Source organism: Bacillus sp. JJ722 (assembly GCF_036963345.1).
Lineage (GTDB): Bacteria > Bacillota > Bacilli > Bacillales > DSM-1321 > Bacillus_AD.
Map to the genome: position 1 here is coordinate 1 of NZ_JBALMO010000070.1, position 57,671 is coordinate 57,671.

A 57,671-nucleotide genomic window follows, 5' to 3' on the forward strand; every position below is an offset into this window, starting at 1 on the left:
TCAATAAATATGCACATTTTAGTTTTACATTAGAATGGGCAATCACACTATTATTATTGATTTTTTCCGTGTATCACTTGACTCTTTTTATGATGAGACAGAGAAATACGATGTACTTTTATAGTGGACTTTATTTTTTCGTCTTGAGCATCATTATTTCTACGAGAAAAGAGCGGATTATAGGTCGTATTTTTCCTGATCTATCATTTGAATGGTTGTTTAAATTACAGGATTTATCTACTTATGGAAGCTATATTGTATTATTTGCTTTTTTGATAAATGTCGAACCGACACTAATTCGTAAAAGTTTGTTTATGAAATGGTTATCGCCAGTTATTTTATATCTCATTTCTTTTATTATTTTACCTGCAAGAGTCACTTCTATCATTCAAACACAAGTTACAATCTATGCTAATATTCTCTTTTTCTATTTGTTTATAAAATTGATTATCATGGCAATAAACAATAAATCTTCCATGAATAGAAATGAATTGTGGTCTTTAGGTGGTATAATCTTTTTTCTATTCGTTTTATCTTTTAGTGGTGGATTAGATGCTATTAGAGTCGGCGGATTGGAAGTTTTTAGTCATATGGGGATTTTAGGATTTGTTATTATGATGAATGTTTTACTTGCTACCCGTTTGAAGAACGAAACAGAAAAAGCAGAGCAGCTAGCGGATGGTTTAAAGAAGAGTAATCATATTAAAGATGAATTCCTTGCTATTACTTCGCACGAAATGAAGACGCCATTACATGGCATTATGAATATGGTTAGTGAAATCGTTAAAAACCAACGAAACAATCTAACCAATCAACAATATGAAAAACTCATAATCGTAGAGCAAACAACAGAAAAACTGAATTATCTTGTGAATGATTTACAGGATTTCACTAAAATGCGCTTTGATGATTTGAAGTTGGATATTGGAGCTATTGATATACGAGTTATAACGAGTATTGTTCACGAATTATTAGCATCTGATTTAGAGCATAAGCAAATCATATTTGAAAATAATATTCTGCCCAATTTATGTATGCTAGGTGATGAGAATCGTTTCCGTCAAGTACTATTCAACGTACTGCATAATGCTATTAAATTCACAACGAATGGGAAAATTATTGTTTCTTCAGCACTTAAGTTGCAAAACGAAGTACATCTTTATATAGAAGACACAGGATGCGGTATGGAAAAGAAGATGGTACCATCTGTATTTGAGTTTTTATATTCAGAGAATTATGATAAAGACTCTTTTAACAGCCGTGGAATGGGCTTGGGCCTATTTATAAGTCAGCAACTAATGAACAAGATGGATGGGGCAATTTGGGTAGAGAAAACAGAAGTAGGAAATGGAACAATCATGGCTTTAGCACTTCCGTTCATAGAAGCGGAACCGTCAATTGTAACAAATCAAGCAGAGGTTAAAACAAAACCAAAAGTACAAGTAAATAGTCCATCTAAAGAAATAGATAAAGGTGAAAAAGTTCTCATTGTAGATGATAATCCAGTCAATATTCAAGTGTTAACCTTACTATTGCAAGATCAATTCATACCGATACCAGCATATTCTGGATTTCAAGCATTGAAGATATTAGATGAAATGAACGATATTAAGTATGTGATTACAGATGTAATGATGCCTGGTATGTCAGGTATTGAATTATCAAAGAAAATTAGAGAACGATATTCACTAATGCAACTTCCAATCATTATTACAACTGTACTTGATGCACCTAGAGATCTTGCAATGGCATTTCAGGCAGGTGCGAATGACTATATTACGAAACCATTTTCAAAAGAAACGGTTTTAACACGTTTGCAAACAGTAAAACAAATACGTGTCTCAATGCAAGAAGCATTAGAGCATGAAATGGCTTTTTTACAAGCGCAAATCAAACCACATTTTCTCTATAATGCGTTGAATGCCATTATTGCTTTTTGCTATATAGATTCTGAACGTGCGGCACATTTATTAACGATGCTAAGTTGCTATTTACGATATATTTTTGCATCAGGAAAAGAAGGGCATGTCACGACGTTACAAGATGAAATTGAAGTGATTCAAGCATATGTTGACATTGAACAGGCTCGTTTTGGCGAGCGCTTGTCATTCACATGTGAATGCGAAGAAGTACTATTAGAACAGCATATTGAAATTCCAAACCTATTTGTACAACCATTAGTGGAAAATGCCATTCGCCATGGATTATTTAACAAAGTAGGAAATGGGAAGGTTTGTCTGCACATTAAAGAAAAAAGTGCTGGTTTTTTACAAATAACTGTTAAGGATGATGGAGTAGGTATGTCGAAAGAGAAGCTGTGGAAGGTAACTTCTGAACAGGATCCAAACGTTGGAATTGGTCTGCGTAATGTAAGGCGGAGAATTCGCAACATGGAAGGAGCGGACTTTTCCATATCTTCTGAGCTAGAAGAAGGTACGACAATAAAAATGGTCATTCCGATTAAAAACAGAGCAATCAACTAATACGTGATTAGCAAATCATGATTGTAGAAGAAATATTAAAGTGTAGAGAGCTAATAATCTAAGCTCTCTACACCAATGTCTTTCCTAGAAACATTTCTCTTAATTCTTCTTCAGTTATTGTGAAAGTACCTAGTCGAAATGCAGCCGAAACCTTTGTATTTCCGAATCTTTGTCCGATCACGAGATAATCTGTCTTTGCAGTTACGCTTCCAGCCATAATACCTCCGTGCTTTGTAATTTCTGATGCGATTTCTCTTCGAGTTTTGGAAAGAACGCCTGTAATAACAAAAGTCTTTCCTTGAATTTGATGTATGTCCTCAACAACCAATTATGCCACATTCCTTTTCACTAACTCTAATAGTGGATGAACACTACCATCTATTATAGCGAAACGGAAGACTTAAACAAACCACTCACCTTTAGCAACTAATTGAATATTTCCACCCACTTCAATGGAAAATTGCTCAAGATTTTTGGAAGCCTTAATTAAAAGTTTAGAAGGGCGATTCATTTCATACCCTTGTTCAATTGAAAGATTGATATATTGTGAATCTAAATAATTGTGCTCTAATAAATAACTAGCAAGATTGCCACTACCACTACCTGTTGCTGGATCTTCAGGAAATCCAAAATAATCACAAAATACTCTAACGTGTAAATTATTTTCTTTATGCACTGTTTCTGGTGTGAATACTAAAATATTCGCTTTAACATTCTCGATAAATGCAGCATACTTTTCTTGATTAATACGGCACTTTTGAACGGATTGTAGAGATTTTATAGGTATGATTATTGCTGGAAAACCTGTTGAAACCTCTTGAATTGGGTAATTTGTATCTATGTCTTCTTCAGAAATATTTAATACTTCTGCTAAAACATTTGGCTCAAAGCATTGACCAAATGTTGGAGGATTTTGACTCATCCAAGCCTCGTTCTGTTTGAACACAACTGGTATGGTGCCCACCTGAAGGTCAAGCGTTATGGAATCAATTAGATTATCTTCAAGTTCTTGTTGAATGATATAAGCTGTTCCAAGTGTAGGATGACCAGCAAAAGGGATTTCACTATTAGGTGTGAAAATGCGAGCAGGATAAGCAGGACTTTCCTGCTTGTTAAAAATAAAACTCGTTTCTGAAAAGTTAATTTCTCTTGCGATTTTTTGCATTTGTGTTGTGGATAGTGAATCGCAATCTGTAAAGACTGCTAATTGATTCCCCGCATATTTCGTTTCAGCGAACACATCCAAAATATAAAATTGAATAGATTTCATGTTAGTTCCTCCTCAAGATTAAAATGTTATAGGGTGTTACAGTTGATATACGGTATAATAGCAAGAACTTATGTATAACAGTCAAAAGGAGAGTATAACACTTAAAGGGATGTGCTCTATGCAAATTGTATTGAATCGAAATTCTACTATTACTTTAATTCAACAAATTCATGAATCGATTAGTGATCGAATTCGTTCTGGTATTCTAGAGATTGGGAGTCAATTGCCATCTATTCGTGAGTTAGCAAAGCAATTAGGGGTGAGTATGGTAACTGTTAGTAAGGCGTACACATTGTTAGAAAGGGAAGGATTAATAACGAGAATTAGAGGGAAAGGTACGTTTGTTTATAGGGAAACAGGAAATGTAAACACAGAAGATGATAATCCTTACGCTTGGCAATTGACCATAGATGATTATTTGCCGAGGTCATCATACTTACAATCTCAATATGAAAAAGCACAATATCAGTTTGCATCTTCTAAAATTGAACCGACTTTATTTCCAAATCTATATATTGAGAAGGAAGTGAATAAAGTAATACGAGAGCAGCCATCTATTCTATCAACTTATGGGAATGCTGTGCAAGGCGATGTGTTACTGCGTAAGGAAATGGCTAGATATTTGAAGAAAGTAGGGATTCATAGTAACTTTGAAGAAATATTGATTACGAATGGAGCTCAACAAGCAATTGATTTAGTCGCCCGTACTTTTGTCGGTCCTGGGGATGTAGTCATTACAGAAGCTCCCACGTATAGTGCAGCGATTGATGTATTTCGCGGTAGAGGTGCGACTGTACTAGCTGTTCCTCTTGATGAGAATGGAATGCAAGTGGATTATTTAGAAAGTATTTGTTTACAGAAGCGTCCAAAGGTGATTTATACAAATCCAACCTTTCAAAATCCTACAGGTACAGTACTAAGCCAAAATCGGAGAGAAAAGTTAGTATCCTTAGCTGAAGAATATAATATCATAATTATTGAAGATGACTCATGGAGTGATATGTATTTTGGAAAGGAACCGCCAGCTCCTATTAAAAGTAATGATAACGGGGGGCATGTGGTGTATGTGAAAGGATTTAGCAAAACGTTTATGCCTGGGTGTCGAATTGCGGCTTTAGTGGCTAATCGAACACTGTTCAATCGTTTAGTGGCTTCCAAAAGTATAGCAGATTTGGGTAGTCCTTTAATTACGCAAAAAATCCTTCTGCCGCTATTAACGTCTGAAAGAATAAAGCAACATACGGAAAAATTACGAATTGCGTTGGCTATTCGATGTGATATGGTGGATGAAATCTTAAGGGAATATGCTCCTAAGGAGATAACATGGGCTAAACCTTCTGGTGGCTTGAATTTATGGATCGGATGTCCGTATTGGTTTCATACTGACAAATTTTTAATAGAGGCTCAAAGAAAAGGATTATCCTTCTTACCTAGTTCGGCTTGTTATCCGGGTGAACCAGAGTACAATTATATGCGCATTTGTTTTTCATATATGAGTGAAAAACATTTGGAAGAAGGATTAAAATTGTTGTGTATATTACTACATGAAGCTTTACTAAACAAAGAATACGATCGGATTCCAATTATTTAAAATGATAGAATATTCTAACTTAGAAGTGTGTTTCTTATAGGTTGCTCCATATTCATCAGATGTTATCTCGGAAAAATATTTTAACATGGTTTTTAGTAATATGTTAAAGTTTATTTAGCTTCATTTTTTTCTAATAATTCAATAATTCGATCTAATTTCTTTTCAATTTCAATCGATTTTTGTTTTGATGTTGTTAAATTAAATAGCATTCGTCTAAGGAATAAAATAAAAGAAATACCTCCTAATAGCAACAGTGAAAAAACAATAATTTGAAAAATAGTATCACCCAATTAAATAATTCGCCTCCAAGTTGTAATGGTTGAGCATAAAAGAACAGATGTAAAAGCTTGCTAAAGTTAGGGTTATTCCTATTACCACATACCGTTTTAAATGCTTAACTTATATTATATACGACTTATAGTGATGACGGTTGCGAAGTTAATCTATTAACTATAGTGAAAAGTGGTTTTCCTGAAAAATTCTAATAATCTGTTTGATTCGAGTAGAACAAATAGATTTTGTAAGCATTTTAGATGAACAGGAAATTGAATCGAAATAATAATGTAAGGTCGTCAAAATATGGCGGCCTATTTATTTTTGTTTGTATACTGTGTATGTTGACTTTTTGCAAACAATTTAATATTATGTTTAGTATATAATAAACTTTTTAAGGTTGTGTTTATGAATGGTGACATCGGAACTTTTTTGGAATGCTTCGATTGAAGAATTGAAACTAGGGTTTACTCGTGAGAAAGATATGTATACTTGTTTGTTGTGTGGAGAGAAGTTAGAGAAAGGTGTTATTTATCCACATGAAAATGTGCTATACGATGCGGAAAGATACATGCGAATTCATATTAAGGAGACGCATGGTTCGGTATTTGAATATTTAATAGGTCTAGACAAGAAATTGACAGGGTTAACGGATCACCAGAATAATCTTCTGCAATTGTTTTATCAAGGGAAAAGTGATTCAGAAGTCCAAAAAGAATTAGGCATTGGTAGTGCTTCAACCATACGTAATCATCGATTCGTTTTGAAAGAGAAAGAGCGCCAAGCAAAGACATTCTTAACGATGATGGAGTTGTTAAAAGAAAAAGATCAGCACGCACCAACTTTTGTTCCACCACCTAAAACAGCAAAAATGGTTGATGATCGATACAATATTACACAAGTGGAGCAGGAGAAGGTTATAGCGAAGTTCTTCCCGGAAGGAACGGAAGGGAGCTTGGTAAGATTTCCTTCGAAAGAAAAACAGAGGTTGATCGTGTTGCAAGAAATCGTGAAACGTATTGAAAGTAATCGAATTTATAGTGAGAAAGAAATAAATGCAATACTCCAAGCGGCACATGATGATTATGTCACGTTAAGAAGATATTTAATTGGATATGGATTTATTGATCGTAAGCCTGATGGTAGTGAGTATTGGTTGAAAAAATAAATAAAGGAGAATTGAAATGGAACGAAAAAAAGAACTGAAACAACTTTATAAGGAAACACCTATTGAAGCGGGAGTTTATCAAATTACAAATACGAAGAATCAAAAGCTATTTATCGGAAGTACAAGAAATTTGAAAACGTTAAATGGAATTAAGTTCATGCTAAAGAATGGTGGACATACAAATAGGCAGCTTCAAGAGGATGCATTTCAATTTGGCGCTGATGCTTTTGAATTTAAAATTCTAGAAGTATTAAAAAAGAAAGAAACAGGCTTTTTTGATGAGAAAAAAGAATTGGAAAAACTTGAAGAGAAATGGATTGAAGAACTTCAGCCATTCGGAGAACGTGGGTATCTTTGATCAATTACGTGATTTAGCTAAAAAATTGAAGAAAAAAATGAGTAAGCAGTACAAAAGCGAGTAAGTATTTATCCACTTACTCGCTTTTGTATTTTTATTTATTCACTGTCAAATGAGCGAAATGGAAGTGTTCAAATGCTTGAATATCATCATCGCGATTGGTAAAATACATCTCATTTATTTGTTCTGGTGATAAATTTTCAAATAGTAACATGTGATAATCTTGAAGTTCGAGATCTAATGTTAAAGGGTCGAAGCTTGTTACGATTTGCTCTCCTGTTGCTGCAGTTATTTGTCTCATTTTTATCATTTTGTCAGAAGCATACTTGTCTAGTAGAGCATTATCATCTAAGTAATCAAATACAACAGAGCTACCATTTGGGGCAATTACTGAAATGGCTGATAGCATTCTAAAAAAATCCGCTTTATTTAAATACATTACAACACCTAGAATGCTGAAATAACTGTATTCATGATTATTGAATCCATTTTTTAAGAGCTCTTGTTGAAGCAAATGAGTATTGAAATCTACAGGAATAAATTTCGTATTTTCTGGTATTGATATACCCATTTCTTTAAGGCGTCTTTGTTTAAAAATTTGAGTAGTAGGATGATCCACTTCATAAATTGTAAAGTCTTTAGGTAAGTCACTTTGTCTATATGCAAACGTATCTAAACCTGCACCTAGAATAACGTATTGCTTAATACCTCGCTGAATAGCGGCTGAAAGCTGATCTTCAGCATATCTTGCTCTACTTACTAATTGAGGAATGCATTGTGTATTCATAACCCAACTTAATTTTTCGGTCTTTGTTAGTTGAGTGTCTGGATTTGGATGGAAGAATTCGTAAGCATTTGCCCAATTTATTGCGATTAATTTCTGTTCATCGTCCTTAATTAAAGAATAGGCGAGAGTATCGTTAAATACAGGATTTGTGCTATGTGTTGCGTGATATCCTCTAGCAAAGCTACTAACTAATGCAGTTAAACTTTCTTTCTTATTTTCCATAACAAACGCCACCTTTGTAGAATAGTAGTTTAAAAACGCAGAAAAACTCCTAACAATTTTTGTTAGGAGTTCATTATAATATGTGATGTTTTACATGTAAATAGTCTAAAATTTAATCATAACATAAAAATATTTATTTGTCAATGATTTTTAGTCCTCGTTATCGATTTCTATTATGCCTGTTCTTGCACTAACTTTTAAAACATTTAATAGATTCTCAGGTGTCTTGATTTCTACTTCATATTCAAATTCAGATTGTGATAAGTTGTCATCTTCTATTTCGAAGTCTTTTTTAACGTTGATAATTTCTCCATTTGTTTGAGCTAAAGCAATTTCACGAACTTGTTTCTCAGTGTAGTTTTCATTCTTCTTAGCATAGTTGTATCCCAAACCATAATATCCACCAACAATAGCGATTCCGATTATTAAAATACCAATTACACTTATTATTATTTTCTTTTTGTGTTTTAACATTTTCATCCACTCCCTAATGATTAATCATCTATTCCAAATCTTGCTTCTAACGCATTTTCTGCCTGCTCTAGTTGATCATCAAGTACATCTTGTTCTCTTTCTTGTGCTTGATATTGTTCGGCTGTTATAGTTCCGGCGTGATAATCTGCTTCTAGCTGATCATCAGATATATCCATTTTTTCATCCAGTTGGTCAATTTCTTTTTTGACTGCTAAATACGTATTTAAATGATCATCTTTTGCACCAACTGGTTTCGTATTGTTTGCTTTTTCTACTATAGCAGCAACGTCCTTTGATAAATCTTGTGTTGGCTTAGTATCCTTCGTAGCAGGCTGTGCTTTGCTTGGTTCTTGTTGTAATTGAGCGACTTCTTTTTGCAACTTATCATTTTCTTCTTGCAGTTGTTGTACTTCTGTATCGTTATCAGCTTCAGTAGAACAAGCTGTTAAGAATAAACAAGACATTGCACCGATTATCATCCATTTTTTCATCGTGTTTTCCTCCTTATTGACTGTGTATCTTAATCTTGTCTTTATATTACTGAACGAACATTAAAGGAAGATTAATGTTCAAAAAAATAAAATGATATAATTAGATAGCTTCTAATCTTTCTTTAATGTTGTGGAATTATAGTAATACATATAAATAAGAAGCAAAGGAGAACAGTTATGCGAATTCTTATTGTCGAAGATGAACAAGACTTGCAAAATATATTAGTAAAACGATTAAATGCAGAATATTATAGTGTCGATGCATGTGGAAATGGAGAAGATGCGTTGGATTATATAAGCATGGCTACTTACGACTTAATAGTGCTTGATATAATGATTCCTGGTATAGATGGTTTACAAGTATTACAAAGCTTACGCGCGGATAATAATAAAACGCCTGTCTTGCTTCTTACAGCTAAAGATGCGATAGAGGATCGAGTGAAAGGACTTGACTTAGGTGCAGACGATTATTTAGTAAAGCCGTTTGCTTTTGATGAACTGTTAGCGAGAATTCGGGTGTTAATGCGAAGACAAACAGGGAATACATCGAATGTGTTTGAAATGGATGATTTAGTAGTGGATTGCAATATGCATAAAGTGACAAGAGGAAATGAAGTTATTGATCTGTCTAGTAAAGAATTTGCTATTTTAGAGTACATGATTCGTAATAAAGAAGTTGTGTTAACACGAGATAAAATTGAACAGCATGTATGGAATTATGACTATGAAGGTGGATCGAATATTATTGATGTATATATTCGCTACCTGCGTAAAAAAATTGATAGCCAGTTCGATACGAAGTTAATTCACACGGTGCGAGGCGCTGGTTATGTATTGCGAGTAGAATCATGAAAAGACTGTCAATAAAAATGAGAGTGACCCTGTGGTATACAGGGCTAGTTGTAATGATTATGGCACTCGTGTTAGCCTTTATATTAACTTCTTCAGATAAAATTTTGCTTTTCAATATGCAAGATCAATTGGAGAACACTGTAAAAGAAAGTTTTGAAGATATCGAATATAGGCATGGAAAGCTAGAGATTAGTGATGATTTTGAAACCTTTGAAGATGGGGCAAATATACTCATTTATAATAAACAAGGTGAGCTGCTGGCAGGAAATAATCCAGCTGACTTTAATAAAAATGCATCGCTTAAATCTGATGAAATACAAACCATAAAAGATGATAATAAAGAGTGGATGGTATATGACTTTCTTTATAATATAGGTGGGGATGAACAAGTCTGGGTTCGTGGAATAATGACGATGAATCAATTATCATCAGCCATGAAGGCGATTATTTTGGTAACACTCATCTCATTTCCATTCCTTATTCTCATTGCAGCAGTTGGAGGATATTTTATTACGCGTAGAGCGTTCCGTCCTGTGGAACAAATGATTGATTCAGCCAGCGAAATCGGTGATGGTAAAGACCTTTCGAAGAGAATTAACTTACAAGGTTCATCGAAAGACGAAATTTATCATTTAGCACAAACCTTCGACCAAATGTTTGAACGGTTGGAAACATCTTTCGAAAGCGAAAAACAATTTACATCAGATGCTTCTCATGAATTAAGAACACCAACTTCTGTTATTATTTCGCAATGTGAGTATGCATTGTCTCAGAGCAATAATCCGAAAGAAATGGAAGAATCATTAGAAGTCATCTTAAAACAATCGCGTAAAATGTCCACACTAATCTCTCAGCTCTTATTATTAGCACGAGCTGACCAAGGAAAGCACAATACGTTCCTATTTGAGCGAATCAATATGAGTGAACTAACGGAAATCGTTGTAGAAGAACTTTCATTAACGGCACAAGAAGCTTCAATAAACATAAAAACGAACATAGAGGCGGACCTTTTTATTAGAGCTGATCAAACCTTGATGACACGTTTATTAATGAATTTACTAACAAATGCGATTGCTTATGGCAAAGAAGACGGCAATGTGAATATGCAACTGTACCGTGATGGAAACGACATAGTAGGTAAAGTCTCCGATAATGGCATAGGCATTAGTGAGCAACATATCCCTAAAATATGGGACCGCTTTTATCGAGTTGATGCAGCACGAACATCTTCAAGCAGAGGTAACACAGGGTTAGGATTGTCGATGGTTAAATGGATTGTTGAACAACATGGCGGAACAATTACTGTTGATAGTGAGCTAGGAGAAGGCAGTACATTTACTTTTAGACTGCCGATTGAAAAACGAGCTTAAAATGCTCGTTTTTTGTCGTATCGAAATTTCAGAACTTTCATTGAATGCTTGTGTTTATTGCAGGGGATTACATATTTTTGTCGTATATTTACATATAAAGCGCTTACAAAGAAAAGATTCAACTCAAAAGTTCATACGAATAGAGGGGGACAAATTATGGTGGCTGAAGGTGCGTTGTTATGGAAACCAAGTACTTCTTTCAAAGAAGAAGCTTATGTAACGAAATATATGGAATGGCTTCGAATTAAAAAAGGGTTGCAGTTTAAAGATTACAATTCACTTTATAGTTGGTCTATAGATGAACTTGAATTGTTCTGGGAGTCGATTTGGGAGTATTTCGATATTTCTTCATCAACTCCTTATCACACTGTTTTAGAAAACAAAACGATGCCGGGAGCAAAGTGGTTTCCTGGTGCACGTGTAAATTTTGCACAGCATATTCTACGACAGGCCGAAGATGGCAAAATAGCGATACATCATCAATCAGAAATTCGCGGTCTAGATAGTATGACATGGGATGAACTAAAAAAACAAGTACTAATTATAGCTAACGAATTAAGAAAGTTGGGAGTTAAACCCGGTGATCGAGTAGCAGCTTATTTACCGAATATACCAGAAACGGTTGTTGCAATGCTTGCATCAATGAGTATTGGAGCTGTTTGGTCGAGTTGCTCTCCTGATTTCGGTAATGAAAGTGTACTAGATCGTCTACAACAAATTGAGCCGAAAGTGTTATTTGCTGTTGATGGTTATAAATATGGTGGACAATCATTTGACCGTAGAGAAGAAGCTCGCAAGATTGTACAAAAGCTTCCTAGTCTACAAGAAGTTGTCTACGTATCTCATCTTTATAGAGATGATAACCAGCCAATAATGAATGCATTAAGCTGGAGTGAATTGTTAAATCAACCTGAAGTACCATTTTCTCAATTTCAATTTGAAGAAGTTCCTTTTGATCATCCATTAACCATTATGTATTCATCCGGAACAACTGGGATTCCGAAAGCTATCGTTCATAGCCATGGTGGAATGCTGTTAGAAGGTTATAAAATATTATCCCTTCATGCTAATCTTGGACCTGAAAGCTGCATTTTCTTTTATACATCAACAGGTTGGGTGATGTTTAACATTTTGACATATGCATTGCTTACAGGTTCTTCAATTGTACTGTATGATGGTAATCCAGGTTATCCTCATTTGGGAACATTATGGGAAATTGCTGAGAAAACAAAAACGACTATGTTTGGTGCAAGCCCAATGTATGTAAACTTAATGAAAAAAGTAGGGCTTTCACCAAAGGAAAAATATAATCTTTCGTACTTGCAAAGTGTGATGCTAAGTGGAGCACCTTCAGGGCCTGAAATATTTGAGTGGATTTATAATCATGTGAAACAAGATTTATGGCTTACATCACAAAGTGGCGGAACTGATATTTGTTCAGGCTTTGTAACGGGTATACCGATTGAAGCAGTTTATGCCGGAGAGATGCAAGTAAGAGCACTTGGGGTAGATGTTCAATCCTATACAGACAATGGCGACTCAATTAGAGATGAGGTTGGTGAATTAGTCGTGCTTCAGCCAATGCCTTCGATGCCAATCTACTTTTGGAACGATCGTAACAATGAACGGCTGAATGAAAGTTATTTTGAGTCATTTCCAGGTATTTGGCGACATGGCGATTACTTGAAAATCACATCAAGAGGAACGTGCATTATTTATGGTCGTTCTGATTCTACACTCAATCGCAACGGAGTGCGAATGGGAACAAGTGAAATTTATTCGGCAGTTGAGTCACTTGAACTAATACAAGATAGTATAATTGTGAACTTAGATATAGAAGGAAGTAGCTCTTTCATGCCGTTATTTGTCGTGTTAAAGCAAGGGGCTATGTTAGATGAGTCCTTAAAAAAAATAATAAAAGAAAAAATACGTACTCATTGTTCACCACGTCATGTTCCAGATGGGATTTTCCAAATCTCACAGGTCCCATACACATTAACTGGAAAGAAAATGGAGGTGCCTGTTCGTAAAATTATAATGGGAGTACCAATGGAAAAAGCAGCTAATAAAGACGCCATGACTAATCCTACATCTTTAGACTACTTCATAGATTTCTCTAATCAACAATTGAAACAAATTCTTTCTAAATAGAGTAATAGAAACCCAGTGGAAATGAACTTTTCAGTGGGTTTACTATCGTTCCTGTTTATAGTATGTTGCTAATAAAAGTACTAGATTAATGGGCTGAAAATTTTGGAGGTGCGATTTGATACATATACAAAATCAATCTGAATCACTCGTAATTGTTATTCATGAAATCTATGGTTTAAATGCACATATGAGAGATGTTTGTAAGACATTATCAGAGCAAGGATATGATGTTCTTTGTCCAAATCTATTGGGAAGTGAAGATTCTTTTACGAACGAAGAAGGGGAAAAAGCTTATAACCATTTTATGAAAAACATAGGATTTAAGAAAGCTTCATTTCAAGTGAAAGAAATAGTAGCTGACATGAAGGTTCAATATAAAGAAGTTTGGATAATCGGTTTTAGTATTGGAGCAGCAATAGCTTGGTTATGTAGTGAGGCTGAAGGAGTAGCTGGTATAGTGGGATTCTATGGTTCACGTATAAGGGATTATTTACATATATCTCCACAATGCCAGGTATTACTTTTCTTTCCACAAGTCGAGCCATCATTTCAAGTCGATCTATTATTATCGAAGTTGAGGAAACAAACTATTGAATGCGTCAAGTTGGAGGGACTACATGGATTTATGAACCCCTACTCATCTAATTATCATGAACAATCAGCACAAACAGCTTTCCACAAAATGTTAAGCTGTTTATCTCGAATATAGTAGTGCTGAATGATTTAAGAAGGATATAAAAAAACAAAAAAGGAAATAAAATACATATATATAATAAAATTATACGAGGGGGGAGATAAAGAATGGTCTTAAAAAAAGGTTATCTTCATCATGGTTGGTTCATTTTCTTATTAGCAGTATTAATATCTAATTTCAGTTTATATAATACAGAAATTGGAAACAGCACGTTGCCTGATAAACCGAATGCCATCGTATTAGCTTCGATTTTCGATTTGGCGTTTCTGTCGCCAATTTTGTATATGACTTGGAAGCGAAAATGGACTTGGAAAAGAGCCATCGTTTTAATGGCTACTGGCCTTATTCTAGTTCGCTTTATCATTCCAATGGAATATTTAGCTCCTTATAAAGCGGTGACATGGGTAGGATTTGCCGTAGAAGGGGGCATTGTATTACTAGAAGTATTAGTTCTGGTTACATTATTTAAGCACTTACCAAACATTATAAGAACGGTTAAAAGAAGTTCGTTACCCGTTGTTTTTTCATTTTCAAATGCGGCGGATCGTACGACGAAGAATATTCCTATTATTAGAGTCATCTGTTCGGAAATGCTTATGTTCTATTACGCGTTGGCGAGTTGGAAAAAACAGCCGAAATTAAATCATCACACGTTTACACTGCATCGAAACTCGAACTTAATTGCTTTTCAAATTATGCTTATTCATGCCATAGTGTTAGAATCTATTGGCCTACATTGGTGGCTCCACGATCAGTCAGTAATTTTATCAATTGTTTTATTAGTAATCAATATATATTCTGTTATTTTCATTTTAGGTGATATTCAAGCATTGCGTTTAAATCCATTACAAATGTCTGAAGACCGTATGTATATTTCGCTAGGCTTAATGAGGCGGATGGAAATTAAATATGAGGTCATTGAAGAAATTGTTGAAGACCCCACAGATTTAGAGAAGAATCTTTCTGAAAAAACAATTGATTTTGTTGCCCGTGACTTTGAACCTGTATCTCCACATGTGATTTTGAAGCTAAAGCGCCCTGTTGAAGCGTCTCTTATTATGGGGATGAAAAAGGAATACAATCAGGTCGCTATACGAGTGGATGAATCTGATCGATTTATGCGTGTACTCAAAGAAAAGATAAGTCTTGATCAATCAAATTAATCGCATAAAAACAAATATATAGTTAGCTGAATGGAAAAAGGGTGAGTGTGAAATGGGAAATAAATCTTCATTAAAACAACAGTTATTGCACCTGGAAGAAAAATTATTAAAACCAGAAATTAGGACATCAAAAGATGAGCTTGCTAATATACTAGCAGACGATTTTTTTGAATTCGGAAGCTCAGGTAAGGTATTGTACAAAGATGAGAGTATTGATGAAGTGAGTCTTAGTATAGTACAAATGAAATTGAGTGATTTCGAAATTCATCCGTTGTCCGAAGAAATAGTTTTATCAACCTACCGAATCTATAACGAGATAAATCAACAACATTCATTGCGTAGTTCAATATGGAAATTTATTGATGGAAGATGGAAAATGTGTTTTCATCAAGGGACAAAAACAACTTCTGACCGCTAGTTTGAGGTGTTTGAATGAATTATTTTGTTATAGGAGATATGCATGGATGTTTTTTAATTATATTAATATTGATACAGGATCATATAATTCAAGATTCTTAACTGCAATAAAAAATATTATTGGGATTATAACTGAAGCTACTGATTTAAGGGAAAAAAATTTTGGTAGCTAAATGATTCAAAGATAAGCATGGTATAATATGGATTGAAACGAGGTTATTGGCAAAGTAAATAACCTAAATATGGAAAAAGGTTGTCATGTTGACAGCCTTTTTCTTATGCCGTAATCGGAGAAGGATGGTTTAATAAGAAAATTTTTTATATCTACTGTTAGCTTTTCTTAAAGGTATATAATATTTCTATAGTTCAACTACCAGTGCTGAATATCTTTAATGGATTTAAAATACAAATGCTTAATCTTAGATCACGATGCAAAAAGTACACCAAAAATACATTATTTGTTGAAGCTCTTAATAATTTAAGGCCAAATGAGAAGCTATTACCCTTAATGAATTTGTTAGATACTGTTTTAATCCAGGTTGGTAGATGTGTCGATTGGAATCAAAGTTTTACTGTTTATAAAAAGTCATACCGTTTATAAAAACGATAAACCGTAATAAAAAAAATTCGTGTTCTTCTTATTGAAGAGAAGGTGTGGGTTAGTTTGGTGAAGTTTTTGTCTTTTATGGTAAAATAATACAAAGATGTTAAGGGGATAAAAAAATGGAGAAAATCTTAGTGAAAACGGCTATTTATACATTTATTGTTTCTTTTTCATTATTGTTAGTCTCGATAGATAGAGTGAGAGTTACAAAAGATACGGATGGTATGTACTCAAGTGAGGCTTATTCCTATCCAGAATATTTTTTAATGCTGTTAAGATACTCAATCATTATTACTTTCATTGTAGTTATAATTGTATTTGTGATTAAATGGTACAAAAAAAATTAAAACTCAGAAGCCTTGTAAATACCGACTGTTAATTACTGCATTTAAATCTAACTTAACTCAGGAACAAAAGAAAGAGTATCATAAGCAATATGAGGAAATTGTGGAACAAGCGAACCAGACAAAAATAGGTGTTAGTCTTGGAGTGCCACCAATTGAAGAGTTTAAACCTGGAGATTGGATTGAACCGAAAGGATAGTAATATACATTAATTGAAACAAGAGATTTATTTATGGCACCATTCATCCGTTGATAAACGATTTATACATTTAGGAGTTGTGATTACAGCTCTTTTTTTTATTTAGCTAAAGGTGCAGCATTCCTATAATAAATGAACTGAATTTAAATTGGTAAGCCAGCTATTTAATGGAGTAATACCTTGAGCATTAAGTGGATTCCTGCATAACACTCATTCGCTGAGACGTTAGTTTTGCTGACAAATAGTAGTTTGTTATAGGATAATGATGATGTATTTGATGGGTAAAATATTAGCGGGAAAACTCCAAAAAGAAGGAAGTGCTAAACGATGAATTTAGAAATGGTTATGCAGGAGCTTGAAGCCCTTAGCAAGGAACGAACTAAAAAAATATACATATCCAATGGTGCGCATGAGCCTCTTTTTGGCGTGGCTACAGGTGCAATGAAGCCAATAGCCAAGAAAATAAAAATAAATCAACCTTTAGCTGAAGAGCTTTATGCTACAGGGAACTACGATGCAATGTACTTTGCAGGCATTATTGCAGATCCAAAAGCAATGACTGAGTTGGATTTTGATCGTTGGATGGATTCGGCATACTTTTATATGCTGTCCGATTATGTGGTAGCTGTAACTTTAGCGGAAGCAGATATTGCACAAGAAGTTGCTGATAAATGGATTGCAAGCGGTGAAGAGCTGAGAATGTCAGCCGGCTGGAGTTGCTACTGTTGGCTTTTAGGGAATCGCTTAGACGTTGAATTTTCCGAAAGCAAGGTTGTCAATATGATTGAAATTGTGAAAAATACGATTCACGATTCTCCAGAACGAACGAAATCTGCTATGAATAATTTTCTATACACTGTGGGTATTTCATATTTGCCGCTCCATGAAAGGGCAGTCGAAACTGCCAAGGCAGTAGGTCTAGTAGAAGTCAAACGGGACAAGAAAAAAAGTAGTTTCCTAAACGCTTATGAAAGCATTCAAAAGGAAGTAGATAGAGGGAGGCTTGGTTTCAAACGCAAATATGTAAGATGTTAGACAATAGCCTCACATCACGAATAATATTCAATTATAGAGGGAGTTGATGGTGAAATTAGGTTTATAGGAAATGTTTTTGCATAAAAGAAGCTAAAAATGGCTTCTTTTTTTTCTTATGCTGTTAACGGTACAGATTAGTTGAAGCTTGTATGGACTAAAGAAAGTATGTTTATGGATAGTATCCTTAAACATACTTTCTTCAAAAATATCTTGTCTTGGTCGTCATTTTGCTCCAAAATAAGAAAATTTTGACGACATATTATGATTAGCCTATTCTATTCAAGAAGGCAATGGATTTCGTAGTATAGAGAATAAGGAGTACAAAACAATGAATGAATTTTATAAAGCGTTAACATATGTAAATGAAATTTTCTATGAACCAAATCACTTAACTATAAAAGCTATCCGAGAAGAAGCTCAAAATTCTGATTATGGGGCTGGGATATTTCAGCTAAATTCAAAATCGGTTAGATTTAGAGTCGCAAAAATAACACCTACCAAGATCGGACAGTTTGTTGCTTTTTGGGAAAAAGATGGAGATAATAAAAACCAAGCATTTTCATATGAAAACACTACTGATCTATTAGTTATTAATACCTTTTCTGGTAATAACAATTTCGGGCAATTCGTTTTTCCAAAAGAAGTTCTTGTGAAACAAAATATTCTTAAAACAGCCACTACAAAAGGAAAAATGGCAATTAGAGTTTACCCTAGTTGGGACACTCCGACTAGCAAACAAGCTATCGAAACACAAAAATGGCAATTACCCTATTTTGTTGAGGTGAACAATTCAAATAAATTAGCAATACAAGAACTATTAAAACTATATTCTAATTAAAATTGGATAGCTTCAAGCCAGTTAATAGTTTGTGAATTAACACTTCAACTATCGGTTGCAATAGCTTGACTCAGCGTTGACAATAGTCGGCTCTTTTTTTACTGGATTAAAGAAGCAGTTTAATTGGAGCGGAAATATCAAAATTAAGGTTTTGCACACAATTCGAAAAAGAAATAAAGTCTTATAAAGTTATTAATTTTTATGTAGAGTTACAATTAGATAGTATGAATAAATTTACATAAAAAATATTAGAGGTACATTATGACAAAAAAATAAAAATTGAACTTCCCAAAATCGCATCAGAGTTAGAAAAGGTTAATTTTCAAGATATTTATTATGAAGAAGATCCTCAGTTAGTGAACTGTATGGTACTTGGTGCACGAGTTGATAACGAAGTAATGGAGAAAGTAATCTTTTCCAAAGTCATTTTTAAAAATGTAACATTTATCAATGCTACTTTTAGAAATATTGATATGACTGATGTGATTTTTGAAAACTGTAATCTATCTAATGCTCGATTGTGTGAAGGCATTGTACATAGAGTCGCCTTTAAAGATTGTAAACTATTGGGCTTAGATCTTTCAGAAGCTAATCTTGGGAACGTTTCTTTTGAAAATTGTGATGTGAATTTAAGTAACTTTGCAGATGCACGTTTAAAACAAGTAAGTTTTGATAATTCTCCTTTAACCAGTGCTAACTTTAACAATTGTAAACTTAGCAAGGTTTATTTTAATCGATGTAATATTAATGATGTTAATTTTACACAAACCATTCTTAAAGGGATTGATATAAGTACCTGTATCTTTGAACAACTTAATGTGTCTTTGGAAAGTTTGAACGGTTGCGAAGTTTCTTCAGACCAAGCAATTGGATTTTCAAAATTGTTAGGGTTAAAAGTTAAATAGTAATATTTTATTGAACTATATAGTTAATACCTGCGTATGCATTTAATTGTTTATGATTCTCAAAACGTCTAAGATCTCCTATTTCTCCAATATGAAGGCATTGTAGTTGCTTTACCTTTAATCGGTATCCTATGCTTATTTGGCTAACAATTCAAGGAGAACAACGTACTCAAAACATCGACAAATTTACACTTGGCGTTCTAGCAGGATTTCCAGCAACATGAAACTTGGTGCATTCTCTATAAGTTTAAGTGTAAAATTCTCCTTGAATTATAAAAGAATCTATTCAATATTAAAATGTACCCTTTGTAAACGATATTTTTAAAAAAGCCTATGCAGATTGTAGAAGATGATCTCTGTATTGAACAGGGGCCATCTTTTTTAAATTCCATTGGTAAAGAACAGTTAAATCTGTTGGTATCGGGCATGATTATGATGATACTTACTCCAGTGATTGGTTTTTTAAGTGGTGCATTAATTCTTAATATGGTTGGAGTTCGGGAGGAACAGGAGAAGGTGCAGGCTATGATGGAGCATTTTTAGGACTTATAACATTAGCTAATGGAGTTATCATTCTGCTTATTGGCATTATAAGGTGGATTATTACATTTCGCAAAAAAATAAATTGATGTTTCTTTGCTTAAGTAATTTTTTTGTCGGGAATACCAAAGAGTAATTTAATCTAGAAAAATTAGTAAAGTTACTATAATATGGTTAATAGTGTTAATGTTTTAAAGGAAAAGGGGGATAGAAATGAACAAACATAAAGAAAAGAAAAAGATTTATATCCCATTATTTATGTTCCTGTTATTGGTTTTGGGGGTAAGCGTATATTTTGGAGTTTTTAAAACCTCGAATGATGAAGAAACTCATCTTAAAAAAACTGAAACAGACGAAAAAGTTGCGGCTAATACTACGATTTCGTACGGGGATATTTATGATACTACAGGTAAAAGAATTATAACTAATACAGCAACATTAAATAGTATGTTTGAATCAGATCTATTTTCAGAAGATAAGCGAGAAAATGATTTAATATTGACTATTGATATGGAACTTCAAACCGCCGTTGATAAAATTATTGAAGAAGAATTACTTCAGAAAAAAAGCTATGGAAGCACTGATCTTTTAGATCGAGCATTTGTAGTGCTAATGGATCCGAATACAGGAGAAATCTTAACAATGGCTGGTAAACAGTACGTGAGAGATGAAAAGACCGGTAAGATTACATTTAATGATTTAGCATCGGGAAATATGACAACATCTTATACGATGGGCTCGGTTGTAACAGGAGCAACAATCTTAACAGGGTATGAAACTGGTGCGATTAACCCAGGGCAGATAATACTTGATGCTCCGTTAAAAATTAAAGGAACACCATTAAAGCGCTCATGGAAAAATATGGGGTATATCAATGATTTGACTGCATTAAAGCAGTCATCCAATGTGTATATGTTTCAAACGGCTATTAACATCGGAGAAGGCGAGTATCGTGATAATCAATCATTACAAATAAATAGTGAAGCGTTTGATACAATGCGTAAGTATTTTCACCAATTTGGCTTAGGTGTGCCAACAGGTGTTGATTTATCAGGCGAAATAGAAGGACTTAAAGGAAAAGAAACAAATCCCGGTTATCTACTAGATTTTTCAATTGGTCAATATGATACGTATACGCCGTTACAATTAGTACAATATGTATCAACGATTGCAAACGGAGGAAAAAGGGTACAACCTCATGTTTTAAAAGAAATACGAGAATCAGCGAAGGACGATTCAACTTTAGGTCCGATCCTTGAAGAAGTATCGCCTGTTGTACTAAATACAGTAGATATGGAACCAAAGTGGATTGAACGAGTTCAAAAAGGTTTTAAAAAAGTAATGCAGGAGCAGGGTGGGACAGGTTATCCGAGATTTGTTAATGCGGAATATGATCCTGCAGGCAAAACTGGTATAGCAGAGGCTTTTTATGATGGCCCTCTTCATAAAAATTACGACGAGCCCCTAGCAACAATGAATCTATCAATGGTAAGTTATGCACCTGCTAACAATCCTGAAGTGGCGATGGCCGTTGTTGTTCCTTGGGCATATCAAGGTGAAAGTGGGCATTCTATGAATTTAGATATCGGACGAAAAGTAATGGATAAGTACTTTGAATTAAAGGAAAATAGTAAAACATCACTATCTGAAAATGAAAAAAAATCAGATATAGAAGAATAATTGGTTAAAAGCAAATCAGCTATATCTGTGTATGAATGTACTTAAGCATTACTTCAATTAAAGGAGCTGTTCACAGCTCCTTTTAGTTATGCAGTTAACGAAGCAATTTAGTTAAAAGCTAACATATTATTCAATGTGGTAGAATGTTTTAAAAAAAGGAGTGGTTTATCTGATTAATCAAAATGTTAAATTCACTAATAGATTGCTAAGGATAATGAGGAACGCAGAGAATGAGGCTCTTCTATTGAATCATAAAGTATTGCAGCCTGAGCACCTACTTATAGCATATTTTCATGAAAATACTGGTGTATATGGTGAAATTTCTTTGATGACTAAATTGGACAAAGCTTCTCTAAGAAATTTAATTAAAAATAAAGATAAATCTAAAAATCATTGTACTGTTAAATTTGATTTGTTTAAAATTGCTGTTACTGAAGAGATCATACAAATCTTTAAAACTGCAATCTATTATATGGAAAGATATAATCAAGTTTATTTAAATGAAGGACATCTGCTTAAAGCATTACTAAAGACCTCAGTAATGGAGAATATTTTATCTGAAGAAGAAAAGCAAATAATTCTAACCCTTGGAACCACTTCACGAGATATGATTACTCACCTTGGTAACTACACATTTCCAAAAATAAATCTGCTACCAGTTCGTAAAGTCAATAAGAACGATGAAAGTAATCTTGTGTATTTTGTTAAGAGTAATTTTTCAGCGGAATGGTCTCATACCATAAGAGAAGCATTTTTATTAAATGAACCATCAATATATATTGCTTTTGATAATAAAGAAAATATAATCGGCTTTGCTGCATTTGATGTATATAAAAATAAAAAATGTTATTTTGGTCCTATGGGCGTGTCAAAATCAAACAGGACTAAAGGAATTGGTTATGCGCTTCTTCATCACTGTTTAAAAGATATGAATGAAATAGGTTACGAGTATGTAATTATCGGGGGAGCTGGACCAATAGAATTTTATGAAAGTGCTTGTAACGCTGTTGTTATTCCTTCATCTTAGTTCAAGATTTTATTAAAATTGGGAGCTTTACTTCCGGAGCTGTGTGGGCTCCTTTTTTTTATGCAGCTGACGATTAGGTTAGCTCAAAAAGGATTTCAAAAATTATAAATAGAATAACATACTAAAAGTTATTATTGGAGGGAATTAAAAATTAATAAAGTAATAAGTGCATTCTTGATATTATTACTCGTGTTAGTTGGTGGAGTAGTGTATTATTTAAATCAAAATTATTAAACGATAGGATATGTAGTGGAAGCAAATGAAGATTCCTTATTAATTATTTCTGAAAGGGTATTTAAGATTAAATGAAAAAATATCGGCAACCACCAAATAATGGAGATCAAGTACTTTATGAACAAGATAGTAGTTTAAAAGTCATAAAAGAATATACTTATGATGATGACGGAAAACCCTTAACAATGACATATAAGGGAGACACTTATACAGATAACAATCCAATAATGAAGATTGATCCTGATGGAAATAAGCCAAGCGGAGATAAGTACTGTGATTTAAGCATCTCAATATTGGATGCTAAAAGGCAAGAAGATGGTCTAGGTAATGAAGAGGTTTTAAGTGGGATTCAAATCTCTAATTGGGATTTTTTAGAAATTATACAACAACAGTATGTGCTTAGTTTTCCAGTTGACCAAACTATTTTTGATAAGCCAAGCCTCATTGTTGTTGGAAGACAGGATGCCGTTGTTGGATATAAAGATGCTTTACCTTTGATAGATCTTTATACAAGAGCAAGTTTTGCAGTTGTTGATACAGCCGGTCACAACTTACAAATAGAACAACCAAATGTATTGAATGAATTACTAAAAAATTGGCTGCTTAATTTTACGGACTAAATATAAGCAATGTCAAAGGTGAGGCTGTCTTAAAAGTGAATGTAAATCACTTTTAAGACAGCCTTTTACGCTTTTTAGCCCTTCGTTATAGGATACAAGAAATTTGTTATGCTTGCTGAATATGTTTAAAATGCCTACCTTTGCACTTTTGAAAAAGATGAAATGTCATGTATCTCCATTTAAATGAGAAGAATGCCTTTATGTTATATGTAAAAATCTAAAACACCATTACCTTATGGGACACTCTCTTTCAATATTCGACGACAGCATCAGCCTTTTTGTCGTTTATTGGTGTACGATTGTCAAAGGAAAATATGTAATAGTAATGGAATTAATAAATTAATAGATATGGGGAAAGGGTGTTTATATGAATAATTTATTATCCGTAAATGATATTGAAAAAATCACAAACATACCAAGTACTACGATTAGGAGATATGTAAAGAATCATAATGAGTACATCCAAACTAAGCGAAAAGGGAATCTTCATTTCATTTATGATAGTGAGATACCGGTTTTAGAAAAAATCCGTTTATTATATGAGTCTGGAAAAAATCATGCTGAAATTACAGCAATTCTTGAGAATGATGTAGGAAAAGATATGAATAAATCAGTTGCTAATATTATGATGAAGCATGAAGATGATGACAGAAAGTTAGAGAGAGAAGATGCCTCTAATGAAACTTTATTAGCGCTTCAATCGAGTGTGGAATCTATAGAAAAAAAACATGTGAAGCTATTGGAAGACTTAATGACACAAGTGAAGCGGGTTGAAGAAAGTAAAGCATTCGCAATTGAATTGTTAGAGAAGCAAATTGAAAGTAAGAATGACAAAATAGCTGAGCTAGAAGCGAAAATTCGAGGTTTCGAAATCATGCTTTCTGCGAAAGAAGTAGCTGCAACAAGTATGTCTGAACTAGAAGAAGAAGATTCGGCAACTGCTGAAAATGTGATTGAAAAGAGATCTTTATATGATCGTTTCTTCAAGTTCAACAAAGTTATGCAAAAGAATGCGTAGTTTTGATTTAATTAATCCAAATGTATAATTTTACCAAAAAAATATAATAGGAAATCTCTCTAGAAGATAGGTATACTTTTCTCTAATCAAACTTATCAAAGGAGAGAAATAAATGAGCAAACAAGATCTAAGTGAATTGAATAGAAATCGAACCATACCTATTTTTGATTGCCTATACGAATTCGATGAACACTTAGAATTTTATACAGCATTAGGTTTTGAAATTGTGTACTATCAAAAAAGTCCATATCGTTTTGCTACAGTGAAAAGCGATTTTACTGAAATAAGTTTTTTTGGTGATAAGAAGTTCAATCCTCATGGAAAACAGGGCGGTTGTTATATTGTCGTTCCTGACATTGAATTGGTATACAACCAGTTGAAAGCAAACATAAAGAAACATTATGGAAAAATACCTACAAAAGGACTTCCACGGATTTCAAGGCTAAATTTAACGACAGAGGACAGAAGATGCAATATAACTGATCCAAGTGGAAATACACTTATTATAGGAGAGGCATTGGGTGACTCCACAACTTTAATGCAGGAAGAAGCGGATCAAGTTACTTCAAAGTTTGAAAAATCATATAAATTAGCTTATCGGCTTGCCTATTCTAAGGAAGATTTTCCAGTAGCAAGAAACTTGTTAGAATATGCTTTTAATAAACAAAGCGATAATATCTCTACCGAACTACAATACAAAGCAAAAGTACTCCAAATAGATGTTTTTGTTTCATTAGGTAGAATCGAAATAGCTAAAGAAATATTTCAAGATTTAGACTCGATTAAATTATCAACGGATGAACAAATTCAATTACAAAATGAAATTCAGCGTTTCTTGGAATTAAAGGAAGAAATTTTCGTTTAACATTACAACCATTCATATGAAATCCCCTTAAACTTGTTGTTTAGGGGGATTTCATATTTGGTAGTCGATTTAAATATCAACTACTCTTTGAAAAAAAATATCTCGAATTCGAAATAAAATGCTTGATGTTTTATCATTTGAGTGGTAAAGTGATAATAAGCTTAAGAGAAGAGAGGTGCATGAGGATGGATCGAAATACTTTGAGTTCATTAATATGGCTTCGTTTAGCCCGTTTTGCGTCACATAGTAACCAGCTGTCAAATGAATATTTGAAGCGTTTCAATTTAACTGCTGCTCAATTTGATGTAATGATACAGATCCAAGTGTACCAGCCTATCACTCAAGCAGAGTTAGCTGAGAAAATAATTGTGACACAAGGTGGAATTTCTCGCATGCTAGTACGTTTAGAAAAAGAAGGGTTTATCGTACGTAAGCAGGAGTGGAAAACAAAATACATTTGTTTGACAGATAAGGGAAATGAAATCATTAATAATACAATGCCACATCAATTGGCATTTCAATCATCTTTCTTTGATGAAGTATTGAATGAAGGCGAAAAGAAAACATTATATAAACTTATTTCACGTGTTCAGAAAAATAGTGTAAAAAAAGAATTACCACCAGAGTAATTTTTTTATACCATCACTTGACTAATCAAGTTATTAAAAGGAGGAAAATTTATGTATACAATCCCTGGTCATCATCATATTTCTATGCTTACAAAAAACGGTCGAATGAATAGTCAGTTTTATCGAAATGTATTAGGTTTACGTATGGTAAAGAAAACAGTCAATCAAGACGATCCTTCTATGTATCATCTGTTTTATGGAGATTTAACGGGAAGCCCTGGAACAGAATTATCATTTTTCGAAATGCCAATGGCAGGGAGAACGGTACGAGGAACGAATGCAATTACGCAGATTGGTTTGTTAGTAGCTAGTATTGAAAGTCTTGAATATTGGAAAAGACGTTTTGAACAGCAAGGTGTAAAGCACGGTGAGCTAACTAAATATGCTGGACGAGATGCACTACATTTTGAGGATCATGAAGGTTTACGCTTTGTATTATTAAATAATGATGGTGATGAAATACCAGATTACTGGGAATCATGGGATGGTTCGATTATTGAAGCAAAACACCGCATTTTAGGTATGGGTGCTGTAGAGTTTACCGTTCGTCACTTAGAAAGTACGGCGCAAACATTAACAGACATTTTTGGTTATGTTGAAGTATCACGTACCGATAAGGAAGCAATCTATCAGTCTGTTGTAGGTAAATCATATGGAGAAATTGTTTTAAAGCAAATGGATGGACCAAGTGGAAAACCAGGTCGAGGTAGTATTCATCATTTAGCTATTCGAGTAAAAAATGCAGAGGAGTTACAGTATTGGGCGGATAAAGTGAAGGAGCGTGGCTTTCAATCATCGGGAGTAATAGATCGTTATTATTTCCAAAGTCTATACTTCCGTGAAAGAAACGGAATCTTAATTGAAATAGCGACTGATGGCCCAGGGTTTACAGTAGATTCCACTGTCGAAGAATTAGGTAAACAACTGGATTTACCACCTTTCCTAGAAGAAAGACGAAGTGAAATTGAAGCAAATTTAGTACCACTAGATTAAGAAAAAGGGGAGTTTACTATGAAACAGTATCGAATCAATCCAGATCACGGCATTGAATTTGGTTTATATACAATCGGGGATCATTTGAGAGATCCTATATCAGGAGATTTAATTAGTGCTGAACAGCGTGTTAAAGAAATTATTGATGCTGGTCTTTTAGCGGATGATGCTGGTTTAGACGTATATGCAGTTGGCGAAAGTCATCAAATTATGTTTACGACTCAAGCACATACTGTTATTTTAGGAGCAATAGCACAAGGAACAAAAAACATTAAAATCGCAAGTTCAGCAACAGTATTAAGTACTTCTGATCCGGTTAGAGTGTATGAGGATTTTGCGGCGACAATTGATTTAATTTCGAAAGGTCGTGCAGAAATCGTAGCAGGGCGTGGATCACGTGTTGGTGCATACAGTTTACTTGGATATGACGTAAATGACTACGAAGAGCTGTTTGAGGAAAAAATGGAACTTTTATTGAAACTTAATAAAGAAGAAAAAATCACTTGGCAAGGACAATTTCGAACACCACTGAAGAATGCAAGTATTTTACCACAACCACAATCTGGTCAAATGCCAATTTGGCGAGCAGTAGGAGGTCCACCTGCAAGTGCCATTAAAGCTGGAAGAGCAGGAGTACCGATGATGCTTACTACACTAGGGGGGCCGGCAAGTACATTTAAAATTTCAGTAGATGCATATCGACAAAGTGCGGAACAAAGTGGTTTTGATCCGAAAACACTACCAGTTGCGACTACAAGCTTATTTTACACTACCGAAAACTCTCAAGATGCTTTACGTGAGTACTATCCTTATATTAATAGTGGAATGTTGAGTTTAAAGGGAGGCGGCTATCCTAAACAGCATTTTGCACAAACGACCGATTATCGTGATGCATTAATGGTAGGTAGTCCACAACAGATTATTGAAAAGTTACTGTATCAATATGAGCTATACGGTCAGCAACGCTTTATGGCAGAAATAGATTTTGGAGGATTACCGTATAACAAAATCGCTAAAAATATAGAGTTGATTGCTACAGAAATTGTTCCCGCAGTAAAAAAATATACTGCTAAGAAATAAGGAGGATTAAAGATGAAAATTGTTGGTATTGCTGGTTCAATTGTCGGTTCGAAAACAAGAACAGCAATGGACTATACATTGAACCATGCTAAGCAGCAATATCCAGATGCAGAGATTACATTGCTGGATTTGAGTGAATATCAAATAGAGTTTAGTGATGGACGTGATTACCGAGAATACGAAGGTGATACAAAATATGCTGCGGAAACAATCATGGCAGCAGATGCTATTATCATCGGAACACCAACATTTCAAGCCTCTATACCTGGCACATTAAAAAATATTTTTGATTTATTACCAGTCAATGCCTTTCGAGACAAAGTAGTTAGTATGTTAGTGACTGCTGGCACGGGTAAACACTATTTAATGATTGAGCAACAGCTAAAACCAATTTTAAGTTATATGAAGGCTCATATTGTTCAAACGTATGTATTTATAGAGGAACAAGATTTTGATCGAAGAAAAATTGTAAATGATGATGTGATTTTTCGCATTCATCGCTTGGTCGATGACACACTACAGTTAGTAGATGCATTTAATATGATTAGGAAAGCAAAAGATGAGGAATATGATTTCTAACCACATTTATTGGACTAATATCTCGAAATAAAGAATTATTAAATCGTTATATATAGAAAAGGAGAATAGTATGTCTATTTTATCAACAGTATTACAGGTTTTATTAGGAATAGGATTTATTATGTTTGGTTATCAAAAATTCACTTCTGAGGATATGAAGCAAGGGTTTAAATATTTTGGTTATAGTGATAGCTTCCGATTGTTTACTGGATTCTTTGAAATAGCTTCAGCTATTGTAATTCTTGCAGGAGTTTGGATTGAGCCATTAGCAACAATTGGTGGATTAATGATTGTTGCAACGATGATTGGTGCAATTATGACTCATATAAAAATGAAAGATCAATTAAAGAATATGATGATGCCATTTTTCTTATTAGTATTAGGAATAGTTGTCACAGCTTTAAACTGGTCTGCATTGTTTTAATAGGGGAGGAGATCTTGTCATGATTAATAGTTTACATCGAATTAATGAGTTAGCAAAAAAACAGAAAACAGTTGGGCTATCAGTAAAAGAACTAGCTGAACAAAAGCTGTTGCGTAAAGAATATTTAAAAGAAATTCGTGGCCAAGTGCTTAATACTTTCTCGAATTTATCGGTTGTTGATTCATTAGGCAATGATGTGACACCTGAAAAACTAAGATTGTATAAGGAGCAAATCAAATAGTAAAGCATGAAAAGCAATTCTTCTTTATGAAGGATTGCTTTTTGTATGTAAAGAATGGAGCTAGTCATATAAACTTTATAAAGTGATAAAAAAATAGAGAAAAATTTGTAAAGATGATAGGAAATGAGAAAAGCTTTCGTATTAATAGGTGAAAAGGTTATTCGAAAGGCGGGAGAAAAGTGGATGATGATTTAATTGTGAAATATATAGCTCGTAGAAAGGAGAAAGGATTAGAGCTTTTGATTGATGCTTATGCAGGGTTAGTTACATCAATCGTTAAGAAGCATTTGGGCGATTTACATAGCTATGAAGAAGAATGTGTAAATGATGTGTTACTCGCGATATGGGATAACATTACTCGCTTCGACAATAGTAAAAATTCATTGAAAAATTGGGTTGCCGCAATTGCGAAATATAAATCAATTGACTATAAACGGAAGTACTCAAATAGCATGATGAATAAAAGCTTAACGGAGATAGATGAACCATTACATATTGACGAAAATGATTTCCAAAATGAAATCAAAGTTGAAGTAGATGAATTACTACATCATTTAAATGAAGAAGATCGCGAGCTATTTGAGAAGTATTATTTAGAAGGTGTTCAGTTAGAAACCATCGCGAAGAGAAAAAACGTTGCCATTCATAACTTATATAATCGTCTTTCTAGAGGACGAAGAAAATTAAAGAATTTTTCCAATAAGCGAACTGAAGGGGGTATATAAGATGAAGAATGAATATGATTTACTAAACGGAGCCCAAACGGATTTAGATGAATATGAAGACATTATGCTGAATGATCTAGAGAAACAAAAATTAAAAAGAAATATGATGAAGAAGATAAAGCATTCTCCTGTTAAAAAAAAATATAAAAAATCAATTATTGCAGCAGCTATTTCCTTTGCTGTATTAAGTCCAATCATTCTTAGTAATGAAACAGTTTTGGCGTCAATTGCACGCATAGGGAACCAAATTGAAATGTTTATTAATAAACCAGAAGATAGTTTTAATGGGTATAAAAAGACTGTGAATCAAACAGTGGCAGATCAACATATTAAGGTAACATTGAATGAATTAATGCTTGATGATGGTCAAGTGCTGCTTAATTTGAATGTAAAGATGAATGAGCAGGACAAGAAGAAATTAGGAATTGATCAGAAATCATATATTCAACCAGGAGAAGTTAAAATAGCTATTGACAATATGGAATTCTTTGACTCAGCCAGTAGTATACATAGAGAAAATAATCCAGATGGTAGCTGGGATTATTTATACAAAAAAAGATTGAATCAAGCAGATACGAATGGTGACGGTGAATTAGATCTTGAAAACTACGATGTTTTAGAGAAAATAGACCCGAAAAAAGATTATCGTGTTAAAGTGATGTTCAATAGCATGGAATACGAAAAAAATGTTGAAGCGAATTCAAATGAGAAGTTCAATTCAGGTAAATATTCGGACTTCTATGGTGAAATAAAAGGAAATTGGACATATGAAACTACCATTAATGGTTCTAAAATTAAATCTGATACGCAAGTTTATAGCATCAATAAACAAATTCCGATAAAAGATGAAAAAGTTGAAGGTATACTAACAATAAAAGAGGCCCGAGTATCTCCTGTATCTATGAAAATCGATTATACATTTGAATATACGAAAGGATATAAAGACGAGAAAACTCATATAAGCGTAGGTATAGATGTGAATGATCAAAATGGAAAAAAACTTATAGGTACTGGAACGGGTGGAGGAAATCATATAATGGAAATGGAAGACGAATATGAAATTTCCAAAGGTTTGAAGAAAATAACCATTACGCCGTATATATTCGATACCGAAGCGGAATCTTCAAAATCTCTAGAGAATCAGTCATTTGAAGTTAATTTAACAGACCAAAAGTAAGGAATTAAGCGTAGATGGGGCTGTCCGAAAAGTAACTTTTAAGACGAATCCCTGATAAAAGTAAGAGCCAAGAATGCTGTTAAATCAACATTCTTGGCTTTTTAATTTGGTTTCATATAACCCGACAATGGACTTTTTAGGCAGCCATATTAATATTCTTCTGCATAGTTAAAATTAAGCGCACTCGATTTGTCTATGATTGATAGCCTCTTTATGAGTCGCACGATTTCTTTTAATAACAGTTTTTAGAATCCATTTATTATAGTTGTTAAAATATACTTTAAGATTTATTATTATAAAATACAGAATATTTAAACGTATACTGTGTAATTTAAATAGCAATAGTTCAGATGCATGTATGTTCATTTTCTCATCCTTAGAATGAATTATACTGTTTTTATTTAAGGAGCATCGTCTTATGATTAATAGTCCAATTTGAATCTACCGTTTTTAAGAATCATTTAGAAACGGGGGATTCATATGCATACTAATCGAAATTTTGTTCTGCTAATGCTTGGTCAGTCATTAGCAAATATTGGTGATGTGTTATACACTGTTGGTGTTATTAGCATCATTTATAGTTTAACTGAATCAGCTGCCTCATCTGCTTTTGTGCCGTTTACCATTACTTCTTCTAAGTTTGTTTCCAGTATTTTAACACCATTGCTTATTGGAAAATTTAATTTAAAACATTTATTGACTGGTTCACAAATAGGAAAAACACTGTTTTTATTTGTCCTAAGTATTATTTTGACCATCGGTGGAGATTCCATTAATTTAGCTTTCATTTTCATTGTAATTGCTTTAATAGCTTTTCTTGATGGATGTGCCAACCCAATTAGGCAGACTTTAATTCCTTATTATGTGGATGAGAATAAATTAGTCAAAGCGAATGGAGTAGCGGAAACCATTACGCAATCTATTCAGATTGGAACGTGGTTTTTTGGAAGCCTTTTATTAATTGTGATCAGCCCTACTCAATTGATTTGGTTGGTGGCTGTGCTATTTGTTTGCTCGAGTATGGTGTTAAGTATGTTGAATAATGTGGAACATAAAGAAGAGATTCCAGAAAATAAGTGGAGACAATTAACAAAAGGATGGCAAACGATAAAAAGCATACCTTTTTTAAGAAAAATGACGATTATAGAATTTATTGAAAATATTGCGGGCACAGTATGGATTGCGGCAATAGTATTAGTTTACGTTGAACAAGCACTAAAGGCAGAGACGTATTGGTGGGGTTTTATAAACAGTTCGTATTTTATTGGAATGGTAGTCGGAAGTTTGTTGTGTATTACTTTTTCTATGTTTATAGATGAAAGACGAAATGTTTTTATCATAATAGGTGCATTTATGATTTCTATATGTACGATTTCATTTGGAGTGACTAGTTATTCAATAATTGCATTGATATTAAGTGGATTAATTGGTCTGTTCGATCAAATGAAAAACATTTCTCAACAAACATTGATTCAAACTAGTGTTCCAAAAGAACGGTTAGCGACTGTGTATACGTCTCTTAGCACGATTAGTACAGGTACATTTGGAATTGCCTCTTTACTAATGGGGATACTTTCTGATCTTTTCGGTGTGCGTACTATATTTATTCTTTCTGGCATTTTGCTTGCAGTTGTTAGTTTTATAGCTTTTAAGAATAGAAATTTGTTTAGTAAAACAGTCCAGCAAGATTGTTATCTTGCAAGTGAGAGAGAGTAGGATAACACTTATATTAATGAAGGATTAGAAATGTATTGAATATCGAAAAGGGGGATTGGATCAATGATTACAGGGTTATACGAAGCGCATTTACCGGTAAGTAATTTAAATCGCTCGATTGAGTTTTATCAAGGTCTTGGTTTGGAATTCGATCACAAGGTTGAAGACAGATTAGCATTCTTATGGATTGAAAAAGATAAAAGTTGGTTGGGGTTATGGGAAACAGATAAAGTGAAAGTTGAATATCATCCATCATTAAGGCATATTGCCTTTCAAGTTTCTTTAGAGGATTTGAAAAGATCAGTTGAATGGCTTGTAAATAAAGGTTTTAAGCCGAGAGAGGCTTTTGGATTTGAACCAATTGAACCTTTTGTAATGCCTCATGAGAATTACGTGCATGCTAAAATTCACTTTAATGATCCAGATGGTAATAGTTTAGAATTTATTTGTAAATTAGAAAATCCAAAACAAATTAAGGAACGTATGTATTTAAGTGAATGGGAACAAATGAATTAAGAGTTATTATGAAATAGAAAACCCTCTTATAATAGACTTGTAATTTCTCGTCTGTTATAAGAGGGTATTATAATCATTTATTGTTGTAATCTCTACATTTAAACGGCAGTGTATCCACCATCAACAACTAGCAGTGAACCAGAAACGAATGATGCATCATCACTAGCTAGGAATAAAACAGCTTTCGCTACCTCTTCAGGTTTACCTAGTCGACCCATTGGGTGAAGACTGGTTAAATAATTACGTGCGTTCTCATCTGCCGCAGCAAGTAAAGGTGTGTCAATATATCCTGGGGCGATCGCATTCACTCGGATACCTTCCTTTGCATAAGTAGCGCCCAATGTTTGTGTTAATAATTTTACGCCACCTTTTGATGAAGCATATGCAGTAACACCTTCTCTACCAGCTAAGCTATGAATAGAACCGGTATTAATGACAACACCGCCATGACCTTGTAGTCTCATTTGTTCAATGGCATATTTGTCTGATAAAAAGACACCATTTAAGTTAATATCAAGTGTTTTTTGCCATTTCTCATAAGTTAGTTCATGAATATTACCATCATTTCCAATACCTGCGTTTGCAAACATAATGTCTAACTTGTCATATTTATTTACCGTTTCACTGATTAAATGCTTTACTTGTTCTTCAGATGTTACATCCACTTTTACAAACAATGTATCGAAGCCTTCTTGATTTAAGCTATCAGAAACTTGTTGACCTGCATCTGCAAAATCCGCAATAACCACTTTTGCTCCTTCTTCAGCAAAAGCACGTGCTGTTACTGCTCCAATTCCACTTGCTCCGCCAGTTACAATTGCTACTTTATCTTGAAATCTCATGATAATTACCCCTTATTATTATATTTTGAATCAAGTGAAACTTAATGATTTCTTATAACGAGATGCCTGAAAAACTATTCTTGCATAAAAAATGGCTTATCGAGCTGAAGAGCCACCATCGATACACATTTCTGTTCCAGTAATGAAACTAGATTCATCAGAAGCTAAGAAAACAACAAGATTAGCGATATCATCTGGAGTACCTAATCGTTTTAATGGGATTGCACTAGCTAGTTCCTCCGTTGCTACATTAACTCCGGCTGCAACTGCGTCCCCCATAGAAGTTTGGATGATACCAGGATGAATGGAGTTAACGCGAATAGAGTCTCCTGCAACTTCCAGTGCTATGTCCTTCGTCATTTTGCGAACGGCACCTTTACTAGCTCCGTAAAGAGCATGATTAGGACTACCTTTTATGCCGGCAATAGATGAGGCATTAATAATAGAACCTTTTTGTTGTTGGCGCATCACAGGAACGATATGTTTCATACCTAGAAACACTCCAGTTACATTGACTCCCATCACTAAATTCCATTCATCTATTGAATAATCCTGTATTGGTTTTGTTCTGTATAGACCTGCATTATTAAACAAGATATCAATGTGACCGAATCTTTCGGTAGCTTGCTCAACGACATGCTTCCAATCTTCTTCTTTTTGCACATCATGTTTAACAAACAGCACGTTGCCATGCATAGAATTTATTTCAGCTAAAGTCTTATTACCATTTTCTTCATTTATATCAGTGAAAACGACATTAGCACCTTGCTCTAAAAACTTATATACTGTCGCTTTCCCAATTCCAGTTGCTCCACCGGTAATAACGGCTGTTTTTCCTTTAAGTCTCATATTAAACATCCCCTTTTACAGAATAATGCTACTATTATAAGCACTTTCATTTTAACATTAAGATATATATTAGTATAATTAATATAATTAATAGTTAGTTAAAAAAATCTAATAGAAAGAGGTTCAATATGAACATAGAACAAATGCAGTATATCGTTGAAGTAGCACGGACAAAATCGTTACTAGCTGCTTCGAACAATCTCTTCGTTACTCAATCAGCTTTGAGTCAGTCAATTTCCAATTTGGAGAAGGAATTAGGCATGAAATTGTTTACTCGATCTCGTCAAGGTACAATTCCTACTCTTGAGGGAAAGAAAATCATTAAAAAAGCATTAGAAATTGTTATAAAGCTTCAGGAAATTAAAGAAGAAGCACAAGGCTATACGGATCTTCAAAATAGTGAATTACGCATTGCCAGCATACCAGTAGGAATGATTTCTTTAGTGAAAACGGTATCCAATTTCAAAAAAGACTATCCACGAACGAATTTCCGGATAACTGAAAAGAGCTCAAAGGAAATTTTGCTTGATATAAGAGAAAATAAGGTCGACCTAGGGTTAATAGCGACTAAAGAGGATTTGTTACAGAATGATAAAGATTTGCGTTTTGAGCCTTTTTGGGAAGGGAAAATGGTAATTGGAGCAGGAAAAAATTCACCTTTGGCATCACAAAAAAGCATAGACGCTCAAGAATTATTGAAATATTTGTTCGTATTGTATGATGAAGATTACGTCCATGAATTCAAGAAATGCTTTAATGAAAAAATTGGCCCGTTGAATACAATGTTTACGAGTAATAACAGTGTAGCGATAATCCGCGCGTTAAGTGAGGGATTAACAATTACTTGTGGATATGATTTTTCATTCTTTAATTCACCTTTTGTGAAGAATGGAGATATTGTTTCAATCGATATTGATAATTTTGAACAAAGTCCAATTAAAATCGGGTGGGTACGATCGAAATGTACAGAAAAATCTTCTATTTCCAAGCATTTTGTAAATAGATTTATTCATGAATTCCAAATGGGAGATCTTTAGTTAGAGCAGTTTGAATGATTGATGGAAAACTTTATAAAGCATTAGCAAATGATCAATAATGTTAGTGATTTTTCAATATGGGGAATCGCTTTTTTTTTTACCGAAGGAGACAGATTTATTTTGAAAGGCTATAATTAATTATTGTATTATTCCCATAATTCTATAAACTATTTGAAGTGAAACCGAGATTGTTGAATTCAATTGATTTTAGTTCTTTTTCCAAACAAGGAGAGACACATAATGAGTGAGTTTTTAATTATTTTAATGTTGATCGGAATTGTTTCAGCTTTCATTGGTACCTTAGCAGGTGGCGGTGGGTTAATTACTCTACCAGCAATGATACTCGTTGGAATTCCTATTCAAACAGGTATTGCTACCAATAAATTTTCTTCTGGTATTGCTGCTTGTACAAGTGTGTTTTATTTAATGAGAAATAAGCAAATATCATTAAGGACGATCTTAACGAATGTAAGTATTGCCTTTGTTGGTGGGGTTATGGGAGCATTGATTACTTCAAGTATCTCAGAAACGAATATGAATATTATCGCTTTAATACTGCTTATTTTCGCTTTCATCACAACAATAACAAACAAGAAATGGGCATCAGAAGATAACAAAAATGAAAAACTAACAAAGGAACGAAGCTATCTTATACCCTACTTCGTAGCCGTGTATGATGGAGGATTTGGCCCTGGTTCATCCACTTTCGCAATATTACATTATATGGGGAGGAACGAGACTTATTTAAAAGCCGTGCAATTAACGAGAGTACTCATTCTAGGTAGTTGTTTTGGAGCTTTCTTAGTTTTTTATAATACCGGATTTATTCAATGGGACTATGCAATAGCGATGGCAATTGGTTCAGCAATTGGCTCTCAAATTGGTTTACTGGCTTTGCCCTATATACCAATCAAAGTAGCTAAAATATTATTGGTTTCTATCATGATTTTATTAATTGGACAAGTAGGCTATAAATTAATCGTTTGATTTTAATGAATATACGAATCATCTAATTTTGGCAGAAAATGAAGGGGATTGGAATCATGGAAATTATTAAAGAACCCACTCGTTGGAATATAAGTAAGTTTTTTGATGGCTCTATGGATCAAGTAAACAATCATTTGGATAATTTAAAAGAAAAGTTGATTAAAATTGAGAGAAACTCAACATCTCAATATATTTGTTAGAAGGATCTTTACACACTTTCAAAAATAATTAAACAAATTGATGCAATTGAATCTTATTATTATTGTTTAACAATAGAAGAGGTAGAAGCTTCTGTTCTAACAATATTAAAAGCTAGGATTTCATTTTTAAAGTCGCAAGTCCATTTAATCATTTCTAGATGGAAAGTCAACATAAGGAATTTGAATAAAGAACAATTTGAAGCTTGGTCTAAAACTATAGTTCAAAAAGATTTTCTTTCAGAATTATGCAATGAGAGTTTAATAGAGCAGGATAAAAGTGTTTCAAATTTTACTCGAGAAACATTAAAAGGACTAGAAGATATTTACTCCCAATTTTGTTCCAATATGATTGTTACAAATAAAAACAAAGATATTGAATATAGTCTCACATTTTATGATGCTATTTATTTATCATTATCGCACTCAAATCAATTAGGAAGAATCCAGGTTTTTAATGAGCTGAATTGTACGTTAGAAAAACAATCAAATATCTTTGCTTCTATTTACAATCAAATGGTTGGTACAAGGCTTTATGAAAATCAAATCAATACTTCTGATTATTTTCAGGAATCCTTAAAAATGAATGGATTATCTCAAACAGCCTTAAACACTATGTGGGATGTGGTTGAATCAAATTTACATAAACTTTGCGAGTTTCTGCAAATAAAAGCAATAGAAAAAAACAAGGAAAAGATTTCATGGCATGAATTTATGACTATGTCACAGGAAGTACCGTATCAAATTGATTTTTCTGTCGCAATTGATCAAATTGTAAAGGCTTTAAATAAGATTGATAGTAGAATGGCTGATTTTTCGAAGTATGCTATTCATAATAGGTGGGTAGATACAGAACCGCGCAGTACAAAGTCCACAAGTGGTTTTTGCGCTCCCTTTATTAATGAAGGAGAGTCACGAATATCTGTAAAGTACGATAATAGTATAGAAAGTGCTAGAATTCTAGCACATGAATTAGGCCACGCTTGGCACTTTAAACAGTTGAAAAATATTGGATCTTTTCGTTTTTTAGAGGAAACTTTAGAAATGACTACTGCTGAAACAGCTTCTATTTTCTTTGAAACAGTTTTTATTGATTTCATGATAGATGATACGAAAGATAAAAGGTTGAAGAAGGATCTAATTGACTGGAAAATAAAGCGTAGTTTAAATTACTTGATGTCTATTAGAGGGGCTTATTTATTTGAAAGAAAATTTTATGAGAGGAGAAAAAATGGCCCATTAAGTGCAAAGCATATTGAAGAACTTTCGTTAGACTGTCAAAAAGAGGCTTATGACAATTGTTTAAGCGAATATGAACCTTTTGTTTGGATTAAATACGAACAATTCTACCAAGCGGATACGCCATTCTACAATTATCCTTATTCATTTGGATTTTTGCTAAGTATTGGATTAATTGACATAGCTGAAGAAAATAATGAATTTCCTCAGAAGTTTAAAGAATTTTTAAGGGAAACCGGTTCTATCCCAATAGAGCAGTTGGTTAAAAAATACTTTGATAAAGATATTTCAAAGCCTGAGTTTTGGGAACAGTCATTACAAAGAATACTAGCGGATATCGATCAGTATAAAAAGTTAACTTAAATGAGACACGGCTTCTCACTACATGTTGTAGAACCGTAGAACTAAAGTAAGCGTCAAATATTCCCCACCTACAATTTGTAAATAACCCATGAGATAATCTCCTTACATACTACATGTGGAGGTTTTTTATGAAAAAAGCAGATTTGGCATTTGTACGGAAAACGGAAGCTTGCATGAAGCTATATGTGAGTTGAAGAGAATACCAAATATAAAGATTATAGGATTACATGGACATTTTTCGACAAGGACTAGAAGTGTTGAATCATATAAGAGAAAAACAGAAAAATTATGTCAAATAGCTAAGGAATATATCATAGAGAGCCTGAAGTTCATAGATGTAGGAGGTGGTATCTATGGCGGGTTGCCAAAAACCTTCCATAATAACGCGCCTTCCTTTGATGATTATGCTGAAGCTATATGTGAGGTGATGAATCATGAATTCGCTTCCTATGAAAACAAGCCAACCTTAATATTAGAACCAGGAGTTTCTATGGTTGCTAATACTTTTATTTTTATAGCAAAAGTAATTGGAAGGAAGATTTAGAAAAGGATTCTATATGTGTAATAATTTCAAATAGAGATACTGTAGATATATGTTTCGATAAGTATCATACTTATACATTTTTACAAAATAACGGTATACCTGCTTTTCCAACCTACTTAGATATAGCAGAAGTAATAAATAATCTAAATAATCAAAAACTCCATTTCCCCTTAATTATAAAGCCTAGAAAAGGGAGCGCTAGTTTGGTGATTCTTAAAGTTACTTCATAGCGGGAGAAGAATATGGTATTGATTGCTACATAGACCTGATCACAAAGAACATTACAAATCTATTTATGAAGAAAAAGATCATAATGAGAGCTGGTGAAACGGACAAATCAATAGCAATAAAGGACCCTGAGTTAAAACAAGTTATTGAACAGCTTATAAGTGCTCTTAAACCATTAGGACCAATCGATATTGACTGTTTTAAGACTGAAAATGGCTATATTGAATCCGAAATTAACCCTAGATTTGGTGGGGGATATCCACATGCACATGAAATGGGGCAAAACTTTATAAAAAATATAATAAATAATATAAACGGGGAGTCTAATGTGCCGGATGAAGGAAACTATAAACCTGGAACAACAATGGTTAAGTTTGATAATGTTATGATCCTTTAATTCTGTAATTAACAAAGTGCAACAAGCGAGGATTTCCACCTTGCTAAAAGGACATAATAAAATGGAATATATCTTGATATTTCAAAAAAATAAATTATTTTAACACATTAAAATGACGCTCCCTAAGTAGGCAAAATACTACTGAATTTGTTTGTAAGTCAAACAATCATAATCATTCAAATAAAAGGATTCTCATTTTTAGAATCCTTTTATTAGGGTCTATCAATCAGACTTGACTGACCTAAATAATCCATCATTTAAACCCACTTGATAAATAACTATATTGGATATTTTTTCTTATTTTTACAAAAATATATTGATATTTATAAATCGGGATGATTAAATGTATGTATAGATTTGTAACTGCTTTTTTTTGATCAAATATAGAAACAGTGTTTGGTAATAAGAAACAAAGAGGAGGTGCAAAAGTGACTGGTGTAGATATGATGGATGGTTTGAAAGAATTAATGGCGGAAAATCAGGTTGTTTGTCAGGATCAGGAGCACCACTATCTAGGGAATAGTGGTATGGTCACGGTTTATCCGCAAACAGAAGATGAAATTTCTAACGTGTTGAAATATGCAAATGATCATGGTAAGAAGATTGTAGTCGCTAGTGGTGAAACGAAGCGAGGGTATGGGGGACACATTCAATATAGTGATATTTTACTGTCACTTTCCAAATATAAAGGAGTTATTGAACATACCGTTGGAGATATGACAATTACAGTCAAAGCAGGCACTCCTTTTCAAGAATTACAATCATATTTAGCTACACATAACCAAATGATTGCCCTTGATGCGAGATGGATGGAGAATGCGACCATTGGGGGAATTATCGCAGCTAATGATAGTGGACCAAAACGATTAGGATATGGATCTGCCCGTGACTCAGTCATTGGAATGAGACTTGTTTATCCGGATGGGAAAATCATTCGTTCAGGTGGTAAGGTTGTAAAAAACGTCGCAGGATACGATATGAATAAGCTATTTATTGGATCTATGGGTACGTTAGCGATTCTATCAGAAATCACATTAAAGCTTCGTCCAATAGCAAAAAAGGAGAATGTTATTTTATTGACTTTTGAGGATAGTGAATTTGAAGAAATTCGTTACTTTGCTACGAGTCTATTAGATTCAAAACTTGAGCCGATTTCGCTTGAATTACTAAATAGAAGTATCTCAGATCGCTTGACTCAGCAGAAAAAGCATACATTAGCTATTAGCTTTGAAGATGTGGCAAGCTCTGTAGATTATCAAGTCGAATCTATTCAAAAAATGAAACCAAAGCATTGCGGTATGGCTATTTTACAAGACAATGAAGCCACTTCTTTTTGGCAAGGCCTTTCTAGAAGTGGACCAAATGGTATTTTAAAAGAAAATCAGAATGATACTTTTGCGGCATTAAAAATTGGAGTCAAGAACTTAGATGTTCTGCTTGCTATGAAGAAGATCGAGGCATTACACGAAATTCAGCAAATTTCATTGGAAGCTCATGGCGGGTTAGGTCATGGTATCTGTTCAGTATATTTGAAAGGTAGTGTTGAAGAAGTAGAGGAAGCAATTCTTCAATTAAGGGCGTTTATTGTGGAATTAGGTGGTTATGTGGTGGCAACACATCTTCCTTTTACACTTCGTCAAAGAATTGATGTATATGGAGATAAACCAGCGCATTTCTTTTTATTTGAAGGAATTAAAGCTAAAGTTGATCCAAATAACGTTCTTAATTATAAGAGATTTGTAGGGGGGCTTTAAGATGAATGTGATAAACAAGGAACCCTCATGTTCAAATACGAGTATAAGCAATTATATTTATAGTGACGCACCTGATGAGAGTAAATGGGCCGATTGTGTACATTGCGGAATGTGTTTAGAATCTTGTCCAACATATGAAATTACTGGTCAAGAACAACATTCACCTCGAGGACGAGTCCACTTGATCAAATCCGTTGCAGAAGGAAAAATTAATTTGAATGAGCAGTTTATGGACCCGGTTTTTGCTTGTTTAGATTGTCGAGCGTGTACAACCGCTTGTCCTGCTGATGTTGATGTAGGTGGATTAATTGAAGAAGCGCGCGGACAGGTCCGTCAAGCTGTACCTCTAACAGGAATGAAAGGCGCAGTTAGCAAGATGATGCTAGAAGGACTCTTCCCTCACCCTAATCGTTTAAACACTGTTGGGCAGTTACTGAAATTTTATCAAAAAAGTGGCTTACAGAAAGTGGCTCGTAAAACGGGATTAATGAATATTATGCCTAAGCATTTAGTTGAAATGGAAGCCGTCATGCCAGAGGTAAAGCAAACCGTCCGAAAAAAATATAAAAATGAAAATGTCATTAAAGCTAAAAGTGAAACAAAAAGAGAAGTTGCCTTATTAACTGGCTGTGTAATGGATGTTATGTTTAGCGATATAAATGAATCTACCATCAATGTACTAACGCGTAATGGCAATGACGTGACAATTCCTAAAGCACAAACTTGTTGTGGAGCTCTACATGTACATGCCGGAGATCGAGATATGGGGAGAAAGCTTGCAAAGCAAAATATGGAGGCTTTTGAAAACGCCGACACCATTATTGTTAATGCAGCTGGATGTGGTTGTATGCTAAAAGAATACCCAGAATTATTCAAGGAAGATCTTGACATGCAAGCGAAGGCAGAAGTATTTGCTGCAAAAGTAGAGGACATTTCAAAATATTTATATGATACTGGTTATGAAAAGCCTAAAGCTGAAATGAACACTAGAATCACATATCATGATGCCTGTCATCTAGCCCACGGTCAAGGTGTACGTAAGGAGCCTCGTGAATTATTACTCGATATCCCAGGTGTGGAAATGGTTGTGATGCCTAATTCTGATCGTTGTTGTGGAAGTGCAGGCGTATATAATATTACAAATCCAGAGATGGCTTCCGCTGTGTTGGAAAGTAAAATGGCTTCTGTTCCGGAAGATGTTGAAATGATTTCAATGGGCAATCCAGGTTGTATGCTACAAATGGCAATGGGAGTCCAAAAATATGGTCGCAATCAAAAAATTGTGCATACGATTCAATTGCTTGATTGGGCTTACCAGAAAGAAGATGCTATAGGGGAGGATCGGCCATGACTGTACGTAAATTAAAGACTAAAGATATTCATGTTCAAGGCTTGGCACAATTAGTAAGTGGTCCTTACTCGATTTTATACCATGAAGAAGATTTAATGGCGTATGATTGTGATGGATTTACGATTTATAAGGCACTTCCAAGAGCGGTTGTATTTCCGAAAAATAATACTGAAGTTGCAGCAGTTGTGAAATATTGTCATGAGAATAATCTTCCCTTCCTAGCACGAGGTGCCGGCACCGGTTTAAGTGGCGGGGCGATTCCGTTAAATGGTGAAGTAATTATTAGCTTAGTGCGAATGAAACGATTAATAAGTGTGGACTTTGAGAATCGTCGTGCTGTAGTCGAACCAGGTTATATTAATTTAAAATTAACCAATTCGATTTCAGATAAAGGCTATTATTATGCTCCAGATCCTTCAAGTCAAGCTTGTTGTACAATTGGTGGAAATGTCGCTGAAAATGCGGGTGGGGCACATTGCTTAAAATACGGTGTGACAACCAACCACATCCTTGGTCTTGAGCTTGTTTTACCAAATGGTGAAATAATCGAAATAGGTACTGACGGAATTGCTGATCAACCTGGTTATGATTTGTTAGGATTATTGACAGGCTCGGAAGGAACATTGGGAATTGTGACAAAAATCACGGTTCGTATTTTAAAGAATCCTGAAGCGAAGCAAACGGTATTGGCATATTTTGATTATGTCGAGGATGGAAGCCAAGCTGTTTCAGATATTATTTCATCCGGCATCGTGCCTGCCGCTCTTGAAATGATGGATGCAACTGCGATTGAAGGTGTAGAATCAGCTGCTTTCCCTGTTGGTCATCCACGTGATATTGAAGCTGTATTATTAATCGAAGTTGATGGTATTGCAGCAGGCATTGATGAGCAAATTGAGCAGATATTAGTTGTTTGCCGTAATAGAAATGTACGGGAAGTGAAGGTAGCACAGGATGAGCAGCAACGTGCAAGCTGGTGGGCAAATCGAAAAACTGGCTTCGGTGCAATGGGAGCTATTTCTGCTGATTACTTGGTACAGGATGGTGTCATTCCACGAAGTAAATTACCAGAAGTTTTGCAAAGGATTAAAGATATTAGCGAGGAATATGGTTTACGGATCGCCAATATTTTTCATGCTGGAGATGGTAACTTACATCCTTTAGTATTATTTGATGCGAGAATTCCCGGACAATCGGAATCGGCTTTGGCTGCAGGTAGTGCATGTTTGCATGTGTGTGCAGAAGTAGGTGGAACGATTACTGGAGAGCATGGTGTCGGTATTGAGAAACGAGAAGAAATGCGATTTGTCTTTACTGATGAAGAAATAATTGCTCAAACTAATATTCGAGAAGTGTTTAATCCCGATAATTTATTAAACGCAGGTAAATTGTTTCCGACGCCAGGTCGATGTGTAGAAATTAAACAAGAGCTAAAAGCAAAGGAAGCATCTTTAAGATCGATATAATTATGAATATAAAAATAATTCAGGTGAATTATTGAAACCTTTATAATATTTACACTATATTTTTTGTAACAAATAAAAACAATGTTTTGTAATAAGAAACAAAAGAAATCTATTTTTCTTGAATAAGAGGAGGATCATTCATGGGTGAATATGTAAAAGTAGGTAATTTACAAGTGGGCAAAGAGCTTTATGATTTTGTTAACAATGAGGCCATTCCTGATAGTGGTTTAACTAGCGAGCAATTCTGGGTTGATTTCGAAAAAATCATTACAGACTTAACGCCAGAAAATAGACAATTGTTAGCCTTCCGTGATGAGCTACAAAGTAAAATCAATGAATGGCATAAAACAAACAGTCATTTTAATAGCGATGAGTATAAATCATTTTTACAAGAGATTGGTTATTTAGAAGATGAGGTTGAAGATTTTCAAATCGGTACAACGAATGTGGATGAAGAAATCGCATTGCAAGCGGGTCCTCAATTAGTAGTTCCAGTAAATAATGCGAGATATGCAATTAATGCGGCTAATGCACGCTGGGGAAGCTTGTATGACGCTTTATACGGCACAGATGCTATTAGTGAAGAAGATGGTGCAAAACGAGGGGGAAGTTATAACCCAATTCGTGGTGGAAAAGTTATTGAATTTGCAAAACAATTCCTTGACCAAGTTGCACCACTAAAAGACGCTTCTCATTCAGAAGCTACTGAATATCGCTTAGATGGAGAAAAGTTAGTGGTTGTCTTAAATAATGGAAATACAACTAGATTAATTGATGAGGGGAAGTTTGTTGGATACCAAGGTGGAACACAAGAACTTACTGCGCTATTACTTAAAAATAATGGTTTACATTTTGAAATTCAAATCGATCGTAATGATTCTATCGGAAAAGACGATCAAGCTAGTGTAAATGATGTTTTAATCGAATCTGCTGTTACTACAATTATGGACTGTGAAGATTCCATAGCGGCTGTTGATGCAGAGGATAAAGCTCTTGTCTATCGTAATTGGTTAGGACTGATGAAAGGTGATTTAGAGGCTACTTTCCAAAAAGGGAATAAAGTATTAACTCGAAGAATGAATGAAGACCGTTACTACACATCTCCACAAGGTAAGGAGTTAGCATTAAATGGTCGTTCATTATTATTTGTCCGTAATGTAGGGCATTTAATGACTATTAACGCTATTTTAGATCAAGAAGGTAATGAAGTTTATGAAGGGATTATCGATGGTGTCATTACTAGTTTAATTGCTAAGCACACATTGTTAGGAAATGGTAGATTCAGCAATACAGCTAAAGGTTCCATTTATATCGTAAAACCTAAAATGCACGGCTCTAAAGAAGTAGCCTTTTCCAATTCATTATTTAATCGGATTGAAGATATGCTTGGATTAGAGCGCCACACAATTAAGATTGGTGTAATGGATGAAGAACGCAGAACTAGCTTGAATTTAAAAAAATGTATTTCTGAAGTAAAAGATCGTGTAGCGTTCATCAATACTGGATTCCTAGATCGTACTGGTGATGAAATGCATACGTCGATGGAAGCAGGTCCAATGATCCGCAAAAACGATATGAAATCATCAAAATGGTTGCAAAGTTATGAAAAATCAAATGTATTTGTCGGCTTAGGAGCCGGGTTCCAAGGTCGTGCCCAAGTAGGTAAAGGCATGTGGGCAATGCCGGATTTGATGGCCGAAATGTTAAAGCAAAAAATAGGGCATTTACATGCAGGAGCTAATACAGCTTGGGTTCCTTCTCCAACTGCGGCGACATTACATGCCTTACATTATCATCAAGTGAATGTAGCAGGTGTACAAAAGGATTTACTTAAACAAGCTACTAATCTTAGAGACGATATTCTAGCCATTCCTTTGGCGGAAAATCCACAATGGAGTGCAAAAGATATCCAGGAAGAGCTTGATAACAATTCACAAGGTATTCTAGGTTATGTTGTTCGTTGGGTAGAGCAAGGTGTAGGTTGCTCAAAAGTACCTGACTTATATAATGTCGGGTTAATGGAAGATCGTGCAACTCTGCGCATTTCTAGTCAACATGTGGCAAATTGGCTACATCACGGGATTGTTACAAAAGAACAAGTACTAGAATCATTGCAACGTATGGCTAAATTGGTAGATCAACAAAATGAAGGTGATACAGAGTACCGCCCAATGAGCACTGATTTTGATAACTCAGTTGCTTTCCAAGCTGCATGTGATTTAGTTTTCTTAGGTTATGATCAGCCGAATGGCTACACAGAGCCAATTTTACATCGCCGTCGTCTTGAAGCAAAAGAGAAATTTGCAGTGAAACAATAGTATTAAAATAACCATTGAAGTAATGGTAAGAGGGTGTCTCGAAAAGCTTTGCTTTTGTTTGACACCTTCTCTATTTTACAAAGATAAAGGAGAAATCAAAATGAAGTTTATTAGATTTAGAGCAAATTCTACAATATATCAAGGGATTATTGAAAATGAAACAATTCGAGAAATTAAAGGGGATATTTATTCAAGTTGGACGTATACAGGAACTCTTTTTACTCTGAACGAAGTTACCTTGTTAGCTCCGCTTGAACCGAATCAAATAATCGGTATAGGTGCGAATTATGTTTCACATAAAGATGAGCTGCCAGAAGAACTACCGGAAATACCTGTGTTTTTCTTTAAACCAGCTTCTTCTGTAATTGGACCAGGCGATGAAATCGTGATTCCAGCAGGTATTGATCAAGTGAAATTTGAATCAGAATTAGCTATTATCATTGGAAAAGAGGCAAAGAATGTACCTGAATCAGAGGTTACTGATTATATATTCGGTTACACCGTCACAAATGATGTGACTGCACCACAGTTTTTCCATAGTGCGGGTCATTGGATGGTCGGAAAATCATTTAATACTTTTACACCGTTAGGGCCGGTAATCGAAACAGAGCTTGATCCTTTTAATGTAGCAGTAGAAGCACACTTGAATGGTGTGGAAAAACAAAATAGTTCAACACAATTGATGATTGTTCCTATTCGTCATATGATATCTTATCTATCTCATGTGATGACATTAAAGCCAGGTGATGTCATTTTAACTGGAAGTCCAGTTGGTGCGGAATTTGTAAATGCTGGTGATGTCATTGAATGTAGCATAAAAGGAATCGGAATTTTACGAAATTCATTTGTCTTAGCCAAGGAAAATGTTAAATCCTAATTATCAAAAATTTTCTTAGAAAACTGATATAATGAATGGAGGTGATAAATTATGGAAAGAGAAAACATGGTCAAATCAGTCAGTAGAGCACTAGATATTATTACAATTTTAAGCTTAAAAAAAGGTGGTCTTGGTGTTACAGAGATCGCTAGTCAAATAGATATAAATAAAAGCTCGGTTTATCGTATATTATCAACGCTCGTTCAATATGGTTATGTTGAACAAGATCCAGATACAGGTCGCTATAAACTAGGATATAAATTTCTTGAAATCAGCTCAAAGCTATTAGAATCAATTGATTTGCGAACTGAAGCACAGCCTTTTCTAAAAGAACTTGAAAATGAAACAAATGAAGTCATTCACCTTGTCGTGTATGATCAAGGTGAAGTCGTCTATATTGAGAAGTTAGAAGGAAATGAGTTGTTAAGAATGCATTCCCGAGTTGGAAAACGGGCTCCGATGCACTGTACCTCAGTTGGCAAAGCCATACTTGCACACTTACCTACAAATGTGGTCTCAACTATCCTTCACCAAAAAGGTATGCCAGTACATACAGATCGAACCATCACGGATAAAGAAGAATTCATGAAAGAGTTGGTAAAGGTCAAAGAGAATGGATGCGCATATGACCTTGAGGAAAATGAATATGGCATCACATGTATCGCAGCACCTATTTTCGATCATTTAGGAAAAGTGATCGCAGCAGTAAGCATATCAGGAACAACCATACGAATGACAGATCAACGATTAGAACAATTGCAAAAACGGATGATACAAGTCGGAAAACAAATTTCGATCCGACTAGGATATGCACCATAAAGGTTCGTTTCATTTAAACTCCTAAATTCATTTAGGGGTTTTTGTCTTTGACCTGAGGCTTTATTCAGTCACTAAATGATACATGAGGGAAATAAAGGTCTAGAGCATGAACTACTCTTCTTTCCTACCAAAATTATCCTACTTGTGAGCGAAGGAAACACTCCCCTAGGAAACGCAGCTTTATTAACTATTTTATTGTCGAAAAAACAGAAACCTCAACATTTCAAAAGAAGGGCTATATATTGTTTTTATCATTAACAGTCCGAGAGTTATTAATAGATAAAGAAGAAACGATCATTATCATGGCTACCCTTTTAGGAATGAGAATGAATATTACAATAGATAAAGCAAGGTTTTCGATTGTTAGAAGCATGAGTAAATTGCTCATGAAATCCTGTTATATGGGAATCATCCATAAGTAGATCGTTTAATTTTATTCTTGGTAGCATCTGATAAAGACTTGCACTAAATTTCTTTGCTTCTTCTGGAACATCTTTTTCTAAGCGTGTAATTGACAGTTTCCCTTTTTCAAGAGAAACCCCATCTAACTTGTTGAAATTGGCAGACAACTACTTTAGTCTTTCGTTAAGGCTACTGGTTCTCTCCGTCAAATAATCTTCGAATGATAAACTAACTGATAACCTCGTATTTCCCTTCATTTGATTCCATGTATCTTCTGAAAACAAGTATTCCTCAAAATCTGTCTGCTGACCACAATGGAAAGATCACCAGCCCGAACATGTTCCCTTAGTTCAGTTAAGACGGCCATTTCATAATAATGACGATTGATTGTACCGTCATCCTCATATAAGTGTTTTTGTCAACGCTTTAAAATAAAGTCCACCGGTGATTCTTCAGGTACTTTTCGCTTACGAACTAAATGATAAAAAGCATGTTTTGACAACCACTTTTCAAAACATGCTTTTTCTTTTTTAAAAAAATAAGTTAAAGCTTTTCAAAATATCGCTAATTACGATATAATCGTTTAAAACGATATTGGAAAAGGAGTAGTCAAATGAACACTAACATTTCATTATTAAATAAATATTGGACAGATATATATTTTTACCTCCATTACACTCATAAAGAAAAAATTTCTCACCAAGCAGTACGAATTCTTCAACTGGTGGAGAAAGAGAAAAATGTAGGAGTAAATGAAATTGCATTGTATATACAGGTGTCTCATAATACAGCATCTGAACATGTTAAAAGACTGATTGAGAAGGAGTATTTGATAAAGAGTAGACAACCATTGGATGAAAGAAAAGTAATCTTATCTTTGAGCGATTTGGGTAAAGAAGTATTATATCGATATACAAGTCTTGATGAAGAAAAATTAGCGAAGATCTTTCTTGAATTAAATGAAGATGATAAGAAAGTTATAGAGCAAGCTTTAAAAATTTTAAGTGAGCAAGCGAAAAAATGTATGTAGTTGCGAAAATAATGGTGTCAGCAATAGTCATAGGTATCGTAACGGAGGTATCCAGAAGGTTTCCTTCTTATGGAGGAATTATTGCAGCGCTTCCTTTAGTAAGTTTACTCAGTATAATTTGGTTGTATGTACAAGGAGAAGAAACTACAGTATTAAGTAAGTTTGTAACAGGTGTTTTATGGGGATTTCCTGCAACAGCTGTGTTACTATTAATCGTATATATAGCATTGCAACATTCAATTTCTTTATTTTTCTCGATTGGTATGGGCGTAGGGGGATGGTTAATTTCCTTATTCGTTCAAGAGTATATATTTAAATATGTAAAATTATTGTTTATTCATAGCTAACGAAGGAAAGATATGAAGGCTGTCATTTTTGACAGCTTTTTTATGTGTTTAAGCTACTCTACGTCAAAAGTCTTACGCGAAATTCAGGCTTACAAATACTACTCAAAAGATATAGTTAATTTATTTTGAATGTTCACACTACACTTAAGCACCATAGAATGTATTAGGTAGGGAGAGATATTAAATTGAGAAATGGAATGAATACAATAGGCTTCATTAATAGTATATTAATAGGAATCATTTTGATATTATGGTTTAGTGTCTTTTTTATTGGTGATTTAGTTGGAGCTTATTCATGGACAATACTAAAAATGGTTTTACCAATTATAGGGATGTTAGGGTTGGTAATGGATCTTGTTCTGCTTATTGTTTTTATGGTTAAAAAGAAAATGAGGCAAAAGTTATACCTTAATATTGTTGTAAATACAGTATTAGTTTTACCTCTCTTAATGACAATGAATATGATCAAAGTTGCTTATCCAAATGATATGGAACATTCTAAACCATCAATTACTACAAATTGGCCTTTATCTGAACAAACAATTGTAGGTTGGGGTGGTGATCATACCAAAAATAATTTTTCTCATGTTACATGCTCATCGGAGAGATGGGCGTATGATTTAGTCATGGAACCATATGATATAAAAAGCAAACATAACGAAGATTATGGAATATGGAATAAAGAAGTTTATTCATCTGTTTCTGGAACAATTGTTGCTGTCTCAGATGATGAAGCAGACATAATACCTGGTTCAGAAGAATTTATCTCTATGGAAGGAAATCACGTGTACATTAAAATAGATGAAACAGGAACATATCTGTTACTTAATCATTTGAAAAAGGATAGTGTAGCTGTAGAAGTAGGGGAGCATGTGAAGCCAGGAGATTTAATCGGACGTGTAGGGAATAGCGGTTCATCTTCAGAACCTCATTTACATATTCATTATCAAAGACAAAATCCAACAAAAGTTTTGTATCCTATTTTAGCTGAAGGGCTACCATTATTCTTCAAAGGTATTGATGGAGATTCGATGCCGGAAAAAGGTGAGGTAATTACCCCTTATACATATTAGTTTACCTTAGTGTTTAGTAATTGAATGGGGACTTGGGCTATCAAATAATAAAGCTATAAGATAAAAGATGTTAAGTTATTTACAAAATAAGATCGTATCAGATGTTGTAAATATAGATTAATTACATAATACATCGTCTATTATATTACTCTAACAAAACCCATTCTTGGATAAATTTGTTCATTTAAGCAATAATAATCAAAAATTTTAGAGCACGCTTTGTTAATCTGTACTTGGATTATAGTGAATCAGGGGTCTATACCTGATTTTAAGTAAGGGGAGGAATAAAATGACAAAACGTGTAACGTTAATTGATAGTCTTAGAGGTTTTAGCTTAGTTGGCATTTTACTTGCCAATTTGCTGATATTTCAATATGGAATATGGGGAAAGCAAGAACTTGATGTGAGTACTTTATCAAAGCTTGACTTTATTTCATTACGTTTTATTCAAATTGCAGTAGAATATTCTTTCTTACCGATTTTCACTCTTTTATTTGGTTACTCACTAATAAAATTGGTAGAAGCAATCAAGAAAAGAAGAGAAAAAACAAGGTGGCATTTGGTTCGTAGAGCACTTGGTTTAGTAGTAATTGGATACATTCACAGCACTTATATATGGGAAGGAGATATTTTACTTTTCTACGGGATGATGCTGTTTATGTTATTACCATTTGTTTATAGAAAACCGAAAACGTTGTTTATATGGGGAGCTATTTTCTTTTTTTTAACGAGTCCATTTGGATATGGAATGTATGAACAATCGAATGATGATGGAGTTGAAATGCAGCAATATATAGAAAAAGCAAACGATGTTTATCAAAATGGTACTTATTCAGAAATTTTAGAGTTTAGCAATACTGTGATGCCTCCAGTTTTTGATGATCCATTGTATGTATTTCTTCTTATAGTATTATCTCCATTTTCAATGATTTCTTTATTCTTGATTGGAATGGGGATGGCAAAGATACAATTTTTTAAGCAACCAACTCAAGAAAAACGTTTTTACGTCATTGGATCGATCCTAATACCGGTAGGATTGGCGCTGAAAGCTTTATCATTTAATTCAAATATTGAGGCTTGGTCCGCTATTCTATTGCAAATGGGAGGGCAAATGCTTGCATTAGGCTATGTTTCGCTTTTTGCTTTATTATATTCAAAATATAGTAGAAATTTTATGTTTTCGGCATTTGAAAGTGTAGGTAAACTTTCATTAACAAATTATTTAATGCAATCTGTCATCTGTACATTTGTATTTTATGGCTATGGTCTAGGATATTTTGCTCGTATGGGTGTATTTAATAGTATTATTTTAGGATTAGTTATATTTGCTGTTCAATGTGGACTAAGTACACTTTATATAAGATACTTTAAAAGAGGTCCAATTGAGCAAATATTGAGAATGTGGACGAATTTTTCGTTTAATGGAAATGTAAAGCAATTATCTAAAAATAGTGCTGATAAAGTGAGTTAGATTGTTTAATAGTTAGTTTAGATATGTAACGTAAATAAGGCGACTTACAAAATATATGTCAGTTTTGTAGCGATATTATAGTTAGGATTCATCTACAGAGAGGAATGAATACAATGGATGTAGTTTATAAAACTGATGAAGCTGTTTTTAATTTTCGTGTAGCTGGAATTTGGATAGAGAATGGGCACGTCCTTATACATAAGGATGTTAAAGATGATCATTGGTTACTTCCTGGGGGAAGAGTTCAATTGAGCGAGGAAACACAAGCAGGTATTGAAAGGGAATTTCGTGAAGAGTTAGGGGTGGATGTAACAATTGAGAGATTGGTATGGATATCAGAAAACTTCTTTGAATATACGGAGAAAAACTTTCATGAAATAGGTTTTTATTATAAAGTTACATCCAATCAAACCTCTTTGCTATTTACTGAAGAACCATTTTATGGAGTTGAAGGGGAACGATTTATTTTTCAGTGGGCTCCAATTGAGAAACTTAAAGAAATAAAGTTTTATCCAGAGTTTTTAAAAACAGCGCTAAATAACTTACCAAGCAATACGCAACATTTTATAGAAAAATAATTTGTTATTCATGTTTGAGGTGTGTTCGATGGAAAGTCCTGTTATTATTGAGTCGTATCAACCAGAATGGGCAATACAATTTCAAGCGGAGCAAAGGCTTTTAAAAGGAATTGTTGGGAAACATGCAATTGAAATTGAACACATTGGAAGTACATCTATTGAAGGGTTGGGAGCAAAACCAACACTTGATATCATGATGGGTGTTCACGAACTTTCAGAAGTAGAGGAATCCATAGAAAAATTAAAACATATAGGTTATGAATATGTTTTTCACAAGGAGTTTCCAAGTAGAAGGTTTTTTCGAAAAGGGAAGTGGAGAGCAGGAACACACCATTTGCATGTATACAAGTATGAAAGTGAAGAATGGATCAACAATCTTTTGTTTCGAGATTTCTTAAGGACCCATCCTGTTCAGTTAAAACAGTATTATCAATTGAAAATAGAACTAGCTCAAAAGTATCGTAATGATAGGGTTTCATATACAAAGGCAAAAGAATCATTTATTCAAAGTATAATTAAAAAAGCAAAAGAAGAAATTTAATAACGGTAAAAAACGATAAATGAGTCTTATAATAGTTCATTTATCGTTTTTTTAGATGAAATGAAGTGCTTAATAAGAATAAATGATAGCCTATTATAAGATTTATGTAATATACATTATAAATTTGTAGCCTTACAATTGAGTTGCAAGGTGAAAGGGAGGGATAAGAAATGAAAGCAATAGTTGTGACAGAATATGGATCACCTGAAGTGATGAAATATATTGATGTACGTATTCCAGAACTAAAAGATCATCAGGTTTTAATAAAGGTTGAGAAAAGTAGTGTTAATTATGCTGATGTAAAATCAAGGTATGGAAATAAAGGTCATCAAAAGTTTCCTTATATACCAGGACTTGATACTGCAGGTGTAATCGTGGAAATTGGAAGAAGTGTAAATAGTTTAAAAATTGGTGATAGGGTGATTGCTTTTCCAACAACGGGTTCATATGCAGAATATGCTGTAGCTGATGAAAGCTTAACATATGTACTACCTGATAATATTTCTTTCGATGTCGCAGCAGCTTGTCCAACAGTATCTTTTCTTTCATATAAATTACTTGTTGATATTGCTCGTATTGAACGAGGGGAGACCATATTAATTCATTCAGCAGCTGGTGGAGTAGGAACAACAGCCATTCAATTAGCTATGTTTTTAGGTGCGAAAAATATTATAGGTACAGTCGGTAATAAAGATAAAGTACCTGTTGCATTACATGCAGGAGCAAATCATGTAATTTGTTATGAAGACGAAGATTTTACTGAAAAGGTTAATGAGATTACCGATGGAAAAGGTGTAAACATTATATTAGATTCCGTCGCCGGAATAACAACTGAAAAAAGTCTAGGATGTTTAGCTAAATACGGACGTTTAATTCAGTTTGGCAATTCAAGTGGTAAAGCAGGAGTCATTCGAACAAGTGATTTACATTCGAGCTGCCGATCGATTCTTGGTTATAGTTTAGGAACTACTAGAAAATATAAACCTGAAACTTTAAAAGATACAGCAAAGAAAGTATTAACATTAATAAGTAATGGATCATTAAATATACATATCGGCAATCACTTCCCCTTAAGCGCAGCAGTAGATGCCCATAAATTAATTGAGAGTAGAAACAGTTTAGGGAAAATTTTATTGGATGTATCGAAATGATATAACGATTGGGACCTCCTTGGGTGTTGCATCAACAAATGAACGAGCTATAAATCCTTATAAAAGGCTGTTTTCGTAAAGATTGTGGTTTCTTGAACATACTATAAAAAGGTTGATATAACGCGTTTTCAAGGAGGCGAACAAATGAGTGAATGTGTTTAGGGGTGCTGTGTAAACTAAAAAGGATAGAGAAAATTCTTTACCCTAGGTCTTTATCTTCTTTCTCTTTCAAATAGTTTTCATAAGCCTCTTTTACTTTATCTGGTTTTGGTGTAACTTTTGATAGCCTTTTATGGATGTCATTTAGTAGGTACAGTCCTCTAAACAAGGAACCTACAACAATGCCGAAAGCAAGGATACCACCAAACAAAGGACCCATCATAAGTAGAAGCAAACCTAAAATACCCGATAAAATAATCGATATTATCAAATACAAAGCAAGTCCCCCCTTTTATTCTATTTATCTGTAAATAAACATATACCATTTAATTACTACAATTATAACATTTCTATAATCTATTACCAAAAGCAACAAGTTTACGAATACAGTGTTATAAAAAAGAGGGTTTGAATATGGAAGAAGGTTGAAATAGGTTCATTTTAATCATGGAGCATTTCAAGCGTTCTTGAAATAGGTAGGGTATTATAACATTTAATCAATGGTTTCAATTATGTAAAATAAATGGAGACTGTCCACTGTACAGTCTTTTTTTTGTGTGAATAGATTTGTATTGCCAACTTGCTCAATGTTAAATTTTCTAAAGGAATAAATAATTTTAAAAATATTTTTACACACATGTCACAAATGACGAGAAATGTACGTTATAGGGTTGAAATTTGTATTTTTTACGAAAGGAGGGGCGGTTTGAACCAAAATGATTTAAATCATACTTTTACTTCAGGTGGGGAAACAGAGTTAAACAGTGCGATAGAACAATATGGGCAGCCTCTTTTAAGATATTGCCATAATATTTTATGCGATTACTATGAAGCTCAAGATGCTGTACAAATCACATTTATTAAAGCCTATAAGAAAAGAAAAAGCTTTACAAGTGGAACATCTTTATCGGCATGGCTTTATCGAATTGCATATACAACTTGTATTGATACGCTTAGAAAGAAAAAATTACTTCTAATTAGACACTCATACAAAAATGATGATTCGACATTTATGAATGAAGATTTGAAAGCGGCACTTTCAACACTTTCTCCGCAAGATCGAGCATTAGTATTTAGTAGAGTTATTGATGAAAAGAATTATACGGAATTAGAAGAAATATATCGAATTCCTGCTTCTACATTACGAAAAAGATTTGAACGAGCAAAGAAAAAACTAGCAAATGAGTTAAAGGAAAATAATGATTACTATGAAAAATTGGAGGAAAGAAATGAAAATGGATCGAGATGAAAGGATTATAAAAAAAGCATTAAATACAGTTCATACACCAGAATATAATATTAATCGTGCGGTTCAGAATGAAATTCAAAGGCCAAGGCGTTCTATTTATTTTAAAAGGATTATTCCAATTACTTCTGTAATAGTAGTGATGCTGGTTTTCTCAGTTGGTGTAAGTGCTGCATATATACCGAGTTTTAATAATTTGTTATCTATTGTCAGTCCGAAAGTGGCATTAATGTTACAACCTATTGAAAAAAGTAGTGAAAATGCGGGAATTAAAATGGAAGTAGTGGCTGCAATGACAGATGAAGAAATGTCGGTTATTTATGTAACGATGCAGGATTTAACAAGCAATCGAATTGATCAAACAATCGACCTTTTCGATGATTACTCGCTAACTGGAGCTAAAATGTTTAATAGTCAATTAGTAGATTATGATGAGAACGCTAAGAAGGCCACCTTCCGCATTCAAGCAAATGGAGGGGATTTTTTAAGCAATAAAAAAGTTAGTTTTCAAATTAACTCTTTCCTGAGCCATAAAAAAACATTTAATAATGTTAAAGTTGATACTAATCTTACACAGTTAAAACAGAAAACACCTCAAACCATGTTTTTAGATTTGGAACATTCATCTGGCGGAGGTGGTGAATTGGTAGAA

General features: G+C 33.9%; 61 protein-coding genes and 1 pseudogene (1 of these 62 running past the window's edge). 51 read left to right on the plus strand and 11 right to left on the minus strand.

From position 1 onward, the window contains the following. A partial coding sequence (locus V7014_RS10125; RefSeq protein ID WP_335506708.1) for a hybrid sensor histidine kinase/response regulator occupies positions 1 to 2,483 on the plus strand: 2,483 nt, incomplete at its 5' end. A 67-nt stretch (positions 2,484 to 2,550) separates the two neighbouring features. Here the strand turns inward: V7014_RS10125 and V7014_RS10130 are convergent. Further along, positions 2,551 to 2,811: a BRCT domain-containing protein gene (locus tag V7014_RS10130; protein ID WP_335506710.1), complete on the minus strand. Its 261-nt coding sequence runs from the start codon at positions 2,809 to 2,811 to the stop codon at positions 2,551 to 2,553. A gap of 72 nt (positions 2,812 to 2,883) precedes the next feature. After that, positions 2,884 to 3,753 carry a PhzF family phenazine biosynthesis protein gene (locus V7014_RS10135; RefSeq protein ID WP_335506712.1) on the minus strand — a complete coding sequence of 290 codons (870 nt, stop codon included), beginning with the start codon at positions 3,751 to 3,753 and terminating at the stop codon, positions 2,884 to 2,886. A 118-nt stretch (positions 3,754 to 3,871) separates the two neighbouring features. Between V7014_RS10135 and V7014_RS10140 the strand changes: the two genes are divergently transcribed. Beyond that, a complete protein-coding gene (locus tag V7014_RS10140) occupies positions 3,872 to 5,344 on the plus strand; it encodes a PLP-dependent aminotransferase family protein (protein WP_335506713.1) in 1,473 nt (490 codons plus the stop codon). A 110-nt stretch (positions 5,345 to 5,454) separates the two neighbouring features. Here the strand turns inward: V7014_RS10140 and V7014_RS10145 are convergent, their stop codons facing one another. Continuing rightward, complete coding sequence (locus tag V7014_RS10145) at positions 5,455 to 5,634, minus strand: DUF4083 domain-containing protein (RefSeq protein WP_335506715.1); 180 nt, start codon at positions 5,632 to 5,634, stop codon at positions 5,455 to 5,457. A gap of 395 nt (positions 5,635 to 6,029) precedes the next feature. On the opposite strand from V7014_RS10145, the gene V7014_RS10150 reads away from it, so the two are divergent. After that, positions 6,030 to 6,785, plus strand: coding sequence for a DUF2087 domain-containing protein (locus V7014_RS10150; RefSeq protein WP_335506717.1), 756 nt, complete (start codon positions 6,030 to 6,032; stop codon positions 6,783 to 6,785). A gap of 16 nt (positions 6,786 to 6,801) precedes the next feature. Next, positions 6,802 to 7,143, plus strand: coding sequence for a GIY-YIG nuclease family protein (locus tag V7014_RS10155; RefSeq protein ID WP_335506719.1), 342 nt, complete (start codon positions 6,802 to 6,804; stop codon positions 7,141 to 7,143). A gap of 94 nt (positions 7,144 to 7,237) precedes the next feature. Here the strand turns inward: V7014_RS10155 and V7014_RS10160 are convergent, their stop codons facing one another. The 3 genes from V7014_RS10160 to V7014_RS10170 form a co-directional block, all read right to left on the minus strand. Further along, positions 7,238 to 8,152, minus strand: a complete 915-nt coding sequence (locus V7014_RS10160) for a class I SAM-dependent methyltransferase (protein ID WP_335506721.1) — start codon at positions 8,150 to 8,152, stop codon at positions 7,238 to 7,240. 150 nt (positions 8,153 to 8,302) lie between these two features. Then, on the minus strand, positions 8,303 to 8,626 hold the full coding sequence (locus V7014_RS10165) for a PepSY domain-containing protein (protein ID WP_335506723.1): 324 nt from the start codon (positions 8,624 to 8,626) through the stop codon (positions 8,303 to 8,305). Positions 8,627 to 8,646: 20 nt separating this feature from the next. Then, the gene (locus tag V7014_RS10170; RefSeq protein ID WP_335506725.1) at positions 8,647 to 9,117 is read right to left on the minus strand and encodes a hypothetical protein; all 471 of its coding nucleotides are present in this window, start codon (positions 9,115 to 9,117) and stop codon (positions 8,647 to 8,649) included. 177 nt (positions 9,118 to 9,294) lie between these two features. On the opposite strand from V7014_RS10170, the gene V7014_RS10175 reads away from it, so the two are divergent. The 10 genes from V7014_RS10175 (at position 9,295) to V7014_RS10220 (ending at position 19,689) form a co-directional block, all read left to right on the plus strand. Next, positions 9,295 to 9,969, plus strand: a complete 675-nt coding sequence (locus V7014_RS10175; RefSeq protein ID WP_335506726.1) for a response regulator transcription factor — start codon at positions 9,295 to 9,297, stop codon at positions 9,967 to 9,969. After that, entirely contained in the window at positions 9,966 to 11,339 is a 1,374-nt protein-coding gene (locus V7014_RS10180; RefSeq protein ID WP_335506728.1) for a sensor histidine kinase, read from the plus strand. Before V7014_RS10175 ends, V7014_RS10180 begins: the two co-directional genes overlap by 4 nt. 156 nt (positions 11,340 to 11,495) lie before the next feature. Beyond that, positions 11,496 to 13,490 carry an acetoacetate--CoA ligase gene (locus V7014_RS10185; protein ID WP_335506730.1) on the plus strand — a complete coding sequence of 665 codons (1,995 nt, stop codon included), beginning with the start codon at positions 11,496 to 11,498 and terminating at the stop codon, positions 13,488 to 13,490. A gap of 115 nt (positions 13,491 to 13,605) precedes the next feature. Next, positions 13,606 to 14,199, plus strand: coding sequence for a dienelactone hydrolase family protein (locus V7014_RS10190; RefSeq protein WP_335506731.1), 594 nt, complete (start codon positions 13,606 to 13,608; stop codon positions 14,197 to 14,199). A gap of 92 nt (positions 14,200 to 14,291) precedes the next feature. Then, entirely contained in the window at positions 14,292 to 15,347 is a 1,056-nt protein-coding gene (locus tag V7014_RS10195; RefSeq protein ID WP_335506733.1) for a beta-carotene 15,15'-monooxygenase, read from the plus strand. Between the two features lie 52 nt (positions 15,348 to 15,399). Further along, positions 15,400 to 15,765 (plus strand): DUF4440 domain-containing protein, encoded by a 366-nt coding sequence (locus tag V7014_RS10200; protein WP_335506735.1) that lies wholly within the window; start codon positions 15,400 to 15,402, stop codon positions 15,763 to 15,765. Positions 15,766 to 16,487: 722 nt separating this feature from the next. Continuing rightward, positions 16,488 to 16,715 carry a hypothetical protein gene (locus V7014_RS10205; protein ID WP_335506737.1) on the plus strand — a complete coding sequence of 76 codons (228 nt, stop codon included), beginning with the start codon at positions 16,488 to 16,490 and terminating at the stop codon, positions 16,713 to 16,715. A gap of 523 nt (positions 16,716 to 17,238) precedes the next feature. Then, positions 17,239 to 17,946 (plus strand): DNA alkylation repair protein, encoded by a 708-nt coding sequence (locus tag V7014_RS10210; protein ID WP_335506739.1) that lies wholly within the window; start codon positions 17,239 to 17,241, stop codon positions 17,944 to 17,946. Positions 17,947 to 18,274: 328 nt separating this feature from the next. Then, positions 18,275 to 18,784, plus strand: coding sequence for a MepB family protein (locus V7014_RS10215; RefSeq protein WP_335506740.1), 510 nt, complete (start codon positions 18,275 to 18,277; stop codon positions 18,782 to 18,784). A 365-nt stretch (positions 18,785 to 19,149) separates the two neighbouring features. Further along, the gene (locus tag V7014_RS10220) at positions 19,150 to 19,689 is read left to right on the plus strand and encodes a pentapeptide repeat-containing protein (protein WP_335506742.1); all 540 of its coding nucleotides are present in this window, start codon (positions 19,150 to 19,152) and stop codon (positions 19,687 to 19,689) included. A 7-nt stretch (positions 19,690 to 19,696) separates the two neighbouring features. On the opposite strand, the gene V7014_RS10225 is transcribed toward V7014_RS10220, so the two are convergent. Continuing rightward, positions 19,697 to 19,840 (minus strand): transposase, encoded by a 144-nt coding sequence (locus V7014_RS10225; protein ID WP_335506826.1) that lies wholly within the window; start codon positions 19,838 to 19,840, stop codon positions 19,697 to 19,699. A 182-nt stretch (positions 19,841 to 20,022) separates the two neighbouring features. Between V7014_RS10225 and V7014_RS10230 the strand changes: the two genes are divergently transcribed. From V7014_RS10230 to V7014_RS10305, 16 genes are all read left to right on the plus strand, one after another. Beyond that, positions 20,023 to 20,232 (plus strand): hypothetical protein, encoded by a 210-nt coding sequence (locus tag V7014_RS10230; protein ID WP_335506744.1) that lies wholly within the window; start codon positions 20,023 to 20,025, stop codon positions 20,230 to 20,232. A 210-nt stretch (positions 20,233 to 20,442) separates the two neighbouring features. Continuing rightward, positions 20,443 to 21,909 (plus strand): penicillin-binding transpeptidase domain-containing protein, encoded by a 1,467-nt coding sequence (locus tag V7014_RS10235; protein ID WP_335506746.1) that lies wholly within the window; start codon positions 20,443 to 20,445, stop codon positions 21,907 to 21,909. A 214-nt stretch (positions 21,910 to 22,123) separates the two neighbouring features. Further along, positions 22,124 to 22,936 carry a GNAT family N-acetyltransferase gene (locus V7014_RS10240; protein ID WP_335506828.1) on the plus strand — a complete coding sequence of 271 codons (813 nt, stop codon included), beginning with the start codon at positions 22,124 to 22,126 and terminating at the stop codon, positions 22,934 to 22,936. 305 nt (positions 22,937 to 23,241) lie between these two features. After that, complete coding sequence (locus V7014_RS10245) at positions 23,242 to 23,790, plus strand: alpha/beta fold hydrolase (RefSeq protein ID WP_335506748.1); 549 nt, start codon at positions 23,242 to 23,244, stop codon at positions 23,788 to 23,790. Positions 23,791 to 24,157: 367 nt separating this feature from the next. Beyond that, positions 24,158 to 24,808: a hypothetical protein gene (locus V7014_RS10250; RefSeq protein WP_335506750.1), complete on the plus strand. Its 651-nt coding sequence runs from the start codon at positions 24,158 to 24,160 to the stop codon at positions 24,806 to 24,808. A gap of 112 nt (positions 24,809 to 24,920) precedes the next feature. Beyond that, positions 24,921 to 25,673, plus strand: coding sequence for a hypothetical protein (locus tag V7014_RS10255; protein ID WP_335506752.1), 753 nt, complete (start codon positions 24,921 to 24,923; stop codon positions 25,671 to 25,673). Between the two features lie 185 nt (positions 25,674 to 25,858). After that, the gene (locus V7014_RS10260) at positions 25,859 to 26,302 is read left to right on the plus strand and encodes a MarR family winged helix-turn-helix transcriptional regulator (protein WP_335506754.1); all 444 of its coding nucleotides are present in this window, start codon (positions 25,859 to 25,861) and stop codon (positions 26,300 to 26,302) included. Between the two features lie 51 nt (positions 26,303 to 26,353). Beyond that, positions 26,354 to 27,295 carry a ring-cleaving dioxygenase gene (locus tag V7014_RS10265; protein WP_335506756.1) on the plus strand — a complete coding sequence of 314 codons (942 nt, stop codon included), beginning with the start codon at positions 26,354 to 26,356 and terminating at the stop codon, positions 27,293 to 27,295. Positions 27,296 to 27,313: 18 nt separating this feature from the next. After that, positions 27,314 to 28,375 (plus strand): LLM class flavin-dependent oxidoreductase, encoded by a 1,062-nt coding sequence (locus V7014_RS10270; RefSeq protein ID WP_335506758.1) that lies wholly within the window; start codon positions 27,314 to 27,316, stop codon positions 28,373 to 28,375. 12 nt (positions 28,376 to 28,387) lie between these two features. After that, positions 28,388 to 28,954, plus strand: a complete 567-nt coding sequence (locus tag V7014_RS10275; protein ID WP_335506760.1) for an NADPH-dependent FMN reductase — start codon at positions 28,388 to 28,390, stop codon at positions 28,952 to 28,954. Positions 28,955 to 29,024: 70 nt separating this feature from the next. After that, a complete protein-coding gene (locus tag V7014_RS10280; protein WP_335506762.1) occupies positions 29,025 to 29,378 on the plus strand; it encodes a DoxX family protein in 354 nt (117 codons plus the stop codon). A gap of 19 nt (positions 29,379 to 29,397) precedes the next feature. Continuing rightward, positions 29,398 to 29,619: a DUF896 domain-containing protein gene (locus V7014_RS10285; protein ID WP_335506764.1), complete on the plus strand. Its 222-nt coding sequence runs from the start codon at positions 29,398 to 29,400 to the stop codon at positions 29,617 to 29,619. A gap of 179 nt (positions 29,620 to 29,798) precedes the next feature. Further along, a complete protein-coding gene (locus V7014_RS10290) occupies positions 29,799 to 30,344 on the plus strand; it encodes a sigma-70 family RNA polymerase sigma factor (RefSeq protein ID WP_335506766.1) in 546 nt (181 codons plus the stop codon). Between the two features lies 1 nt (position 30,345). Then, positions 30,346 to 31,521: a DUF4179 domain-containing protein gene (locus V7014_RS10295; protein ID WP_335506767.1), complete on the plus strand. Its 1,176-nt coding sequence runs from the start codon at positions 30,346 to 30,348 to the stop codon at positions 31,519 to 31,521. A gap of 480 nt (positions 31,522 to 32,001) precedes the next feature. Continuing rightward, positions 32,002 to 33,237, plus strand: coding sequence for an MFS transporter (locus V7014_RS10300; RefSeq protein ID WP_335506769.1), 1,236 nt, complete (start codon positions 32,002 to 32,004; stop codon positions 33,235 to 33,237). Positions 33,238 to 33,300: 63 nt separating this feature from the next. Further along, on the plus strand, positions 33,301 to 33,753 hold the full coding sequence (locus tag V7014_RS10305) for a VOC family protein (RefSeq protein WP_335506771.1): 453 nt from the start codon (positions 33,301 to 33,303) through the stop codon (positions 33,751 to 33,753). Positions 33,754 to 33,851: 98 nt separating this feature from the next. On the opposite strand, the gene V7014_RS10310 is transcribed toward V7014_RS10305, so the two are convergent. After that, positions 33,852 to 34,595, minus strand: coding sequence for an SDR family NAD(P)-dependent oxidoreductase (locus tag V7014_RS10310; RefSeq protein ID WP_335506773.1), 744 nt, complete (start codon positions 34,593 to 34,595; stop codon positions 33,852 to 33,854). Between the two features lie 96 nt (positions 34,596 to 34,691). Beyond that, positions 34,692 to 35,444 (minus strand): SDR family NAD(P)-dependent oxidoreductase, encoded by a 753-nt coding sequence (locus V7014_RS10315; protein WP_335506775.1) that lies wholly within the window; start codon positions 35,442 to 35,444, stop codon positions 34,692 to 34,694. A gap of 128 nt (positions 35,445 to 35,572) precedes the next feature. Here V7014_RS10315 and V7014_RS10320 point away from each other — a divergent pair, with 128 nt between their 5' ends. From V7014_RS10320 to V7014_RS10375, 12 genes are all read left to right on the plus strand, one after another. Then, the gene (locus V7014_RS10320; RefSeq protein ID WP_335506777.1) at positions 35,573 to 36,481 is read left to right on the plus strand and encodes a LysR family transcriptional regulator; all 909 of its coding nucleotides are present in this window, start codon (positions 35,573 to 35,575) and stop codon (positions 36,479 to 36,481) included. A gap of 240 nt (positions 36,482 to 36,721) precedes the next feature. Continuing rightward, a complete protein-coding gene (locus V7014_RS10325) occupies positions 36,722 to 37,468 on the plus strand; it encodes a sulfite exporter TauE/SafE family protein (protein WP_335506779.1) in 747 nt (248 codons plus the stop codon). A 56-nt stretch (positions 37,469 to 37,524) separates the two neighbouring features. Continuing rightward, positions 37,525 to 37,668 carry a hypothetical protein gene (locus V7014_RS10330; RefSeq protein ID WP_335506781.1) on the plus strand — a complete coding sequence of 48 codons (144 nt, stop codon included), beginning with the start codon at positions 37,525 to 37,527 and terminating at the stop codon, positions 37,666 to 37,668. A 180-nt stretch (positions 37,669 to 37,848) separates the two neighbouring features. Next, positions 37,849 to 39,267, plus strand: coding sequence for a M3 family metallopeptidase (locus V7014_RS10335; protein WP_335506782.1), 1,419 nt, complete (start codon positions 37,849 to 37,851; stop codon positions 39,265 to 39,267). 115 nt (positions 39,268 to 39,382) lie between these two features. Continuing rightward, complete coding sequence (locus V7014_RS10340; protein ID WP_335506785.1) at positions 39,383 to 39,811, plus strand: hypothetical protein; 429 nt, start codon at positions 39,383 to 39,385, stop codon at positions 39,809 to 39,811. A 226-nt stretch (positions 39,812 to 40,037) separates the two neighbouring features. Further along, complete coding sequence (locus V7014_RS10345) at positions 40,038 to 40,436, plus strand: hypothetical protein (protein ID WP_438824902.1); 399 nt, start codon at positions 40,038 to 40,040, stop codon at positions 40,434 to 40,436. A 428-nt stretch (positions 40,437 to 40,864) separates the two neighbouring features. Then, entirely contained in the window at positions 40,865 to 42,190 is a 1,326-nt protein-coding gene (locus tag V7014_RS10350) for an FAD-binding oxidoreductase (RefSeq protein ID WP_335506789.1), read from the plus strand. A 1-nt stretch (position 42,191) separates the two neighbouring features. After that, positions 42,192 to 43,541: a (Fe-S)-binding protein gene (locus V7014_RS10355; protein ID WP_335506791.1), complete on the plus strand. Its 1,350-nt coding sequence runs from the start codon at positions 42,192 to 42,194 to the stop codon at positions 43,539 to 43,541. Continuing rightward, a complete protein-coding gene (locus V7014_RS10360) occupies positions 43,538 to 45,007 on the plus strand; it encodes an FAD-linked oxidase C-terminal domain-containing protein (protein ID WP_335506793.1) in 1,470 nt (489 codons plus the stop codon). Before V7014_RS10355 ends, V7014_RS10360 begins: the two co-directional genes overlap by 4 nt. A gap of 140 nt (positions 45,008 to 45,147) precedes the next feature. Beyond that, positions 45,148 to 47,325, plus strand: coding sequence for a malate synthase G (locus tag V7014_RS10365; protein ID WP_335506795.1), 2,178 nt, complete (start codon positions 45,148 to 45,150; stop codon positions 47,323 to 47,325). A 100-nt stretch (positions 47,326 to 47,425) separates the two neighbouring features. Beyond that, positions 47,426 to 48,202, plus strand: a complete 777-nt coding sequence (locus V7014_RS10370) for a fumarylacetoacetate hydrolase family protein (protein ID WP_335506797.1) — start codon at positions 47,426 to 47,428, stop codon at positions 48,200 to 48,202. Between the two features lie 51 nt (positions 48,203 to 48,253). Continuing rightward, the gene (locus V7014_RS10375) at positions 48,254 to 49,021 is read left to right on the plus strand and encodes an IclR family transcriptional regulator (RefSeq protein ID WP_335506799.1); all 768 of its coding nucleotides are present in this window, start codon (positions 48,254 to 48,256) and stop codon (positions 49,019 to 49,021) included. A gap of 350 nt (positions 49,022 to 49,371) precedes the next feature. Here V7014_RS10375 and V7014_RS10380 read toward each other — a convergent pair. Continuing rightward, positions 49,372 to 49,892: pseudogene (locus V7014_RS10380) on the minus strand (Tn3 family transposase); the annotation flags it as partial. A gap of 144 nt (positions 49,893 to 50,036) precedes the next feature. Between V7014_RS10380 and V7014_RS10385 the strand changes: the two are divergent. The 7 genes from V7014_RS10385 to V7014_RS10415 all read left to right on the plus strand — a co-directional run bounded on the left by V7014_RS10385 (position 50,037) and on the right by V7014_RS10415 (position 55,614). Next, positions 50,037 to 50,453 (plus strand): MarR family winged helix-turn-helix transcriptional regulator, encoded by a 417-nt coding sequence (locus V7014_RS10385; RefSeq protein WP_335506801.1) that lies wholly within the window; start codon positions 50,037 to 50,039, stop codon positions 50,451 to 50,453. After that, a complete protein-coding gene (locus V7014_RS10390) occupies positions 50,444 to 50,800 on the plus strand; it encodes a DUF3147 family protein (protein WP_335506803.1) in 357 nt (118 codons plus the stop codon). Before V7014_RS10385 ends, V7014_RS10390 begins: the two co-directional genes overlap by 10 nt. Before the next feature lie 185 nt (positions 50,801 to 50,985). Continuing rightward, complete coding sequence (locus V7014_RS10395; RefSeq protein ID WP_335506805.1) at positions 50,986 to 51,873, plus strand: M23 family metallopeptidase; 888 nt, start codon at positions 50,986 to 50,988, stop codon at positions 51,871 to 51,873. 289 nt (positions 51,874 to 52,162) lie between these two features. Beyond that, the gene (locus tag V7014_RS10400) at positions 52,163 to 53,344 is read left to right on the plus strand and encodes a DUF418 domain-containing protein (RefSeq protein ID WP_335506807.1); all 1,182 of its coding nucleotides are present in this window, start codon (positions 52,163 to 52,165) and stop codon (positions 53,342 to 53,344) included. A 113-nt stretch (positions 53,345 to 53,457) separates the two neighbouring features. Then, positions 53,458 to 53,922 (plus strand): NUDIX hydrolase, encoded by a 465-nt coding sequence (locus V7014_RS10405; protein ID WP_335506809.1) that lies wholly within the window; start codon positions 53,458 to 53,460, stop codon positions 53,920 to 53,922. A 28-nt stretch (positions 53,923 to 53,950) separates the two neighbouring features. Then, on the plus strand, positions 53,951 to 54,463 hold the full coding sequence (locus V7014_RS10410; protein ID WP_335506811.1) for a GrpB family protein: 513 nt from the start codon (positions 53,951 to 53,953) through the stop codon (positions 54,461 to 54,463). Between the two features lie 170 nt (positions 54,464 to 54,633). Next, positions 54,634 to 55,614: a quinone oxidoreductase family protein gene (locus V7014_RS10415; protein WP_335506812.1), complete on the plus strand. Its 981-nt coding sequence runs from the start codon at positions 54,634 to 54,636 to the stop codon at positions 55,612 to 55,614. A 199-nt stretch (positions 55,615 to 55,813) separates the two neighbouring features. Here the strand turns inward: V7014_RS10415 and V7014_RS10420 are convergent, their stop codons facing one another. After that, the gene (locus V7014_RS10420; protein ID WP_335506814.1) at positions 55,814 to 56,050 is read right to left on the minus strand and encodes a hypothetical protein; all 237 of its coding nucleotides are present in this window, start codon (positions 56,048 to 56,050) and stop codon (positions 55,814 to 55,816) included. Between the two features lie 429 nt (positions 56,051 to 56,479). On the opposite strand from V7014_RS10420, the gene V7014_RS10425 reads away from it, so the two are divergent. Both V7014_RS10425 and V7014_RS10430 read left to right on the plus strand, forming a co-directional pair. Then, on the plus strand, positions 56,480 to 57,022 hold the full coding sequence (locus tag V7014_RS10425; RefSeq protein WP_335506816.1) for an RNA polymerase sigma factor: 543 nt from the start codon (positions 56,480 to 56,482) through the stop codon (positions 57,020 to 57,022). Next, positions 57,003 to 57,671, plus strand: the 5' portion of a protein-coding gene (locus tag V7014_RS10430; protein WP_335506818.1) for a DUF4179 domain-containing protein. It continues 663 nt past the right edge of the window; only the first 669 of its 1,332 coding nucleotides appear in the window; its start codon is at positions 57,003 to 57,005; its stop codon lies off the right edge, out of view. The genes V7014_RS10425 and V7014_RS10430 overlap by 20 nt, the downstream gene beginning before the upstream one ends.

What these genes read in the sequence shown, in the direction of transcription:
- V7014_RS10135 (WP_335506712.1), bottom strand. Translation starts at nt 3,753, where the DNA reads ATGAAATCTATTCAATTTTATATTTTGGATGTGTTCGCTGAAACGAAA.
- V7014_RS10140 (WP_335506713.1), top strand. Translation starts at nt 3,872, where the DNA reads ATGCAAATTGTATTGAATCGAAATTCTACTATTACTTTAATTCAACAA.
- V7014_RS10150 (WP_335506717.1), top strand. Translation starts at nt 6,030, where the DNA reads ATGGTGACATCGGAACTTTTTTGGAATGCTTCGATTGAAGAATTGAAA.
- V7014_RS10155 (WP_335506719.1), top strand. Translation starts at nt 6,802, where the DNA reads ATGGAACGAAAAAAAGAACTGAAACAACTTTATAAGGAAACACCTATT.
- V7014_RS10160 (WP_335506721.1), bottom strand. Translation starts at nt 8,152, where the DNA reads ATGGAAAATAAGAAAGAAAGTTTAACTGCATTAGTTAGTAGCTTTGCT.
- V7014_RS10165 (WP_335506723.1), bottom strand. Translation starts at nt 8,626, where the DNA reads ATGTTAAAACACAAAAAGAAAATAATAATAAGTGTAATTGGTATTTTA.
- V7014_RS10170 (WP_335506725.1), bottom strand. Translation starts at nt 9,117, where the DNA reads ATGAAAAAATGGATGATAATCGGTGCAATGTCTTGTTTATTCTTAACA.
- V7014_RS10175 (WP_335506726.1), top strand. Translation starts at nt 9,295, where the DNA reads ATGCGAATTCTTATTGTCGAAGATGAACAAGACTTGCAAAATATATTA.
- V7014_RS10180 (WP_335506728.1), top strand. Translation starts at nt 9,966, where the DNA reads ATGAAAAGACTGTCAATAAAAATGAGAGTGACCCTGTGGTATACAGGG.
- V7014_RS10185 (WP_335506730.1), top strand. Translation starts at nt 11,496, where the DNA reads ATGGTGGCTGAAGGTGCGTTGTTATGGAAACCAAGTACTTCTTTCAAA.
- V7014_RS10195 (WP_335506733.1), top strand. Translation starts at nt 14,292, where the DNA reads ATGGTCTTAAAAAAAGGTTATCTTCATCATGGTTGGTTCATTTTCTTA.
- V7014_RS10200 (WP_335506735.1), top strand. Translation starts at nt 15,400, where the DNA reads ATGGGAAATAAATCTTCATTAAAACAACAGTTATTGCACCTGGAAGAA.
- V7014_RS10205 (WP_335506737.1), top strand. Translation starts at nt 16,488, where the DNA reads ATGGAGAAAATCTTAGTGAAAACGGCTATTTATACATTTATTGTTTCT.
- V7014_RS10210 (WP_335506739.1), top strand. Translation starts at nt 17,239, where the DNA reads ATGAATTTAGAAATGGTTATGCAGGAGCTTGAAGCCCTTAGCAAGGAA.
- V7014_RS10215 (WP_335506740.1), top strand. Translation starts at nt 18,275, where the DNA reads ATGAATGAATTTTATAAAGCGTTAACATATGTAAATGAAATTTTCTAT.
- V7014_RS10220 (WP_335506742.1), top strand. Translation starts at nt 19,150, where the DNA reads ATGGTACTTGGTGCACGAGTTGATAACGAAGTAATGGAGAAAGTAATC.
- V7014_RS10230 (WP_335506744.1), top strand. Translation starts at nt 20,023, where the DNA reads ATGCAGATTGTAGAAGATGATCTCTGTATTGAACAGGGGCCATCTTTT.
- V7014_RS10235 (WP_335506746.1), top strand. Translation starts at nt 20,443, where the DNA reads ATGAACAAACATAAAGAAAAGAAAAAGATTTATATCCCATTATTTATG.
- V7014_RS10240 (WP_335506828.1), top strand. Translation starts at nt 22,124, where the DNA reads ATGAGGAACGCAGAGAATGAGGCTCTTCTATTGAATCATAAAGTATTG.
- V7014_RS10245 (WP_335506748.1), top strand. Translation starts at nt 23,242, where the DNA reads ATGAAAAAATATCGGCAACCACCAAATAATGGAGATCAAGTACTTTAT.
- V7014_RS10250 (WP_335506750.1), top strand. Translation starts at nt 24,158, where the DNA reads ATGAATAATTTATTATCCGTAAATGATATTGAAAAAATCACAAACATA.
- V7014_RS10255 (WP_335506752.1), top strand. Translation starts at nt 24,921, where the DNA reads ATGAGCAAACAAGATCTAAGTGAATTGAATAGAAATCGAACCATACCT.
- V7014_RS10260 (WP_335506754.1), top strand. Translation starts at nt 25,859, where the DNA reads ATGGATCGAAATACTTTGAGTTCATTAATATGGCTTCGTTTAGCCCGT.
- V7014_RS10265 (WP_335506756.1), top strand. Translation starts at nt 26,354, where the DNA reads ATGTATACAATCCCTGGTCATCATCATATTTCTATGCTTACAAAAAAC.
- V7014_RS10270 (WP_335506758.1), top strand. Translation starts at nt 27,314, where the DNA reads ATGAAACAGTATCGAATCAATCCAGATCACGGCATTGAATTTGGTTTA.
- V7014_RS10275 (WP_335506760.1), top strand. Translation starts at nt 28,388, where the DNA reads ATGAAAATTGTTGGTATTGCTGGTTCAATTGTCGGTTCGAAAACAAGA.
- V7014_RS10280 (WP_335506762.1), top strand. Translation starts at nt 29,025, where the DNA reads ATGTCTATTTTATCAACAGTATTACAGGTTTTATTAGGAATAGGATTT.
- V7014_RS10285 (WP_335506764.1), top strand. Translation starts at nt 29,398, where the DNA reads ATGATTAATAGTTTACATCGAATTAATGAGTTAGCAAAAAAACAGAAA.
- V7014_RS10295 (WP_335506767.1), top strand. Translation starts at nt 30,346, where the DNA reads ATGAAGAATGAATATGATTTACTAAACGGAGCCCAAACGGATTTAGAT.
- V7014_RS10300 (WP_335506769.1), top strand. Translation starts at nt 32,002, where the DNA reads ATGCATACTAATCGAAATTTTGTTCTGCTAATGCTTGGTCAGTCATTA.
- V7014_RS10305 (WP_335506771.1), top strand. Translation starts at nt 33,301, where the DNA reads ATGATTACAGGGTTATACGAAGCGCATTTACCGGTAAGTAATTTAAAT.
- V7014_RS10310 (WP_335506773.1), bottom strand. Translation starts at nt 34,595, where the DNA reads ATGAGATTTCAAGATAAAGTAGCAATTGTAACTGGCGGAGCAAGTGGA.
- V7014_RS10315 (WP_335506775.1), bottom strand. Translation starts at nt 35,444, where the DNA reads ATGAGACTTAAAGGAAAAACAGCCGTTATTACCGGTGGAGCAACTGGA.
- V7014_RS10320 (WP_335506777.1), top strand. Translation starts at nt 35,573, where the DNA reads ATGAACATAGAACAAATGCAGTATATCGTTGAAGTAGCACGGACAAAA.
- V7014_RS10325 (WP_335506779.1), top strand. Translation starts at nt 36,722, where the DNA reads ATGAGTGAGTTTTTAATTATTTTAATGTTGATCGGAATTGTTTCAGCT.
- V7014_RS10330 (WP_335506781.1), top strand. Translation starts at nt 37,525, where the DNA reads ATGGAAATTATTAAAGAACCCACTCGTTGGAATATAAGTAAGTTTTTT.
- V7014_RS10355 (WP_335506791.1), top strand. Translation starts at nt 42,192, where the DNA reads ATGAATGTGATAAACAAGGAACCCTCATGTTCAAATACGAGTATAAGC.
- V7014_RS10360 (WP_335506793.1), top strand. Translation starts at nt 43,538, where the DNA reads ATGACTGTACGTAAATTAAAGACTAAAGATATTCATGTTCAAGGCTTG.
- V7014_RS10365 (WP_335506795.1), top strand. Translation starts at nt 45,148, where the DNA reads ATGGGTGAATATGTAAAAGTAGGTAATTTACAAGTGGGCAAAGAGCTT.
- V7014_RS10370 (WP_335506797.1), top strand. Translation starts at nt 47,426, where the DNA reads ATGAAGTTTATTAGATTTAGAGCAAATTCTACAATATATCAAGGGATT.
- V7014_RS10375 (WP_335506799.1), top strand. Translation starts at nt 48,254, where the DNA reads ATGGAAAGAGAAAACATGGTCAAATCAGTCAGTAGAGCACTAGATATT.
- V7014_RS10385 (WP_335506801.1), top strand. Translation starts at nt 50,037, where the DNA reads ATGAACACTAACATTTCATTATTAAATAAATATTGGACAGATATATAT.
- V7014_RS10390 (WP_335506803.1), top strand. Translation starts at nt 50,444, where the DNA reads ATGTATGTAGTTGCGAAAATAATGGTGTCAGCAATAGTCATAGGTATC.
- V7014_RS10400 (WP_335506807.1), top strand. Translation starts at nt 52,163, where the DNA reads ATGACAAAACGTGTAACGTTAATTGATAGTCTTAGAGGTTTTAGCTTA.
- V7014_RS10405 (WP_335506809.1), top strand. Translation starts at nt 53,458, where the DNA reads ATGGATGTAGTTTATAAAACTGATGAAGCTGTTTTTAATTTTCGTGTA.
- V7014_RS10410 (WP_335506811.1), top strand. Translation starts at nt 53,951, where the DNA reads ATGGAAAGTCCTGTTATTATTGAGTCGTATCAACCAGAATGGGCAATA.
- V7014_RS10415 (WP_335506812.1), top strand. Translation starts at nt 54,634, where the DNA reads ATGAAAGCAATAGTTGTGACAGAATATGGATCACCTGAAGTGATGAAA.